Source organism: Acinetobacter sp. C15 (assembly GCF_013420645.1).
Taxonomy (GTDB): domain Bacteria; phylum Pseudomonadota; class Gammaproteobacteria; order Pseudomonadales; family Moraxellaceae; genus Acinetobacter; species Acinetobacter indicus.
Map to the genome: position 1 here is coordinate 1 of NZ_VOXR01000005.1, position 57671 is coordinate 57671.

Below are 57671 nucleotides of genomic sequence, written 5' to 3' on the forward strand. Positions count from 1 at the left end.
TGATGGGTTACACCTACTCGTCGACTCTACGGGTTTAAAATTTTTAGGTGAAGGCGAATGGAAGCGTAAGAAGCATCAGCCTGAATACCGTCGGCAATGGCGTAAACTGCATATTGGTATAGATGCTGAAACACTGCAAATACGTGCCGTTCAGCTTACGACAAATAATGTCAGTGATTCACAAGTACTTGGTGATTTACTCGATCAGATTCCTCAAGATGAGCATATTGACTCCGTTTATACCGATGGTGCTTATGACACAAAGCGGTGTCGCCAGTTGATCACAGATCGAAATGCCCATGCGATTATTCCACCCAGAAAAAATGCGAAGCCTTGGAAAGATACAAAAGTTCATTCGCTAGAGCGAAATGAATTACTTCGCACTGTTAAACGTTTAGGCAGGACACTATGGAAAAAATGGTCGGGCTACCATCAGCGAAGTCTGGTAGAAACCAAGATGCACTGCATCAAATTATTAGGCGATAAGCTCAGTGCTCGGAATTTTGATAGCCAAGTCAACGAGATGCATGCACGTGTGGCCATCTTAAATAAGTTTACGGAGCTCGGCCGACCTCACACCCAAGTTGTCACTTAAATTTAAACAACTTAGGAAAGCTCTATCTTTAAAATCTTTATGCAACAAAGCCGTTATATGAAAATAATTTATGAGACAACTTTAACTTTGGTTGTTTAGAGGTAAATGCTAACTCATCTAGCCCATTTTAATTCCCTAAGCCTCTATTACACTTCATTTATGAATCCAAATATTTATATAGTTATTGAGTGTTTTTTATAGCTTAATTTTGCTTACATAGTGCTTATATAACTTCTGAAAATAAAAAACCACCTACGATTAGTACACGTAAGTGGTTGATTTATATGGTGGGCCCAGACAGACTTGAACTGTCGACCAACGGATTATGAGTCCGCTGCTCTAACCAACTGAGCTATAGGCCCTTTTCACTGAAATTGTTATATATCAACAAGTTCAGGCGCCATGAATACTATCGAAGATTTTTTTAAATTACAAGCCCTTTCAAAATCGCTTGTACAGTAAGACAACAGTTAACCAGAAGCCCAAAAATTAGCAGGAAATTGCACAACATCATCTCATCAAGCATTGCACTGAAACTGCGCTCATATCATGAGAGGTAAATTCGAAATTTATTTTTTTTAAGATAAAAAAGCAATAAATCAATAAAAAATTATACTTTTTTGAAATAACTTTATACCGTGAGTACAAAAACTTATAAAGTATTCGTATTGCTGAAATTTTAAACTCTTTTTGAGTTCAGTGACTTTTCTTTGCGCGATTCGAACACAAGTTCAGCAATAGACCAAAGCACAATCACCATTAAAATGAGCGAAGCAACAATTAGTGCGGTCAAATATGTCATTTTGCTATTCCTGTTGAGGTTAAGCCTAAAGTTGGACATTGGCCTGAACTACGACCTATCTACGACAAAAGTCTAATGCTTAAATTATCTGCTGAATAGCTTTTTTTTCACTTTTTTAATAGTAATTTTCTATATACTCATTTATTTTAAGTCTTAATAACTTTTAATTTATATCTAAAAACAATAAGTTGTTAGATTATATTCTGCGGCTAAACAGGTCTTTATTTTTTCTGCACAGTTGCACAAATTAACCCTTGACTCTAAAGCCGAACAAGCACAAATTATGCGCTTTCGTTTGTTTTACTCTGTACCCATGTTAAAAAAATTTATTGGCGAAGCTGCATTTAAAGTTGCCGGATGGAGCTATAATGTCGAACCTGATATTCTGGAAGATAAACAGGTCATTATTGGTTTTGAGCATACCTCAATGCTCGATGCAGTGCTATCACTGGCCATCTTCCAAATTTTCGACATGAAAATTCATACCTTAATCAAGAAAGAATTATTCAAAGGTCCACTTAAACCGGTACTTGAAGCCGTGGGCGGTATTGCGGTTGATCGTAAAGCCAATCAGGACATCGTGGGACAAATGGTGGAGCTGTTCCAGCGCAATGAAAAATTCAATCTGGTGATTGCTCCTGAAGCGACCCGTGCCAAAAATGGTGAAGCACGTAAGCCAATTCGTACCGGTTTCTGGCATATTGCCAAAGCCGCCAATGTGCCGATTGTGCTGATGTATGCCAACTCTAAAACCAAGCAAGGCGGGATTTTTGGTAAAATTTATCCAACCGACCTGGCGCATGATCTCGCGCTGATCAAACAGCTCTATAAAGAAAACACCGGATTGGATATTATTATTCCAGACGTGAAAACAGCGTAAATTTTTCAGTTAAAACTTAAAACCCTGCCCTTTTTTCAGAAAAAGGGCTTATGGTAGAATCTGTGCAATTCGATCGGCATACAGCCAATCTACAAGGAGCATATTTCGCATGGCGGGTCATTCCAAGTGGGCCAATATCAAGCATCGTAAAGCCAAACAAGATGCTAGTCGTGGTAAGTTGTTTACCAAATACATTCGTGAACTGACAACTGCTGCTAAACTCGGCGGTCCGGATGCAGGGAGCAACCCTCGCTTACGTGCTGTAGTCGAAAAAGCATTATCGGTCAACATGACACGTGATGTGATTAACCGTGCGATTCAACGTGGTGCTGGCGGTGAAGATAACGATGACTTAAAAGAAGTCACCTATGAAGGTTATGGTGTCGGCGGTGTGGCTGTGATTGTAGAAACCATGACCGACAACTTAAACCGTACCGTACCAGACGTTCGTCACTGCTTCTCTAAAACCGATGGTAACTTAGGCACCAACGGTTCAGTGGCCTTCTTATTCACCAAACGTGGTGAAATTACGTTTGAAGATGTGTCTTTAGAAGATCAGATCATGGACGTGGCATTAGAAGCCGGTGCAGAAGATATTGAAGTCTCTGAAGATGAAATTCTGGTGATTACCACTCCAGAAACGTTTGGTACCGTTCAGGATGCTTTAGCAGCAGCAGGTTTAAAATCTGACAATGCTGAAGTGGTGATGAGCCCATCAACCAAAGCTGAAATCACCGACATCGACCAGGCTAAAAAAATCATGAAAATGATTGATATGCTTGAAGATCTGGATGATGTTCAGAACGTTTATACCAACGTTGAATTCTCTGATGACGTTTTAGCAGCCTTAGATGCTTAAAACTTACAGATAAAAAACGCGCCAGATGGCGCGTTTTTTATTTCTTAGAAATTAAACTTTACTGAGCAAATTCGAGCAGTTTAAAACATTATATTCTTTAATCACGAAGCTCGAATGCAGCGCCACCACATGGTCAATTTTACCAATGCGTTTGAGTAAAATGTCACTGTAGTTTTCCATATCCCGCGCAATCACTTCTACAATAAAGTCAGCGGTTTGCCCGGTCACCAAAAAGGCATTAATCACTTCGGGAATATTTTCCAGTTCTTCCAGAAACTTGGCAAAGGTATCGGTATCATGTTTACTCAGCGACACCTGCAACAGGACATGCAGACTAAAGCCGAGTTTCTGGTAATTAATTTCCCGCTTTAAACCTGAAATAATATTATGATCAATCAGGCTTTTAATCCGGCGATGTACCGAACTCACCGACAAATTCACCCGCTCCGACAGTTCATTTAAATTGACATCTTCATGACTTAAAATTTCAAGAATATGCTTATCAAAGCGATCCAGTTCCATTTTTATACTCTTTTTAACAGGCAATGACACTTTATAATTTTAGCCGAATCAGTACCACAACAATATTTATTTCTCATTATTTTTTCATCTATTGAAATTTTTTTTCAAGATATGATGTGCAGACACAACTGTAGCCTAACGGATCAGACCTCTGCCATTTATCTTGATCTTTTAAAAACAGATAAACGGTTAGCTTCAATAAACCGCTGTTTTCTCAAAAATTTCCTTCTCTCTACTGCGTTTAAATTGCCTTCTCTGCCCAAATACAGCTAATTCCAGAACGTTCATCTTTTACAAGTGTATACAAATAGATTAAAAAAAGATGCGTTTCAACACCAGCAAAACAAAAACATAAGAACACAAGGAATCGTCTTCATGGCTTTTAAATCTTTCAGTTTGCTGAAAAGCAAGCTCAGCCCGGTTTTAACTGTCGAAACCCAAACCAGCAGCTTTTTCAGTGGCATCAGCTCGACCTTGTCGAACTGGTTTGGACAACTCACCAGCCCCTCTGCCCCAACCCTCGACAGCTTATTGCAAAGTCTGTTGTCTGGAAACAGCCTGGACAGTAGCAGTCTTAGCAATTTAATCAGCCAGTTTACAGGAAGTAATAGCGGCAGTTTGGATATTTCTAGCCTGATTAATCAACTGACCCAAGCCAATGGGGGCAGTTTTGATCTGGGCTCAATTAGCAATTTAATCGGTGGTCTGATTGGCGGTGATACTGCTGATCTGGATTTTGAAGCCATCAGCCAGCTGATTGGTGGCTTGATTGGCGGTAATACGGGCGACCTGGATATTGGTACCATTGCTGACCTGGTCGGTGGTCTCATCGGCGGTGGTGCCGGCGACTTTGATATTGGCGCAATCGTAGAACTGGTGAGCGGCCTGATGGGTGGTGGTTCGGATGATCTCGACATCGCAGCGATTACTGAATTGGTTGGTGGGTTGATTGGCGGCGGTGCTGGTGATATTGATATTGGCGCGATTGCCGGATGAGTCAGTGGATTAATCGGTGGTGGTTCAGGCGATCTCGATATCACAGCGATTGCTGAATTGGTTGGCGGTTTAATTGGTGGTGGCGCTGGCGATATTGATATCAGTGCAATTGCCGGATTAGTCAGTGGATTAATCGGTGGTGGTTCAGGCGATCTCGATATCACAGCGATTGCTGAATTGGTTGGTGGTTTAATTGGCGGCGGTACGGGTGACTTTGATATCGGTGCAATCGTAGAGCTGGTAAGCGGTCTGATGGGTGGTAGTTCAGGCGATATCGACATCGCAGCGAGTGCTGAGCTTGTCGGTGGTCTCATCGGTGGTGGCGCTAGCGATATTGATATCGGTGCAATTGCCGGATTAGTCAGCGGATTAATTGGTGGTGGTTCAGGTGATCTCGACATTGCAGCCATTGCTGATCTGGTCGGTAGTCTGATTGGCGGTGGCGCCGGCGACTTTGATATTGGTGCAATTTCAGAACTGGTCGGTGGCTTAATCGGTGGTAATACGGGTGAAATTAACCTTGAAACGATTTCTGAACTGTTTGAAGGACTCATCGGCAATAACACCGGTGATCTGAACCTTGAAACACTGACCCAGTTATTTGAAGGCTTAACAGGTGGCAGCAGTGAGTTTGACTTAAGTGCCTTACTTGGCGGTCTCCCAGACATCGGCAGTGGTTTTGATTTAGGTGGCTTACTGGAAGGTCTGACTGACGGTGGCACAGACTTTGACCTAGGCAATCTTACTGACAGCTTGGGCGATGCATTTGGTTCAACTGACTTTAATCTGGAAGATCTGTTACAAGGCGCCAGTACAGGAGCAGACAGCAGTCTGAGTCTGGACAACCTGTTACCTGAACTTCAAGAAGCTCTGCAATCGACCAATACAGAGAGCAGTAGCAGCAACTTTGACCTGCTCAGCCTTGCGCCGCAACTGCCTGCAATTGATCTGGATTCATCCACCACATTCATTTAATAGAGTTGATAAAGTCAAAAAAATACGCGCTACAGGCGCGTATTTTTTATGGTTGCCGTTTAGATACCGCGCCAGTCCACACGTGCATGACGCTCGGTCTGATAAATTCTCAGTACATATTGCCCTAAGGGTAAATCACTGAGTTCCTGTTTAAATTGCAGGAATTGTTCAGACAAGGTTTCGCCCTGCTCTTTTTCCCACGGTGTATCCTGAATTTCCAGAATCGGGGCCAGCATGGAACAGACCGCAATATCCGCCAGACCTAAACGCTCACCAACAAAATATGCGCCACCATTGGCAATCAGACGCTGGTTTAATTCGGCTATTAAACGGCGCATTTCCTGTTCCGATTCATCAACCTTGTCCTGATCCAGCTGATAGCCTTTGGAAATCAGCATCTTCATAATGGGTTTGGAATATTTTTCAAATTGACGTAAATAACCTTTTTCACCAATCAGCAAATCTAAAGGCTGTTCACTTTCAGATAAAGTATGTGCCAGTCCCCAGCGGCGAACGTGATAACCCAGCGTCGAGGCCAACTGGTCAATCTCCAGTGCTTCATTGCGCTGCGTCGGGTCTGGGCGTAATAAGGTATGTTCCGGATACACCTCATCTAAATACAGGGCAATTTGGGTACTGTCTGCAATCCATTGATCCTGATCGCGTAAAATCGGCAGCTTGTTTTGTCCGGTTTTTAGCTTGGCAAAAGCCCGGTGCACGCCCGGAATTAAATTCTGCGCGTTATAATCCAGTTCCTTATGATCCAGCAGCCAGCGCGCTTTTTCACAAAAATGAGATAAAGGAAACTGGTACAAAATACGCATATCTTCTCCGTCAATTTTTATTTTTTGTTCAATAATTTGAACAGCCAACATCCATTGGCTACTTTAGTCATACTGCTGCTGAAAAACAATGCGCTTTTTATTCAAAAATCGCCGGTATTCGGCCAAACGCTTCATCAAGCGTATTTAGGTCAGGCTATCCTGTTTAAAAATCAACAAAGATACGGCACGCATTACCCACCATCCGCAGCACATATTTCAGAAATATGCTTTTTCAACAAACATCCCCGCCATGACCTGACTTTATGCTGGCTTTCATGTAAAATCAGCGACAATTTTTGAATAACACTTTGTGAGTCATTTCATGGGTTTTAATTGTGGTATTGTAGGTCTGCCTAACGTTGGTAAATCGACTCTTTTCAACGCCTTAACCAAAGCTGCAATTGCTGCTGAAAACTTCCCGTTCTGTACCATTGAGCCAAACACCGGTATTGTGCCGGTGCCGGATGCGCGTTTAGACAAACTGGCGGCCATTGTAAACCCACAACGTGTCCTGCCGACCACCATGGAATTTGTGGATATCGCCGGTCTGGTTGCAGGTGCTTCAAAAGGTGAAGGTCTGGGTAACCAGTTCCTCGCCAACATCCGTGAAACTGACGCGATTGCTCACGTGGTGCGTTGTTTTGAAGATGAAAACGTCATTCACGTCAATGGTAAAATTGACCCGCTGGACGATATTGCCACCATCAACACTGAACTTGCGCTGGCCGACTTAGAAACGGTATCGAAAGCCGTGACCCGTTTAACCAAAACAGCCAAAGGCGGCGACAAAGAAGCAGTTGCGACCAAAGCCGTGCTAGAAAAAATCCTGCCATTACTGGATGAAGGCAAACCGGCACGTGCAGCCAATCTGGACGATGACGAACGTAAACTGATTCGTGGTTTTGGTTTATTAACCTTAAAACCCACCATGTATATTGCCAACGTGGCGGAAGATGGCTTTGAAAACAACCCGCATTTAGATGCAGTACGTGAACTGGCAGCAGCTGAAAATGCGATTGTAGTACCACTCTGCAACCAGATTGAAGCCGAAATTTCATTATTAGAAGATGATGAACGTGCTGAATTCTTAGAAGCGATGGGTATGGAAGAACCTGGTCTGAACGTGGTCATCCGCGCAGGTTATGGCTTACTCGGCCTACAAACTTACTTCACTGCCGGTGTGCAGGAAGTACGTGCTTGGACGGTGAAAGTCGGTGCAACCGCTCCACAAGCGGCAGGTGTCATTCATACCGACTTCGAAAAAGGCTTTATCCGTGCTGAATGTGTGGCCTATGATGATTTCGTACAATACAACGGCGAAGCCGGTGCCAAAGAAGCAGGTAAATGGCGTTTAGAGGGTAAAACTTACATCGTACAAGATGGTGATGTTTTACACTTCCGTTTTAACGTGTAATCGCCTGATATCAATGAAAAACCCTCAAATATTTGAGGGTTTTTTTATACTCTTTTTTTGAAGAGCAATCTTTGGCTCACCACAATTTAAGCAAGAAAATTAATCAATCAGCGAACCGATCTTGATATCTTCTTTGATTTACTGAGATGTTATTGAATTCCCTACGCTTTCCAGTTCTCGAAAGCGCTTGATTTCAGTGCACTCAAGCGCACCATAACCGTTCAGCACCGTGAAAGATGCGCCAATATCTTGCAGACTAATTGTGTAATGTAATCGCTATTCTGATTGCAAAGATCAATTTAATACGGCGGCGCCATTAAAAAAGCGGAGCCAGAACTCCGCTTATTGATGCTTCAGGATGCTGTCGCAATCGCATTGCCTTTTTGTTTGGGATCGGTATTGCCCAGTTCCGGATGGGCAATCGCATCGGCACATTGCTGTTTATCGCGTTCATAATCGGCCTGTTTCTGGCTTACCGTTGCGCTACTTTCCAAAGTGGCACGCGCCCAGATTTCCAGACTGGTGAGTGCTTTACGGCATAAGGCATATTTTCCTTCGGTGACTGAATCGGTCATTTTGACGTTAATGCGCCATTCGGTGCTTAACTGGCGCGCCGGTTTGCGTACATTATCTTCAATTAAATTGCGCTGTTTGCGATAAACATAAGGTTCCACCTCATTCATCAGCTTCCAGGCCGCTTCTGCATACGCCGTTGCATCATTGGTCAGTTTCGGTGCAGGTTTAATTTCCGGTTTTTCACCGGACTGATCGCTCCCACAGGCCTGTAATAACAGGCTACTGCCCAGTACAGTCGCAACCACAAATTGACGTGTTTTGAACATCCACATATCTGGCTCGCTTCAACAAACATTTCGGCACTATGCTAGTGAATTCGGGTACAATACACAATCATCATTTGACTCCTTGTTCAACTCTCCTTCAGGTGTGTCGTGTCTGAACACAAAACGCTTTCCACACAGCCAGCCGGTTTTTGGCAAGGCGCTAAAGATAGCCAAGCCATTATTTTTACTTATCTCCCCGTTTCTTTTGCATTTGGCGTTTCGGCGACCCAATTCGGTTTTAGCGCCTGGGAAGCCCTGTTTTTATCCTGCACCATGTATGCCGGTGCCAGCCAGTTTCTGGTGGTGGCCCTGTTAGGCAGCGGCACCTCCATCTGGATGACCGCCCTGACTGTCATTGCACTGGATATTCGCCATCTGCTCTATGGCCCGGCCCTAACCAACCTGATTCAGGACCGGCTCAATTTAAAGAAAACCGCGATCTGGGCCTGGGGCCTGACCGATGAAGTCTTTGCTTCTGGCATGATCAAGCTGTCGCAGCGCCGGCAACAATGGTCGGAATCCTGGATGCTCGGCTTAAGTCTGTTTAGCTGGATGTCATGGGCGCTCGGTTCTTTACTGGGCGGTCTGTTTGCCGATCAGGTCAGTAAGCTGCCGCAGTTTTTACAAGCCGCACTGGATTTCCTGTTACCGGCCCTGTTCCTGAGTTTCCTGCTGGCCGCCTTTGAGAAAAAACATACCTTTGTGGTCAGTGTGACTTTGGTGGTATCAGCTATCGCCTGCTATTTCATTGACCTGTCCGCTGCCATCTTTATTGGTATTTTATCGGGCATTTTTGCAGGTCTGTTCAAACACTATGTCTTAAAACAACCGGATGATGCATACGCAGGAGGCTCACATGAATCTTGAAATTATTCTGGTCGGGATTGTGGTCGGCATCGCCAATTTTGCTTCACGCTTTGGACCGTTTTTTGTGATTCAGAAGTTTCAGCAGGACTCACAAAAACGGGGTGCCCTCTGGCTAAAGATTGCTTTGGGTTCAATTGGTATTGCCGCAATCAGTTCAATGCTGGTGGTCGCGACCTTGCCACCGTTACTGGAAACGCCCAATAAAAGTTTTGCCATGCTGGTCGGATTTATAGTGCTGGCCGGGCTGTATTTTAAATACAAGAAAATTGTACCGGCCACCTTGACTGCGGCCGTGACCTATGGCCTGATTTATACCTATATTCCATTTTCCTTCTAGGTTTTGACTTCAACACCAGACCCATTGACGCAGTGCTGCAGTTGTGCTGCGTTTTCAACACTGTATTTCCTCTTGCCCACTGCGTCTAAAAATTGTTGGACAAAATCACGATTTTCTCCGAATCGGCACTAACATCGCGGTGCAGTTCTGCTATGCTAAAAGCCCGTAAAATCAAGCATGGATGAATTACATGAGCGTGACGATTGGTACTCCTCTTCAAGCTTCGGCATTTAAAGTATTGCTATTGGGTTCAGGAGAATTGGGGAAAGAGGTGGTGATTTCTTTACAGCGTTTAGGTGTAGAAGTGCATGCCGCCGACCGATATGATCATGCCCCTGCCATGCAAGTGGCGCATCATGCCCATACCATTAATATGGCCGATCCTAACGCACTGAAACAGCTGATTGCTCAGGTGCAACCGCATCTGATTGTGCCGGAAATTGAAGCCATTGCCACAGAAGTGCTGCTGGATATTGAAGCGCAAAACGTTGCTACCGTGATTCCATCAGCCAAGGCAGTCAATCTGACCATGAACCGCGAAGGCATCCGCCGTCTAGCTGCAGAAGAACTGGGACTGCCAACCTCTGCCTACCGTTTTGCCGACTCGCTGGAAAGCTTCCGTGCAGCCTGTGATGATATTGGCTATCCAAACTTTGTGAAGCCGGTGATGTCCTCCTCAGGCAAAGGCCAATCCCGGGTAAAAAGCTTTGATGAAGTCGATGCCGCCTGGGACTATGCGCAAACCGGTGGCCGTGTGAATCAGGGCACCGTGATTGTTGAATCGCAGATTGATTTTGATTTTGAAATTACCCTACTCACGGTACGCTCTAAACATCCAGAAACTGGTGAAATTGAAACCTCATTCTGCGACCCGATTGGCCATCGTCAGGATGCCGGTGATTATGTGGAAAGCTGGCAGCCACAACCAATGAGCAGCCAGGCCTTAGCAGAAGCCAAACGTATTGCCCACAAGGTTACCAGCGCACTTGGCGGCTGCGGTATTTTTGGGGTAGAACTGTTTGTCAAAGGCGATCAAGTGTGGTTTAGTGAAGTGTCACCTCGTCCACACGATACCGGTTTAGTCACGTTGGCCTCACAATACCAGAGTGAATTCGAATTACATGCCCGTGCGATTCTCGGCTTGCCAGTGAACACGGCGCGTCATAGTGTGGCTGCCAGTGCAGTGATTTATGCCGGTGTGGATGACCAGAACCTGTCATTTTCTGGCTTGAATCTTGCTTTAGCTCACCCGGATACTGATTTACGTCTGTTTGGCAAACCGGAAGGCTTCAAGCGTCGCCGCATGGGTGTGGCCACCGCCCGCGCAGAAACCACTGAGCAGGCACGTGAGCTGGCTTACGCTACTGCACAAAACGTCAGTGTCAATCAAAACTAGTCGCACAACACGGAACGCTGTTCATGATCAACACCTTACCCTTGCTGAATTACGTAAAAAGTAACCATGACATTCAGGCCATTAATCAGTGGCAAAGTGATGTTGAACATCAGCTGGGGGAATGTTTTGAAAATGGACATTCGATCCGTGACATTATTCTGGCGCGCTCCAATTTTATTGATGAGGCGCTAAAATTCCTGTGGCAACATGCCGGACTGGACCAGACCGATTTAGGCCTGTTTGCGGTGGGCGGTTATGGCCGCCGCGAAATGTTGCCCTATTCCGATGTCGACATCATGATCCTGTCAGAAGATGAAATCTCGCCGGAACAGGAAAAGCTGATTTCAACCTTTATTTCATCGCTGTGGGATGTCGGTAATTTCAAACCCGGCATTAGCGTGCGTACCATTCAGGATTGCGTGATTCAGGCCACCAATGACCTGACTGTGGCCACCGCTTTAATTGAAGCACGACTGATTATTGGCAATGAACATCTGGCCAAATGGCCACGCCGGATTGTGTCGCAAACCTGGACCGATAAAACCTTTTTTGATGCCAAGATGGAAGAGCAAGCCAAACGCTATGCTCAGCACAACCATACCGAAAGCAATTTAGAGCCGGATATTAAAACTGCACCGGGTGGCATCCGCGATATTAACCAGATTGGCTGGATTGCCAAACGGCATTTCCGTGTCAACCGTATTTATGATCTGGTGCATCTGGGTTTTATTTCCGAGTTTGAGCTGGGCGTACTGGAAGAAGCCGAAAGTTTCCTCTGGGAAATTCGCCATTATTTGCACCTGCTGACCAAACGCGATGAAAACCGCCTGCTGTTTGATTATCAGCGTGATATTGCAGCCAAGTTCGGCTATGTCCGTGAAGAAGGCAAATCACCAAATTATCCGATTGAACAGTTCATGAAGCGTTATTACCGCACCGCGCAGCAGGTGTCGACGCTAAATGAAATGTTACTGGCCTATTTTAATGAATCGGTGATTACCCCGCGTCTGCCGCAATATGAACGCCAGATTGAAGAAATTAATGAAAACTTCAAACTGGTCGATGGCAAACTGGCAGTGCAGCATCACAAGATTTTTTCTGAAAAGCCAAGTGCGATTCTGGAAATTTTCTACTTGCTGGCCAATCGTCCTGAAATTACCGGGATTCGTGCCCGCACCTTACGTCTGCTGACCCTGGCTGCCAAACGCATTGACCGCGATTTTCGTGATAATCCGGTCCATCAGGCGCTGTTTATGGCGATTTTACGCTCACCGTACCGTTTGTATGACACCATGGTGGCAATGAAACGTTATGGTGTATTGGGCAACTATATTCCGGCTTTCGGGCAGATTACCGGCCTGATGCAATATGACCTGTTCCATATTTATACCGTCGATGCGCACACCCTGCTGCTGATTCGCAACCTGAACCGCTTTAAAGAACCGGAATTTGCCAAAGACTTTCCGGTGGTCAGCTCGGTGTTCCAGCGTCTGGCGCGTCGTGACATTGTCTATCTGGCCGCAATTTTCCATGACATTGCCAAAGGTCGTGGCGGCGATCATAGTGAACTTGGCGCCGCCGATGCGATTGCCTTCTGCCGCACGCATGGCTTTACCGAACGTGAATGCAATCTGGTGGCCTGGCTGGTGCAAAACCACCTGCTGATGTCGGTCACTGCACAGAAAAAAGATATTTCCGATCCGGATGTGGTCAAAGCTTTCGCCGAACTGATGGGCGATATGGAACATCTGGATTATCTGTATACCCTAACTGTGGCCGATATTAACGCCACCAATCCAACCTTATGGAACACCTGGCGCGCCTCGCTGATGCGCCAGCTATACACCCATGCCCGTGATGTGATCCGTTCCGGCCTGGGTCGTCCGGTGGATTATCAGATGCTGATTGAAGACACCAAATTTGCGGCCAGCGAATTACTGGTCGAGGATTTCTCGCTGGAAGAAGTGGAAAAAGTCTGGCAGGAACTGGGCGATGAATACTTCCTGAAAGAAACCGCCGATGAAATTGCCTGGCATACCCGCGCCATCTTGCAGCACAGTGACAATCCGGCACCTTTAGTACTGATGCGCGCTCATCGTAAATATGCCCAGGATGCCGTGCAGATCTTTATTTATACTCAGGATCAGCCAAACCTGTTTGCCACCACCGTGGCGATTTTAGACCGCATGAATCTGGATGTGCAGGACGCGCGGATTATTACCGCCACCAAAGCCTTTAGTTTAGATACTTATGTGGTACTGGACCGTTTTGGTACCCTGCTGACCGATGCCGAGCGTCAGGACACCGTGATTCAATCACTGGTCACTGCATTAAGCCAGTCAGACAAATATCCGGGGCTGATGCAGCGCCTGATTCCGCGCCAGCTGCGCCATTTTGATATTGAAAATACTGTCGACATCAGCCTGAATGCCGCACTCAACCAGAACATGGTGGAAATTGCGACACTTGACCAGCCGGGCTTACTTGCCAAAGTCGGCGGCTTGTTTATGATGCAGGGGCTGGATATTCATTCTGCTAAAATTGCCACTCTAGGCGAACGTGCTGAAGATATTTTCTTTGTCACCAAAAAAGATGGTACGCCTATGAATGCAGAAGAAGCCAAAAGCTTTGCGGCCAAATTAAAGGCAGCACTTGATGAAGCCTCAAATCAGGTGTGCCAACATTAACATCAACCTATCGGTAACGATTACATGAACTCAAGTTTGTCTTTATTGCACCCTTATCCATTTGAAAAGTTAAACCGACTTTTTCAGGATATACAACCGGCCGATTTACCGCTGATTCCCCTCTCGATTGGAGAACCGAAGCACCCGGCACCGGAATTTGTAAAACAGGCCATTATTGACAACTTCCAGCATTTATCGACTTACCCGAACAGCAAGGGTCTGCCTGAATTACGCCACAGCATTGCCCAGTGGCTGAGTCGCCGTTTCAAGCTGAACAGCATCAGTGCAGATCACCATGTTTTACCGGTTTCAGGTACCCGTGAAGCGATCTTCTCTTTTGTACAGGCACTGGTGAAACGTGAAGATGCACCGTATGTGGTGATGCCAAACCCGTTTTACCAGATTTATGAAGGCGCAACCTTACTGGCCGGGGCCAAGCCGTATTTCATTAACTGTACCGAAGACAACCAGTATTTAGGTGACTTTGATGCCGTACCAGCCGAAGTCTGGGAAAAAACCGCGTTGCTATTTGTCTGTACGCCGGGCAACCCGACCGGTGCGGTACTGTCCAAAGACCAGTTTAAAAAGCTGATTGCACTGTCTGATCAATACGGTTTTGTGATTGCCTCGGATGAATGCTATTCAGAACTGTGGTTTGATGAAGCCCCGACCGGTCTGCTCGAAGTTTGTGCCGAAATAGGCCGCGACGACTATAAAAACTGCGTGGTTTTCCATTCGCTGTCCAAGCGCTCCAATCTGCCGGGGATGCGTTCAGGCTTTGTTGCCGGCGATGCCGATTTACTGAAACCGTATTTGCAATACCGTACCTATCACGGTGCAGCCATGCCGGTACAGCATCAACTGGCCTCAATTGCGGCTTGGGATGATGAGCAGCACGTTGAAGACAACCGCGTGCAATACCGCGCCAAATTTGACTTGTTCCAAAGCGAGCTGGGGCAACTACTCCCTTTACAAAAACCGGATGCCGGTTTCTATTACTGGCTCAAAGTTGATAATGATGAAGCCTTTGCCAAAATGCTGATGGAAAAAGCGCATATTAAAGTGTTGCCGGGCCGGTATTTATCGCGTGAAACCGAGCAAGGTAATCCGGGTGAAAATCATGTCCGTTTAGCCTTGGTGGCCGATATCGCCCAGTGCGAACAGGTGATTCAACGCCTCAAAGCGATTTTGTAGGTGCTGATATTAAAAAATCCACTCTATTGAGTGGATTTTTCATTTTAGGCAGGGCTAAACACTGTTTGCATGGATGAGGATCATCCCCAAAATTAAAGCTGATGCTGAAGTCGCTTGTCCTGTATTAACCTTGTAAAGCCTGTTCAATATCCTGTTCCAATGCATCCGGCTTGGTGGTTGGTGCATAGCGATTCAGCACTTTGCCATCTTTACCAATTAAAAACTTGGTAAAGTTCCACTTGATGCCGTTGCCCAAAATGCCTTTGCTGTTATTGGTTAAATAACGGAAAATTGCGTGTGCTTCCGGGCCTTTGACATCGACCTTGGCAAACATGGGAAAGCTGACCCCATAATTTTTCTGGCAAAAGACCCCGATCTGCTCATTGGAACCGGGGTCTTGGCCACCAAACTGGTTACAGGGAAAGCCGAGCACCTCAAAGCCTTGGGTCTTGTATTTTTCATACAGCTTTTCCAGTCCGGCAAACTGCGGGGTAAAACCGCATTTGCTGGCGGTATTCACCACCAATAAAACCTTGCCTTCATAATCGGCAAATGATTTATTTTTCCCATCTAACAACTCAGCCTCAAACTGATAAATGTTGGTCATGGATAGGTTTCCTCATCACTTTTTTCTTGTGTTTTTAGTTCTAATGACGCCGAGTTGACGCAATAGCGTAAGCCGGTCGGTTGCGGTCCATCATCAAAAACATGGCCCAAATGTGCATCACAATGATGACAGACAATTTCGGTACGCACCATGCCATGCGACTGATCGTTATGTTCTTCCACGACCCCCGGGGCAATCGGACGGTAGAAACTTGGCCAGCCACTGCCGCTGTCGTATTTGGTATCGGAAGAAAATAAGGCTTCTCCACAGCAACGGCACACATACACCCCATCCTGTTTGCTGTTCCAGTATTTCCCTGTAAAGGCCGGTTCGGTTCCTTTTTGTCGTGTAATCCGAAACTCTTCTGGTGATAACTCTCTTTGCCATTCTCGGTCTGTTTTATTGAGTTTTCCCATCACTAACTCCTTTAAATCTTTGACATTCAATGTCATGCTTCAGTACTTCCATATTTACGCTAGAGCTTGCAAAATATCTAGCTAAATTTCAGTATAGATTGTGATAATTGCGTAATCTATTTTTTGCTAACAGAAACATATAATTGGATGGAATTATGTCCACAGGTAACACGACTCCTCGCGAAATTAAAAAATCCTCAAAACTCGAGCATGTATGCTACGACATTCGCGGACCTGTGTTACGAGCGGCCAATGAAATGGAAGAAGCCGGCCATAAAATTATTAAACTGAATATTGGTAACCCCGCCCCCTTCGGCTTTGAAGCCCCGCAGGAAATTATTAACGATGTGGCGCTGAACCTGCCAAATGCAGTCGGTTATACCGACTCCAAAGGGATTTTCCCGGCACGTAAGGCTATTTGCCAGTATTATCAGCAAAAAGGCATTTTTGACCTGCACGTTAATGATGTCTATATCGGCAATGGCGTGTCTGAGCTAATCGTAATGGCCATGCAAGGCCTGCTGGATGATGGCGATGAAATGCTGATTCCAATGCCGGACTATCCACTATGGACGGCGGCGGTCAATCTATCGGGTGGTACGGCCATTCACTATAAATGTGATGAAGAAAATCACTGGTATCCAGATCTGGCCGATATGGAAAGCAAAATCACACCCAATACCCGCGGTATTGTGATTATTAACCCGAACAACCCGACCGGTGCAGTTTATCCACGTCATGTGCTGGAACAGATTGTCGCGCTGGCAAAAAAATATGATCTGATTTTATTTGCCGACGAAATTTACGACAAAATCGTGTATGACGGCATTGAGCATGTGTCGGTTGCAGCCCTGGCTGGTGATCAGCTGTGTATTTCATTCAACGGTTTATCTAAAGCCTACCGTATTGCCGGCTACCGTTCTGGCTGGATGGCCATTACTGGCGACCGTTCACGCGCAGCCGACTATATTGAAGGTCTGGACATGCTGGCCTCTATGCGTCTGTGTGCCAACCATCAGGCGCAATATGCGATTCAGACCGCGCTTGGTGGCTATCAGTCAATTAATGACCTGATCCGTCCGGGTGGCCGTCTGTATGAACAGCGCAATATTGCCTGGGAAATGCTGAACGAAATTCCGGGTGTGTCTTGCGTCAAGCCAGAAGGTGCGATGTACTGCTTCCCGAAACTGGACCCAAATGTCTACGCCATTGAAGATGATGAAAAACTGATGCTGGATTTCCTGAAAGCCGAAAAAGTGCTGCTGGTTCAAGGCACCGGCTTTAACTGGCCAACCCCAGATCATTTCCGTGTGGTGTTCCTGCCAGCTGAAAATGAATTACGTGAAGCGCTTAGCCGCTTGGGCCGTTTCCTGGCGAAAATCCGCTAAGCTGAAATACAATAAAAAAGCCGTGATCAATTCACGGCTTTTTTGTGCAAACGAGAAAGATTAAAGCGATTTCAGCGGATTGCCGTATTGCTGTAAATAGGCCTGCCCCAGCGCTTCCGAACCTTTAAAACTGAGATGATCATCATCCTGATTTCGGTACAGCGGCGTTCCCTCGACACTTAAATCACATTGCTGCGCATCACACAGCACCTTGGTCGGCTCGACCACAATCAGTTGTGGATACTGCTGCTGCAATTCGCTCATCCACTGATAAATTGGTGCATTGCTCTGCTGGAATTCCTCTGCCGACACCGCGCATTCACGCTCAATCCCCAGCCATTCACGGCGTAATGAACAATTGGCCTGATCCGGATCAATCACCGGAACATCCATCAGCATCACTACATACTCGCTGCTGGCCAGTGCACTATCCACCGCAGCCTGTAAACCGGCAAAATAACTGTCTAAATGATTCGCGACCTGACTGTCCTCTTCTGCGCTCGGATGCAGATCATGCCCGGCATCCAGATACTGGCTAAAGGCAGCTGACATCACCACAAACTGATAATGATGCTGTTTTAAATGCGCCTCAATTGCGTCATTGCGGGCTTGAAAGGCAGCCACTTCATGCTCACCACGGCCACGCTGGACACCCGGTAAATAAATAGTGGTGTCCTGAGTGCTGTCATAACCGCGCAGTCCAGCATCTTTGGCCCAGACATCCAGCAGTCCGGTATAGCTGTTGGCATGTGAATCACCAATCAGCATAAAATCAATCTGCGGTTTTTCCACACCCAGCACACAGTCTTGCGGATTGGCCAGCGTTCCAGGATTGGGAAAGCTGTGACATTTCTGCCGGATGCCATGCGCAAACGAATTTAAGGCTGCCATCTGGTTTTGCACTTGCGGACTTAGCCGCTCCGGAAAACCCTGATGCTGACTGACCAGCTGCGCCACGCCAATAAAACAGAGCGCCGGCGCCACAAAACCGCTCAGAATGACCTTGTAATTGGCAGCCATCACAAAACCTTTGCTCGGCTGTTCAATATAACGATAAGTCAGATAGGCCAGCGCGATACTAAGCAGCACCATAGCCAGCTGATAACCGGCATTAACTGGCAGCATATAGATACTGAACAGTACAATTACCGGCCAGTGCCATAAATATAAAGGATAGGAAATTTTGCCCATCCAGAGGCTAAAACGGTTGGTCAGTACCACATTCTGCGACTGCACGCTCTGGCCGATATAAATAATCAAGGCCGTTGCCAGACATGGAATCAGCGCCATTGCGCCCGGAAATGGTGTGGCGTGATCCAACCACATTGCCGTGCCTAACAACAGCGCCAGACAACTCCAGACCAGCGTTTGCGCCAGCCATTTTGACCATTTTATTTGTGGCAAAAAGCAGATCAGCGCACCCAAGAGCAGTTCAAAGGCGCGGACCGGCATACTGTAATAGGCTTTCTCGGCATTCACGCTCAACTGCTGCTGCGCATACAGCAACGACATGAGAATAAAAGATCCGACCATCAGCAGACCCCATTGCCGGTTACTTCTTTTCATAAAGCACAGCAGAATCAGCGGCCAGAAAATATAGAACTGCTCTTCAACGCCCAACGACCATAAATGCAGCAGCGGCACTTCATTGACACTCTGACTGAAGTAATCACCGACTTCACGCTGCATATAAATATTGGCCATCAGAAACGTGGCATAAAAGACACTGTCGAAATAACGACTCAGCTCATCGGGCAGCATCACCTGCCAGGCCACCAGACTCACCACACTCAGTACAGTAAAATAGGCCGGTGCCAAACGCACCACCCGCTTTTTATAAAAGCGACCGATTGAGAAAGTCTGGTTCTGGATTTCTTTGCTTAAAATTAAGGTAATTAAATAGCCCGAAATCACAAAGAAAATATCGACGCCAATATAACCACCGGGGAAAATAGACAGGCCAATATGATTAAAAATCACCAACAGGACGGCAATCGCTCTTAAACCGTCAATATCGGCGCGATAGGCAAAACTCATGAACGTGCAGGGGAAAACTGAAACGTGGCTTATTGTAGACCTTTTCAGTCAAAGATCAATTTTGGATACACAGCGACGACAACATCGCTTTCAGGCTATACTGGGCATTATATTATGTGGGGGTGAGGAATGAGCAACTATAAAGTGCATCTGCTGGATATTCAGAACCAGTTACAGAATTATATTTGGCTGCTGGAACATACCATATCCAGAGATGTGATTGTGGTCGATCCCACCGAAGCCGAACCGGTGGAACAGTATTGCCGTGAGCATGGTTTAAATTTAAGCCAGATCTGGCTGACTCACTGGCATAAAGACCATATTGGGGGTGTGCCGGAGCTGCTGCAATCACGCAATATTCCAGTGTATGGACCACGCGAAGAGCTGAGTAAAATTCCGTTTATCACCCACCCTTTGCAGCATGAAGCCCATTTTAAATTTCATGATCTGCAGGTGGATGTACTGGCGGTTCCCGGCCATACCCTGGGGCATATTGTGTATTTTATGGATGCCATCGATACCTTGTTTTGCGGTGATACCCTGTTTGCGATGGGCTGCGGCCGGGTTTTTGAAGGCACCTTTGAGCAGATGTATCACTCTTTAAACCGTCTGGCGGCATTACCAGCGCGCACCCAAGTGTACTGCACCCACGAATATACCCTGTCCAATGCCAAATTTGCCCTGCATGTTGAACCGGATAATCTGGCGCTACAACAGCGTTATCAGCAGGTGGAAGATTTACGCCTGCTAAATCAGCCGACCTTGCCAAGTACCATTGAACTGGAACTGCAGACCAATCCTTTTTTACGGGTGGACAGCGTCGAAGAATTCCAAAAATTACGTGAAATGAAAGATAATTTTTAAAGCGGTTTAACCGGTTTATAACAGCTGGTGACTGGCCGCATACGCATCCAGCTCGGTCTGTGTCACCACACGTACCGCATTCATTTCATCAATGCGTACCAGCAGTAAGCCGCCCAACGCTGGTTGATAACGACGCGCACTGCCAAATGGGGTGTAGGCCACCTGCGATTGTTCGGTAAAGACCAGCCAGTCTTCATGGCCTAGCATTACCGCCACCGGGGTTTGGCCCTGTTGCTGCATCTGTTGAATGGTCTGCTGTACGTCAGCTTCAATGGTATTTGGCGTCATCTTACTCACTCCTGTGGCTGTACTTTATGATACCCGATCTCCAGGCCCGCTATGGCTTAAAATAAAGCCATCAATCACTCAGCGTATGCAAATTATAGCCGGCAGATCGCTACAACTTTTTATCTCGCGCCAGGCCGAGGTTGTAAGAAATACTTAAAGATGTGTTGTCATCAATATTTAACAAATTATTTCAAGCCGGCTTAAATAGCCCATAGATAATGTTGAAAATTTAGAATAAAAATACATCAAATATATCAATCAATTAATTTAAAATTTGCTTAAAATTCTGCCGCTATATTCATCAATACATGTTTTTCAGGCGCTCAAATTCTGTCTTTTTTGCTGCAAAAATCATCAGTCTCAATATTTTTTGACACATTCTTGAATTTTGCCCTTTAAAAAATCTTGATATAACCATATCTATACTTTATTGAAGATAAGGGAGTACACTCGTGAAAAAAGTGGTAAAAGCTAAAAATTTAATTGCCTTTCGTATTTGGTTAGAAAAACTGGGATATTCAGTCAAAAATTTAGCCGATGGCCGTGGTTTTACCTTTAGTTTTAAAAAAGAATATGGTCTGGTCACTGGTGAACTGGCCGGCAATGCACTAGCCGTACAACTCGGTGAAGAATTTGAGGACCACTTAAAAGCCTGAATTCGTTTACGCACTCTTTGATCGAGAAAAATAAAGTGTTCTCATAACTTGAGCCCGTTGAACCGTCTGTTCTGCGGGCTTTTCTTTGGGCGAGATAAAGGCCTGACAAAATAACAGGCAATAAAAAAGCAGGACATCTGCCCTGCTTTTTCAGAATTTGGTGGGGATGAAGAGACTCGAACTCTTACACCTTGCGGCGCTGCGACCTGAACACAGTGCGTCTACCAATTCCGCCACATCCCCATATAAAGATGCCAATTTTTTGAAGAAATACTCAAGCTGGCCGGTTCAACAAAAGAAGCGAGGAGTTTAACCTTGCTGATTTTGAGTGGTGGGGGCGGAGAGACTCGAACTCTCACGCCTCGCAGCGCTGGAACCTAAATCCAGTGCGTCTACCAATTTCGCCACGCCCCCATACCGGGTACCAACTTAATGCTGGATTTCTCAAAATTCTGGCAGAGGATCAAGGATTCGAACCTTGACGAACGGTTTTGGAGACCGTCATGCTACCATTACACCAATCCTCTGTTACCTAAAATCAAGCTCACTTGATATTTAAGTGGTGGGGGCGGAGAGACTCGAACTCTCACGCCTCGCAGCGCTGGAACCTAAATCCAGTGCGTCTACCAATTTCGCCACGCCCCCGATGGCTGTGTATATTATAGAGATCACTTCCCGATGACAAGCCCTTTTTATGAAAAAGCCACTTGTTTGTTTAAATAAAAAACAAAAGCCTCTATTTTGGTTTTTTCTTAAGCATTTTCAGTGCTTAACAGCGTTTTTAAGGCAAAAAAACTGACTTCTCTCTGGCTTTTTTGTTTGTTGAGCATCACCTCAAGCAAGTCTTGAAAGCCCAAATACGCTGCGGGTAACTCAATTTTAAGCTGCTGACAATGCAAATAGGCCCAATCCTGATAACTTTTGGCCTGTAAACGGCGCTGAGTCAGCCATTCATAGATAATAATCCCCAATGCATAGAGATCACTGGCCAGCGTTTTGGCTTCACCATGAAATAATTCAGGTGCCATATAGCGTGGTGTGGCAGTCATATTGGACATTAGCGGATCATCTATGGCCTGCAACTGCTCAAAATCAATCAGTTTGACCTGCCCTGCCCATTCGCGCCAATGTTCGACTTTTAAATCTGCATGTAGATAGCCCAACCGTGTTAGCTGTTCCAGGCTATCCAGTACCTGCAGCAAACGTGTTTGAATCTGGCTTAGGCTAAATTGTGAGGGTGCTAAAGCAAAAAACGCTGGCGCATCCGGCACAATCAGATAATCCTGAAAGCTCTCCTGCTGGATGCGTAGGATTTCGGTATTTTGCGCACAATAGAAAGGTAGCAGAAAATCCGGTGCATCTGCCTGCTGAAACTGGCGATAAAAATCCAGCTCTCGGCAAAAACCTGCGCTCAGTTGCGGATGCGCATCCCTCTGCTGGGCTTTCAACCAGTATACAGATTGCCCTTGTCGAAACTGAAACAGACGCCGCCCCATCTTGAAGCTTTGCGGCTTGGTTTTTAACTCAAAACAATAGTGTTCAAGTTCAGCCGGACTAAACGGCAATAAATTCGGATTTGGCGTGTTCAACGGGGTTCTGCTGATATTCTAAAAGTTCCAGACAATGCTGAATGGTTTTACCCACGCGGGCATGGGTTTCAATCATGGAGATTTTTGGCCAGGTGGCGCGTTCACCTTCGCGTTGCAGCAATCGGAACAGGTGTGGACGCGGATTTTGCAACATATAGCTATAATGACGCCAGCCATATTTGCCAACAATATTCACATCACCATAATAACGCTGATCGACAATGCCATGGCCATGATCGAGCAGACGGCGTACTGTCGGCACACCACCGACACGTTCACGGGTAAAGTCCATAATCCCCTTACTAATCACTTTGCCCTGACGGCGCACAATACGCTCCGGCCAGCTCAGCATATCTTTACGGAAACGCTCGGCATCGGTTTGCATAAATGGCACCACATGCGGATTGACCTGACTGGCAATGGTGTAATTCACATTATATAAACGCGCCATTTTTTCCTGCGGGAAATCACTACGCACACTGCCATCGACCCAGCGGGTTCTGCCCATATAGGGTGTATGTTCCCCATCCTGCCGTTTACTGGTTAAACGCACCGGCGGAAACAGCACCGGCACCGCACAGGAAGCCAAAGCCGCACTCCAGACCAGCAAATCTGGCGAGGTATAACTGTTCATGATGCGTGCTTCCTGTGATGCATCATAAGGCGCAACTGCAATATTGATATGCAGCCCGGACACCTTAAAGGCTTCTTCAAAGGTGACATCACCGAGGTTGGTGAGCAGGAATTTTTTCAGATAACGGACATCAGCAATACCGCCATTGCCCTTTAAAATATCTTCCCAGCGGCGGAAATGAAAAGCTTCGGTAAAGAACGATTCACCATTTAAAATGTGCATCATCTCCGATGGTTTAGAAATGCCAAGCATGGCGGTCATAATCGCCCCAGCACTGGAGCCAGACAGCACTTGCGGCATCAGGTCACGCTCGAGCAGCGCCTTGCACACGCCGGTATGAAACAGACCCAGGGTTGCCCCGCCTGAAAACATAATCGCCGGCTGGCCATAGGCCACCTGACAGTTTTTAAAAAATTCGATCTTTTCCTGAGTACTGAGTAAATGGCATTCTTTGGATGCAATAAAGGTCAGACTGTTGCTGACTTCTTCAATATAATCTTCAATAATTTTTTTGGTGCCGACATAGGTCGCAGTAAACAGCATTGGATGGGCAATGTTGGCCACATCATAGGTCAGGCCTTCGCGCAGAATATACATCAGGTCGCTGGTGCGCTCTGCCAGGCGATAACGGCGTAATAAGTTCAGACGATGGGCAATAATTTCAGCATCAAAATACGGCGAGGTGTTGTCATACTTCCATTCCTGCGCCCCCGATTCTTCATCTATTTTTAGTGCCAGATTTTTCCATTCTTCGTAACTCTCGGCATGTTCTATTTTTCGTTTTAATTTTTTGATCCGATAGGCCTGATGAGGATTAATGTCCTGGCTAAACTCTTTAAACAACATAGCTTCCCTCTGCGCTTCGCTGAATAGGCGCTGATCTGTCGATGTCTCCTAACTATGCAGAAATTTCAGACATTCTTCAATTGCATAATTCATGTTTTCATTGCTAAATCATTTCGCCTTGGTATACAGTCGTTTGTGCACCCGATAATCTTTTGACCTAGACCGAAAAGCTGAATAATCATGGCGCATATTGATTTACCCGATAATATTCTCACCTCGCTTGCAACCATTTTACAGCAGCTCCAGCAACATTTGCCTGAACTCAAGCAAGCCACCGATTTTTCTGCATCGGCCTTTAAATGGCAGGATCAACAGTTAAAAGCCATTTACCAGCCACGAAAAATCTATCTGGAAGATTTAAAAGGCATTGAAAAACAAAAAGAAAAAGTAATTCAAAATACCTTGCAGTTTTTAAAAGGCTTACCGGCCAATGATGTACTGCTTACCGGTTCACGTGGTACCGGAAAATCTTCCATTGTGCGTGCCCTGCTAACCGAGTATGAAGCACAAGGGTTACGGTTAATTGAAATTGAACGTGATGATTTATCGGATTTGCCTGAAATTCAGAAGCTGATTGCAGATCGGCCGGAAAAATTTATTGTCTATTGTGATGATCTGGCCTTTAACGCCGAAGATGAAAATTATCGTTCTTTAAAAAGCGTGCTAGATGGTTCATTACAGTCCGGTTCAAGTAATTTTGTGATTTATGCCACCAGTAACCGCCGGCATTTATTACCTGAGTTTATGCATGAAAATACACCGGTAACACGGGTAGATGTGCCGCAATATACCGAGCTGCATCCACAGGAAGCGATTGAAGAAAAAATTTCGCTGTCCGATCGTTTCGGGATGTGGCTGTCGTTTTATCCAATGGATCAGAATCTGTATTTAGAAATTGTCGAGCATTATCTGCAAAAGGCGGAGATGGAGCTCACCGCTGAAGCGCGTGCCGAAGCTTTACGCTGGTGTCAGGCGCGTGGGCAGCGTTCTGGTCGTGCCGCTTATCAGTTCTCGAAGCACTGGATTGGGTCTGCGCAGTTAAAGCAACTTTAAGTTGCCTATATTGCTCTGCCAGACAGAAATAGCGATTATGGATTGAAAATCCTCATCTACAATCTGTTCGCTCATGTTGAAAAGCCCAACCTTGTGAGATTGGGCTTTCTATCTTAAGGATTAATCGCTTTTTCTTTTTTAAATTGTGAAATGATCGTATTCATTTCAGGTTCAAATAATTCAATATACCGATCAGATAACCCGCGGCTTGAAGATGGATGTGGTAAACCTATAATCTGACAGTTTTCAAACTCACAAAAATATATTTTAAATTTTCTTCCTGAAAACTCTTTCTTTTGCTTCACTACAAAACTATCTGGAATTTCTGTACCCACAATTTCTTCAAAACGGGCTTTAACTATAGGATTTCTTAAAAGATGTATCAGCTGACTTCCCATAAACAGGATAATCTTAGGTTTTAAGGTACTGATATGATTTATAAAATTATTGACCTGTTCTTCGCTCAACAGATGCGAGTAATTCGCTAATTGATGATTGCAGGTATTGGCCCAATTGGTCTGTATAATGGACTTATCAAAATCCTGACCATATTCATTACTATCTAGCGGATGCCCCCATAAAACAAACCACCGTTTAATTCTATTATCATAGGGCCATGATAAAGCACCCTGCCCATATCTCGGAACTTTGTTACTAAAGGTACAAGCGATATTAAAATCAACTGGCTTTGCGTCCTGTGACTGCTCCTGATCTTTCTTAGAGTTACCCCATTCATAACCGCATATCATCTAACCCTGCTGATCATTCCAACCTTCAAATATCCCATTACCCAAATTTAAATCTTTATATCTGACTGATTTCATTTTAACTCAATAAAAAATTATTAAATTCATTGCATTATAAGCATTAAAAAAGAGGCTTTCGCCTCTTTTACATGCTCTTTTATACTTGCTCTGGATTGGTCAATTCCGTCATCGGCCAGCGCGGAGTCGTGGTCACAGACAAACCATCCTGCTGCCCTGCTTTTAAACGCTGATAACCGGCAAAGGCAATCATGGCACCGTTATCGGTACACAGTGCTGGCTCAGCGTAGTAAACCGTTGCCTTGATTTTTGCCAAATCTGCTTCCAGACGTTCGCGTAAACGCTTGTTGGCACTGACACCACCGGCAATCACCAAACGTTTTAAGCCAGTCTGCTTCAATGCCTTCACTGATTTTTTCACTAAAGTATCGACAATAGCTTCCTGGAAGCTCGCAGCGATATCAGCATCACGTCTTTCTTCACCGAGTTTCTTCATTTGAACAGAAACTGCAGTTTTTAAACCACTAAAGGAAAAGGTTAAATCCTGATGCAGCATCGGACGCGGGAAAGCAAAAGCATTCGGATCACCCTGCTCGGCCAGTTTGGCAATATTCGGTCCACCCGGATACGGCAAGCCCATCATCTTGGCCACTTTATCAAAAGCTTCACCGGCGGCATCGTCAATTGACTCACCCAGCAGTTCATACTGACCAATGCCATACGCGGCCATCAGCTGTGAATGCCCCCCTGAAACCAGAAGTGCAACAAATGGAAATTCAGGCGGCGTTGCAGACAATAACGGTGCCAGCATATGCCCTTCCATATGATGCACGCCAATCGCAGGTTTATTTAAGGCAAATGCTAAGGTACGGCCAAATAGAGCCCCGGTCATCAAGGCGCCCATCAGGCCCGGACCGCGGGTATAGGCGACTGCATCAATATCCGATTTTTTTACACCGCTTTGCTCAAGCAGTTCGTTCATTAATGGAATCAGTTTACGCACATGGTCCCGTGAGGCCAGTTCTGGCACCACGCCGCCATATTCGGCATGCAGTTTGATCTGGCTATACAGCACCTGTCCGCGTAAACCCAACTCACTGTCGTACAGCGCGAGTCCTGTTTCATCACACGATGTTTCTAAGCCTAAAACGATCATTAAACTGCCTATAACCTGTATCAAATTTATTGCGGGAACTATTATAGACTTGTGATATGAGATGTAAATGAGTAAAATACTGACCTTCACTTGTGATCGAGGGCAATTCGGCCCCAGATCTTATCCATAACTTAATGAGGATTCTTCATGCCACAAGTTAAATTGAAAGAAGGCGAACCAGTAGACGTAGCTATCCGTCGTTTCAAACGTTCTTGCGAAAAAGCAGGTGTTTTAGCTGACGTACGTAAGCGTGAATTCTACGAAAAACCAACTCAAGAACGTAAGCGCAAAAAAGCTGCTGCTGTTAAACGCTACCAAAAGAAATTGGCGCGTGAATCAGTACGTACTACTCGCCTTTACTAAGATTAATTTGTGATTGACTGCCTGGATTAAAACATGACTACTTTAAAAAGCCAGATTACTGACGTTTTGAAAGCGACAATGCGCGCTAAAGAAATGGACAAGTTAACGGTCATTCGTAGTCTACAGGCGGCAATTAAGCAAATCGAAGTCGATGAGCGCAAAGAGCTTGACGATGCTCAGGTTCTTGCGGTCATTGAAAAGCAAATTAAACAACGTAAAGAATCGGTTAAAGCCTTTGAAGGTGCTGGCCGAGAAGATTTAGCTAGTAAGGAACAAGCCGAAATTGAGGTGTTATCTCAGTTTCTACCAGAAGCTATGACTGAGGAAGAACTTGATTCCATCATTGCGCAAACGATTGCAGCGCAAGAAGCTACTAGCATGAAAGATATGGGTAAGGTGATGAATTCTCTGCGTCCGCTCATAGCCGGGCGCGCCGATCCTGCACAAGTATCTGCCAAAATTAAAGCCAAATTAAGCTAATTCAAGTCAGGCATACGCCTCACTTCCTCCCCGAACAGCATCAACAGCTGTATCAGTTTATTTTCCCGAAAATAAAAAAACTGCCTAAAGTTTTAAGCAGTTCTTGAGTCACTTCTATCAGTGTGCACAATTGACCTGATATTTTTCAGCATCTGCATTTCTTTAGATGAATACACCTGCTGGGCCACATCCTGCTTGGTCATGTTGCGATATTGCGGATCCAGATAGGCACGGTTTTCATCTGCAGCGCTATACAGCTGATCAATATAATTCTGCACAATGCCACAAAACTGCTGTTGCTGCGCCGGACTAAAACCCGATTGCTGCGGATTCAAGCCCTTTAAAAACTGCCGGGTCTGCTGCTTATAACTCTGGTTAATCTGCTCAACCGCCAGTACATACTGCTCCACACTCGCTGCCTGGACCACAGACAGACTCCCCCAGAGCAATATGCCCATCCATAATTTTTTCATCGCGTTATTTAAAATCATTATTTAGCCAAGAGCCAGAATTCTAGCATTTTAAACCCCATGCCTTACAGAGGTTTCCAGCAGACTGACTTGCAAAAACTGCGGTTTTCGATGCGCAAAAGCCTGTTCGGTCGGCGCCGGCACATAGCCTTCAGTCACCGTTCCCAAACGCAAACGCAGAATCCCTGGTAAATCTAAACGATAAGAATAAATCGGGCTACCACATTCCTGACAAAACACCCGCGCCTTATTCGGACTGTGAAAATATTCTTTTAAATATTGCTGTCCGCGTACAATTTGAAATTTGGATTGATCAATCGGGCTATTCCAGCCCAGCATGGCCCCCTGCGCACGCTGGCAATGCTGGCAAAAACATAAAATGGTCTTTTCCAGCTCGGCCTGATAATGGTAATACACCAGCCCGCATAAACATTGTCCCTGTAACATCATTGTTCTCCTTATTGTTATTATGATTTTTCATGCTGTTAAATTTTGAGCTGTCGTTCCCGCTGCATTTCTGTGGTACGTGTTTTCAGTTTGGCAGTCATGGCCTGATTGTCTTTGGCCAGACGCTGGGCATGCAGCAAGGATTTAATTGCCTCTTCCTCCCATCCGGACCAGTATTGCAGTTCTGCACGATAACGCAATACATTCACCGTGCGTAATGGCGAACTACGATCAATATTGGCGGCCTGCTGCATCAAACGCCAGGCACTTAAATCACGCTCGTTCCTGTTCAGGAACTTTTGCACCAGTGCCTGTGCTTCAGCCGGCTGATTCTGCCGGATCAGCACTTCAGCCAGCTTGTAATTCAAGGCCCGGTTCTCCGGCATAATCCGCGCAGGCGAACTGATCACTTTATAAGCCTCACTCAGCTTATTCTGCCCTAAATAGATGTCAGTTTGAATTAAGCTAATAAGATGATGTAAACGGCGATGATTTTTGGCCTGGTCCAGCGTTTGCTGTGCCAAGGCATAATCTCCCTGCCGGGTATAAAAGGCCGCTAAAGCCAGTTGTGCAGCAAAGTTGTTACGGCTGGCCAGCACCTGCAATTGCTGCTCTGTCGCCTGATTGGATACCACCAAGGTGTACTGTTTTAAAATATCAAATTCTTCATCACGTAATGATGATTTCACCCGTGGCAACTGGTTGGCACGTAAACGCGCTTCACTCATCCGTTCTGTGGTTAGTGGATGGGTAAACCAGAAATCTGGCAGGAAACTGACCCGGCTGGTGGCACGATGCATTACCTCAAAAAAATCGGCCATGCTTTGCGGGTTATAACCGGCGGTATACATATATTGCATGCCAATCCGGTCGGCTTCACGTTCCTGATTACGGCTATAGGTCAGCTGCTTATCCATTAATGCAGCCTGTGAACCCATCATTACGGCAGCACCGGCATCACCATCGGCCTGGGATGCTACCAATGCACCCACCAGCACACCTGCTAGTGCCAGCAGACCCTGTCCCTTAAAAGCTTCCTGTGAACGGCTATAATGACGCTGGGTCACGTGGGCAATTTCATGCGCCATCACCCCGGCCACTTCATCCATATTACGCGCAGAAGTCACCAGACCGGTATTTAAGGCAAATAGACCGCCTGGCACGGCAAAGGCATTAATTTGCGGATCATTAATAATGAGCAGACCAATGGGCTGGCCCATTTGGGTCTGGCTGAGCAGATGCGAGAAGACCGAGAACAGCTGGTCTTCCAGCCACGGATTTTGCGCCACCGGCATTTGACGCTGCACTTCACGATAGACTTTTTCACCAATCATGCGTTCTTTTTGCTGATCGATCAGTCCCACCCCTGCGCCAATTTCTGGCACATTAAATTGTGGTGAAGTGGTGAAGTTTGCCCCATGTGTCGAAGTGAATGCTGTAAGCAGGCCTAAACTACCTGCTAAAAACAACCGTTTCAAATTGCCGTTCTCAAATTATCTGCTCGTGTCTTGAATATAGCATTCAATATCGAAGAAATATGCAACGAAGTGTTAGGAAGTTTTACGCAAATCCGCCATTGACCGCGTAGCCCGGCTGCCGGCCTTCCAGCACATCCACCAGATTTTTATAGGCCAGCCAGGCCATTTTTTTACGGGTTTCTGCGGTCGCTGAGCCAATATGCGGCAAGGTCAGCACATTGTCCAGACCAAAGAGCTCCGAACTTTGCAGCGGTTCTTTTTCATAGACATCCAGACCGGCCGCAAAAATTTTCTGTTGTTTCAGCGCGTCAATTAAAGCCTGTTCATTGACCACGGAACCACGGGCAATATTCACAAATACCGCATGTTTTTGCATCAGCTCAAATTCACGCGCACCAATTAAAGCGGTCGAGTCGGCGTTTAAATCCACCGCGACCACCACAAAGTCCGACTGTTGTAGCAGCTCATCCAGACTGTGATATTGCGCATTTAAGGGCTGCGCCTGCGCCAGATTTTCACGGCGGTTATGGTACAGAATATTCATGTTAAAGCCATAACGCCCACGACGGGCAATGGCGGCACCAATATTACCCAGACCAATAATCCCTAAAGTTTTACCATGAATATCCTGACCGAACTGGGCCGGGCCAACGGTACGTTTCCATTCGCCCTGTTTGGTCCAGCGATCCAGATAGGCCAGCTGACGCGCGGCTCCCATTAACAGACTAAAAGCTAAATCAGCAGTGGTTTCGGTTAACACATGCGGTGTATGGCACAGATAAATCTTTTGCTCAGTCAGATAGTCCACATCATAATTGTCATAACCGACACTGATACTGGAAACCACTTTAAGACGGCTTGCACCCGTCAGGTTAGAGGCATTGAGCAAACGCCCCGCACCAATCATGCCATCAGCATCTTGGACATGAGTACGAATCTGCTCATTAACATCACCCAGTTTCGGGCTAATTTCTACCACGTCATACTGCTGTTTCAGCTGGCTTAAAACGTCCTGATCAACCTGACTAAATGCGATAACTTTTTGTTTCATTCCTGATCCGTCATGTGTTTTTTATCTTGCATAGCCTGCCATAGCTGTTTTTTCAATAATGGCTGTTCCAGCATTTCGGCCAAAGCGGGCAACGCTGTAGCTTGCGCTAACTGTACATGAGGCAATTGCCCCAGCACAATGATCTTTTTCTCCAGTGCAATCGCATCCAGAAAACCTTGCACATACACCGAGACCGCCCGGCCATCTTGCAGCTCAGGCAAAGCAAAGGGCCAATTCAGCTCAAAAAATTCTGCCTGTGCCGCACGCTGGATATTGCGCCATAACTGTTGCTGCGACTCATTGATGTGGGTGGCATCCAGCACAATCGTATATTGTTTTGTAGCAATGGCTTGTAAATGGAATGCATCAATCTGTAAGGCAGGCTGCACTTCCACCAGAGCCGCAGGCGTGACAGGTTCTGCCGGGCTTTCGACTGGATTCTCTTGCGGAGAGACTTGTGGTTCCGCAACAGGCTGTCTGAATTGTAAGGCAATATCTTGAGGTACTGTCGCCGCGACAGCTGCCGGCATGACAATTTCAGTCAGCAGTTCTGCCGGGGCCTGATCTCGCCATAAGGAAGATGTGGGCAAATTTTGAGATGCAGCGTCCCGGGGAATCCATATATCAATTCCCAAACTTGCCAAAATCTCACGTTGATGCCCAATCATCTGCTATCGTCACTTATGTCCATAGGGCTATTCTAGCCGGATTAGTCCGGTTTTGCTGTGCTTTCTGCATCCAGTCATATTAAAGCTGCTCAATGATGATGACACAATCCACCTACCGCACTCAGAAATAGAGTGCTTAGATAATCATTAAACTGTTTTTCTTCTGCATACGCTCGACCATTTCTTCGGTGGCAAAGCCTAAACGCCAGTACAGCAGCTCCAGTACATCCAGCTCATCCTGAGTGATAATCCGGTCATTCCACAAACAGGCTTCAGCAATACCCAGAATACTTAAACGGTCACGCAACAACAGCCCGGCCATATCATTCAGAATTTCTGCCAGATCAATTGGCTCATCAGAAATTTCTTCATACAGCGACATCTCATACGGTGTCAGCACGCGCTGTAAAATTTTTTCCCGTACTTCCAGCTGGTTGCCGCTATTGATCTGCTGGACATGCAATAAGGCATCAATTAAACGCACAATTTGCGGTTTAACTTCATCCAACGCCGTCGGGGTATGCAGCGGCAGCAGGTTCAACTCAGATTTGACCCGCTCCAGCAGCAAGGCATCTAACAGGCCAATTTCCCCATCTTCCTGAATAATTTTGGCCAGCTTGGTCAAGAACTGCCGCCCGATACTGGCCGGCATGCCGCCAATATTCTGGCAGGCTTCCAGAAAAATGGAGATATGCACCCGACCATCCAGATTTAACAAGGCATCGACAATGGCACGGCTGACTTCTACTTCAGGCGGAATAAATTCGCGGTATTGGCGAATCATTAAAATCGCCATCATCACTTCCCGCGAACCAGTGGCCGTCTGCAAGGCACGCTGGATCAGTTCCGGACGCGGCATATTACGGCGGATTTCCGGTTTCAGCGGCTTGATTGCATCTTTAATGGCAAAGCTAATCGGGGATAATCGCAATAAAGGCAAAGGTTGCGGCGAACTCCACGGCGCATAATATTCACCGTTGACCTCTTCCAGTGAACGAAACAGACCAAACCAGGGCTGGCTGCGCAGCTTTTTCAGGTTTTCCAGTTGCAGGTCCTGTACCAGTGCCGGATTTAACTCATAAATCCGCGCATCAATACTCGGATGAATATTCAACCAGCTTTGCGGACTCAGCGAGTTGGCAAAACACATATGCGCAATTGATTCCGAATATTCACTGTGAATTTGCGAACCGGCATGGTGCACATAAATCCTGAGCAGGGTTTGAATATTGGCATTGTTCTGGATTAAACGTTTGGTTTTCAGGTCGTTTTTAAAGGTACGCCCGCTCAGGTTTAAATATTTAATAAAACGGGTAATCAGCATGCCTAAGCTGCCAATCAGCCAGATCATGCCGCCCAGTGCAACAAAAGGCGTGGCAGGTGCATAAGCGGTGTTGTAATACTGCTTGCCAAAGCCGAGTTTGGCCACTTTACTGCCCCACTGGCTAAACGTGGTCAGGCTGCTGTAGAGAATTTTCAGCTTGGTATTTTCCGCAGTTTCACCACTTAAAATTTGATGAAACTCATGACTGAGCAAGCCATACAGTTCCTGCTCATCCAGGTTTTGCAAGGCGCCCCAGGTCAGAATAATCGCAATATCGCGTGGATAAAAACCGGCGGTCAGTGCATTTACCCCGACTTCATCCGGCAGGACATACAGCGCCGGCGTATCAATCGCGAAGGTATCGGCCAGCTGTTCGGTAATTTTTAAGGCAACACTTTCTTCCGGCGTGCTTTCAATCAGGCTTAAACGACGTGCACACAGCTGCTTGGCCAGTGAGTGGCCGCCAGAACGGAAAATATATAATTCAATAGCAATGGAAATGCCCATTAAAGACAGCAGTACCGCGACCAGATAAGGACTTAAGCTATGCCAGTAAATGGACTGCGAAGCATCAATATAATGCACCAGCAAACCCAGTACAGTATTTAAAATAAAAATGGTCAGGATGACCGCAAGCAGACACAGGCTTGCAGACCACATCATATTCTTGTTTTTAATAAAGTAGTAACCTACATCTTTCAATGTAAATTTCCTTAAATTACATTGTCTTTAGGCGACATCATAAATGAAAAAAGCGGGAATTTCCCGCTTTTCCTGCCAGTTTTACAAGAATTATTCTTCTTTCAAACCGGTCAAATCTACCGATGCAGCATCAATATTCACATCGATATAATTGTCTTTTTTCTTTTTAGCTGTATCGCTGCGTTTTTGCTGAAGATTATCCAGATAGGCTTCATCAATACCGCCTGCGACATAAACCCCATCAAACACCGAGCAATCGAAATCATTCACTTCTGGCACTTTATGGGTACGTACTGCAGCTTTCAAATCTTCAATATCTTGGAAAATCAGACGGTCAGCACCAATAATTTCACGAATTTCTTCGACGCTACGGCTAGAGGCGATCAACTCAGATTTAGCCGGCATATCAATACCATACACGTTTGGATATTTCACCATCGGTGCCGCTGAAGCGAAGAATACGCGTTTGGCACCAGCGTCACGTGCCATCTGGATAATTTCGTTACAGGTGGTACCACGCACAATCGAGTCATCTACCAGTAACACATTCTTGCCTTTAAATTCCAGCTCAACCGGGTTCAGCTTTTGACGTACCGATTTTTTACGCTGCTGCTGACCTGGCATAATGAAGGTACGACCGATATAACGGTTTTTCATAAAGCCTTCACGGAATTTAACACCTAAGGTATTGGCCAGTTCCAAGGCCGAAGTACGCGAAGTATCTGGAATTGGAATTACGACATCAATATCGTGTTCCTCACCCCATTCACGCAGGATTTTTTGCGCCAGCTTCTCACCCATTTTTAAACGGGCTTTGTATACCGAAATACCATCAATGGTCGCATCTGGACGCGCGAAATACACATATTCAAAAATACATGGATGATATTCAGATTGCGCCGCACACTGCTGGGTAAACATCTGGCCGTTAGAGTCAATGAAGATGGCTTCACCCGGTGCCAGGTCACGCTCGACTTTAAAGCCCAGTGCCGTAATTGCCACCGATTCAGAGGCAATGATGTATTCCATGCCTTCATCGGTTTCACGCGAACCGTAAATTAACGGACGAATCCCATGCGGGTCACGGAAGCCCACAATCCCTTGACCGGTCACCATGGCCACTACGCCATAAGCCCCTTTACAACGCTCATGCACACGCGTTACCGCATGGAAGATATCTTCTGCTGCCGGCTCCAGCTTGCCGCGTTTTTGTAATTCATGGGCAAAAACGTTTAACAGTACTTCTGAATCTGAATCGGTATTCATGTGACGTAAATCAGTCTTGAATAGGTCTTCATGAATTTCTTCGGCATTGGTCAGATTACCGTTATGCGCCAGCGTAATACCGTACGGCGAGTTCACATAAAACGGCTGCGCTTCTGCACTGCTAGATGAACCAGCCGTCGGATAACGCACATGACCAATCCCGTAGTTGCCCAGCAAGGCACGCATGTGACGGGTATGGAATACATCACGCACCATGCCGTTGTCTTTACGCAAGAACAAGCGACCTTCATGGCAAGTGACAATCCCAGCTGCATCTTGTCCCCGATGTTGTAACATCGTTAATGCATCAAACAACATTTGGTTAACAGGTGATTTACCAGCTATACCAACTACTCCACACATAGCAACCTCGCAGACCAGCTAGGATTAATAAAAAGGATTATTCGTTGACTCATCTGCGCCCTTTCGTTCAGGTTCAGATGAAGAACCAGAAGATTTCGGAGCATCTTCTGATTTGATGTGCTGTAAAGCCTCATTGGCGGCATCTTTGGACATTTGTGTGGCCCAAGGCGCATAAGGTAAAAGGGTTTGAATAAATTTGGACTGTTTCCAGTGCGGCGAACTTTCGACCCACGGCCCAATGCCCTGAATGGCAATTAGCACAATCAGCAGACCTTTGAGGGTACCAAACGCACCACCGGCTAAACGATTTAATGGGCCCAGTTTCAGCGATTTCAAGATGCGGTTTAATAATGCGCTCACCATCCAGGTCAGCACCACAATCACCAACACAATAAAGGCAAAGGCCGCAATTTTCTGAACCACCGGATCAGCACTGAGAGCGGTCATGGAAGGCGCTAGAACGGAAGCATATTTTGCCGCCACAATCAGGGCAAAAATCCAACCGATCAAGTTCGCAAAGGCTTTAATAAATCCTTGACGCAAACCGTTAAGCCCTCCAATGAGCAGAATAATCAGTATAAAGATATCGATGGCGTTCATGACTTTAAAGTGCGTCTACACAATCTTTCACAAGTTCCGGGCCAGTATAGACCAAACCGCTATACACTTGTACCAAAGTTGCACCGGCATTGCGTTTCGCAACTGCCTGCTCACCTGAAAGAATACCACCAACACCAATTAAAGGAATTTTGCCCTCTAAGGTTTTGGCAAAGGCTGCCAGACACGCGGTACTCTTTTCAAATACTGGCGCACCCGATAAACCACCGGCTTCATCGCCATGTGGCAAATTCTCTACCCCTTCACGAGACAAGGTGGTATTGGTCACAATTAAACCATCAATTTTAAATTGCAGTAATTGCTGGGCAATAAATTCAATATCGGACGGTTCTAGATCTGGCGCGACTTTCAGCACCAACGGTACATAATGCTGATGCTCTTCGGCCAACGCCAACTGACGCTGTTTCAAGGTTTGCAACAGCTCGGTCAGGGCATCTCCGCTTTGCAGACTACGCAAATTCTTGGTGTTTGGTGATGAGATATTGACCGTAATATAAGAGGCGTAATTATAAACTTTTTCTAAACAGATCAGATAATCATCAACCGCTTTTTCTACCGGAGTATCGGCATTTTTACCAATATTAATCCCCAGTACGCCTTTAAATTTGGCGGCCTTGACGTTTTCAATCAGCTTATCGACGCCATCATTATTAAAACCCATGCGGTTAATAATGGCTTTGGCCTGCGGTAAACGGAACAGACGCGGATGTGGATTACCGGCTTGTGGACGCGGGGTGATGGTACCAATTTCAATAAAACCAAAACCTAGAGCGGCCAGTGCATCAATATAGGCACCATTTTTGTCCAGGCCTGCAGCCAGACCTACCGGATTCGGGAATTCAATACCCATACAGGTGACCGGTTTTGCTGCCACCTGCTGACGCATCAGGCCCATTTTATGACCTGATTTTAATAAAGATAATGTGAGCTCATGTGCACGCTCCGGTGCCAAAGAAAACAACAAAGGGCGGGCAAGAGAATACAACATATCGGCAAAAGTCTACGGCTTTTTAAGTCGGCCTATTATAGGCCCAGATTGTTGAAAACACCATGCTTGACCATTGTTTATTTTTACCGGTTATTGCACTGTCGCCGTTAATTTAATCTGCCCGGCATCAGAAATTAATTCCATTTTTTCAATGCTTAATCCCATTTGTGCCAGCTGGGTCAGGAAATTGGCCAGCACAGAATATTGTGCATGACTGCTTACAATTTGAATTTTTTCACCCGACTGCTGCGATGCCACCGACAAACCCTGCTGCTGTGCCACGCGCTGTACTTTTTCCAGACTGCTGAGCTGTACATCCCCGGCCGGCTTCATGGTCACGGCGTTGCTTTGCATCCACACCACCAGATCTTTTAAGGTATTGAGCCGTTTTTGCTGCTGATCTGCCGCGCCGTGCATATACCACAGCGCCGATCCGACGGCGGCTACCAGTACAAAAATACCGGTAAAAATCACCATGATCCGTTCACGCACACTGAGCGTATCTAGATAGTCATTTAATTTTTCCAGCGACTGATCCCAACGCTGCTGAATTTTTTCTACTGCTTTCATTATTGTATTTTCACCAGTCCGATTGCGCCGTTGGCGGCCGGTTGAATATTACCTAGCTCGACCTTAAAGCCTTGCTGGTTTAATTGCTGGGTCAATGCCTGCAAGCTGGCTGAGGAACTGGCCTGCAATTCCATATTCAGACTGGACAGATCATAATTGACCCGTCTGGCCACAATCTGATTCTGCATCAATACCGGCCCGATCCGACTGAGCAACTGTAAGGCTTGGGTATCGGCGGTCTGACTTTGTTTTAACTGATATTCAAACTGGCTTTTAATATTTTGCTCGGTGACCGGATAGTTTTGCCCAAACCAGTATTTAAACTGGTCAATCGCCTGCACCGCGGTCTGATTCGCGACTTTTTTATACTGATACCAGCGCGTGGCATCATAACTGAACTGCACCACCAGAATCCCCAAAAATACCGCAGCACAGGCTTTCCAGTAACCCGAAATGCCCGATTCACTTTTGGCTTTGGGTAAAATATTAAAAGGATGCTGTTTGACTTTTTTCAGCACCGGCACTTCATAATGGAAAGAGCTTAACTGCTCATGCGTGCTGATAGCCTCAATACTGTGCATCTGTTCGGCGGTAAAATTACTGATCTGATAACGCTGTTCAGGCGCCTGATAATCCAGAAATAAAGCCAGATCATCGACCGAGCTGCCCAGATATTCATTTTCACGTACCAGCAACCGGCCACAGACATTGGCCAGCACAATATGATCAGGCTCAGGCACTGGCAGCAATAAAAAGTCTGGCAATAAGGCCGTGACTTTGACCGGCAATAGCGCCAAAGCATGTTGCAAGGTTTCGACATGGCTTTGCGCCACACCAAGTAAAGTCAGGCGGTCCGGCTGCTGAAAATGATGCAGCACTTTCATGGCATCAATTGGCAATACCACAAATTCTTCTAGCAGGAATTTAATTCCGTCTGGCCCCAGCTGCTTGTATTGGGCCTTGCTCATCTGCTGTTGCAGCATCTGTATATCCCGGCTCGGAAAATACACCACTGCTTCTTCACCCTGATGAAGCTGTATCGCCTGAATCAGGTCTTCCAGGGTATTGGCCTGAACCCAGTACTCCCCGCTTGACCATTGCCAAACCCCATTGGCTTCCGGCATCCATATTTGCAACATTGTTATTGTACTGCCATGAAATAAAGTGTGTTGTTATGCGTCTGGAATAAAACTTTTTATTTGTGTCGATAAACCTGCAGCAATGACCGCCTGCTCATAAATACGCGCTTCTGCCAGCGCATAAGGATGGAAAGATTCCCCGGTTAACTGCTCTGCAATATGTGCCACCACATTCATATGACACACCACCGCAATTGATTCATAAGGCAAATGCGATAACCACTCAACAGCCTGAGTCGCATCATCATCCGGTTTAATGGTATTGCAAATCACCACAGGCACATCTTTAAAATAGGTCTGGATATGCGCCAGCGTTTCCTGGGCACGTAACAGCGGACTAACCACAAACACATCCGGACGGATCAGATCTTTTAAATACTCTGCCGTTTGCTGTGCCTGGGTATGCCCACGTTCGGTCAGGGGACGTTTAATATCATTACCATGCACGGGTGGTGAAGCTTCACCATGACGCACTAGGGTCAATTGCATATACATTTCCTTATTTCATTTTGTCCGCATTATAAGCAGTAAATATGACAGTTCGGTTCATCAAACTGTCATATTTTAACCAATTTATACTTCATGATGCGGCAATACAAACTCTACATCACTACGATGGCCATTTTTCATGAGTGCCAGTGCAATCGTCAGCGGCGGCTGTCTTTCATAAATCACATCATACAAGGCGCTGGTAATTGGCATATACACATCCAGCTCTTCAGAACGTGCTTTGACCTGCACAATGGTATTAATCCCTTCTGCAGTCTGGCCCAGTTCCTGTGTGGCCTGTTCCAGGGTTTTACCTTTGCCCAGTGCATACCCCACCTGATAATTACGACTCAATGGACTGCTACAGGTGGCAAATAAATCACCGACACCTGACAAACCAAGGAACGTCAGCGGGTTGGCGCCCAGCTTGACCGCAAAACGGCTCATTTCAGCTAAGGCTCGGGTTAGAATCATACTTTTGGTATTTTCACCGACGTTATACGCGGCAGCCATGCCCATCGCCACGGCATAAATATTTTTTAACGCCCCACCAAGTTCCACCCCGTGTACATCATCACTACCGAATACACGGAATAAAGCACTATGGAGTGCCTGCTGCACCGCATAACGTACCAGTTCTGACTGGCTGGCAATCACGGTTCCGGCAGGCTGCCCGGCTACAATTTCTTTGGCCAGGTTCGGGCCAGACAGCACCCCATACGGCACTTCCGGCAATTCGGCGCGAATAATATCGCTCATAAAGCAGAAGGTTTTGGCCTCAATACCCTTGGTCAGGGACACCACCGCTTGCGAGGTGATAAACGGCTTAATCTGCTTCAGCACATCACGAAAAGAATGACTTGGAATGGCGACCAAAATAATATCGCGGTCGCGTACCGCCAGTTCCAGATCCGACACTGCTTTTAAGCCCGGCTCTAAAGGAAAATCTGGCAAATAGCGTTTATTGATATGAGTGCGGTTAATTTCTTCAGCGGTGGCTTCATCCCGAATCCAGATCATGGTGTCACAGCCGTTACGCACCGCGGTATTGGCCATGGCGGTACCAAAACTGCCCCCACCCAAGACGGTAATTCTTAATGCGGTTTTCTGATCAATATGGACCGGTTCTACCAGACTGGCAAAATTCAATTCTGACATTATTTTTATATCCTCAGCCGTATGCGATGCTTATTCCGTCCAGTAACTGACATAGGCGTCAGTCTGAATGTCCGCACGCGGCGCAATCGCTTTTGCGGCAGTTCCAATATAGATGATGCCTGAAATTAAATCATCTTCATTTAATTTCAAAGCTTTTTTCAATAATTTTGATTCAACCACGGCACCACTGCGCCACATGCTGGCAAAGCCTTGTGCCTGTAAAGACAGCAGGAAATTCTGTACCGCCGCCCCGGTACTTAAGGTCTGCTCAAAATCCGGAACTTTAGGATGCGGCTGGAATTTGGTCAGTGCCAGCACCAGTAATGGCGCCCGGAAAGGATGATGTTTCACACGTTCCAGCTGCACCGCATCGGTCTGGCCTAAATCGGCCAGAGCCTGTACCAGCAACTCGCCAAAAGCTTCGCGGCGCTCTGCCGGAATCACCACAAAACGGGTCGGTTTTAAACGATGATGATCAGGCGCGGTCAAGGCGGCCTGAAAGGCACGCTCCAGCTGCGCTGCATTCGGTGCCGGCTCGACCAGATGCCCAATCGACTGACGTTGATGAATATTCTGATGAACCGTAGCTTCCATTGTATCCGTCATTGGCTTATATCTATCTATAAAATCTGCCTCAAGATTAGCATAAACCACAGAATTTACTCTATTTGCGTTGGGTTATTTGTATAAATCCTGAGTTTTAATGGCCGGCTTGTCTGTCACAGAGCCACTATATAAAACTGCATTTCTTTACAGCTTCTACAAACTCTAAAAGTGCAGATATGTTTAGATAGATGACTGATTCAACAAATAAAATATGGGGACCACACATGAACAAGCTGATTGGTTTAAGTGCTGCAGCCACCGCTGCGCTATTTTTGACCGCCTGTGCTTCAAACCCGACCTCTTCGCTGGCAATTCAGAAAGAAAATAATCAGTACGAAGTCACCGGTTTAGGTAAAAGCAATATCATCTCCAAAAACAACGCAATTAGTGCGGCCAACAAAACCTGTGGTAGCCGCGCTACACCGGTGGTGGTCGATGAACAGACCACTTATAACGGCGCTTTAAAAGGCGTGGTCGATGAACAGACCGGACAGATGATTCAGGCTGCCGCGACTGTGCTCGGCACCATCTCGGGTCGTAATGCCCAGCTGGCACAGGATGATGATTATCAGACCGTACTCACCTTCCGCTGTCAGGCCAACTAATCTGAACGTAATCAAAAGATGCAATAAAAAATGGATCAGGTCCTTTGGAGCTGATCCATTTTTTCATTTTGATGCGGGTAGCTGCCTCAGCAACAACACGACATAGTAAAGTCTAGCAATAACCATCTAAACGGGTTAATGGCAGTTTTTGTCCGATGGCTTTTTCAATTTCTGGCAAATAGAAAGCATCATCTTCGGCCAGGAAACTAATACTGACCCCACGCGTACCAGCACGACCAGTACGGCCAATACGGTGCACGTAGTCATCTGATTGTTCTGGCAAGGTAAAGTTCACCACATGCGACACGCCATCGACGTGAATGCCGCGTCCGGCGACATCGGTGGCAATCATGATGTTGTGTTTGCCATTTTTAAACTGGTCCAGCATTTTCAGGCGTTTATCCTGGGCAATTTCACCAGATAGCATCACCACTTTATAGCCATCACGTTTCAGATGGTCATACAGACGGCGCACCTGATCGCGGCGGTTGGCAAAGATCATGACTTTTTCAATCGGCTCGTCGCGCAAAATATCTTGCAGCAGTTTATATTTGTCTGAATTCGACACCATATATACGCGCTGCTCGACATCGGCATTGGTTTTCTTTTCCGGTTCAATTTCGACAGTCACCGGTTCAAATAACCATTGCTGGGCCAGATTCAGCACATCATAGCTAAAAGTGGCTGAGAACATTAAAGTCTGGCGCTGCTCTTTACGCGGTGAAAAACGCACAATCCGTTTTACCGATGGAATAAAGCCCATATCCAGTAAACGGTCGGCTTCATCAATCACCAGAAATTCCAGCTGATCCAGCCAGACTTCTTTTTGCTCGACAAAGTCAATCAGACGACCCGGGGTCGCGACCATAATGTCGACAAAGTTTTTATCCAGCTGCGCTTTTTGCTTGTCAAAATCGACACCGCCCAACAAGGTCACTACATGTAGGTCGGTAAACTTCACCAGCTCTTTGGCATCGCTTTCAATCTGTAAGGCCAGTTCACGCGTCGGTGCCAGAATCAGGGCACGCGGCTCACCACGGAAACGCTGCTCTTTCACCGGATTATTCAATAAGTCATTGATTACGCTAATGAGGAAGGCAGCGGTTTTGCCGGTACCGGTCTGGGCGCGACCAATGGCATCATGTCCAGCCAAAGTAAATTTTAAAACCTTTTGCTGAATGGGCGTCATTTCCTTAAAACCTAAGGCCGCAATAGCTTGTCTCAGTTTCGGATGTAAATTTAAGGTTTCAAAACCAGATGACATAAAAATGTGCTCTAACTTATTAATCACAAAAACGTATCATATTATAAACAAAAAACGCCCCAATAGATGGAGCGTTTTTCAGATTAATCCAACGATTAGTCTAAAGGTTGTACTTCTTCCGCTTGGAAGCCTTTTTGACCTTTAACTACGCTGAACTCAACACGTTGACCGTCACGAAGTGAACGGTGGCCTTCGCCTTGAATCGCACGGAAGTGAACGAATACATCGTCGCCGCCGTTACGTTGAATAAAGCCAAAACCTTTAGTGTCGTTGAACCATTTAACTACGCCTTGTTCACGAGCTGTCATAAGTTAATCCTCATTGATTAAAAAGAAGGACCACCCGGTGTTGCAAACAGCAGAGTAAACAAAGTTTAAAAATATTTTTATTTCTAAGCTTGTAATCATTCTGTATAACTATTAACAAAATCCCGGTTACATCCAATTTGTAATAGGGCGACAAACAACAACTGCCTATCTCAAATCCTAAATACGCATCGAGCTTAACACGGGTTTATGACAAATAATAGATTTTTTTTGATTTATCTTATTCAGAATTCATGCTTTTTTTGACAAAGTTAATTCAAGATTTTTCAATGTTATATTTTGATAAAAACCGCAAATAAACTTTAGATTTGGCACCAAATTTGCTAATATTTTGAGTCCTTTTTTAAAGACCCGATTGAAGCAGATTATGGACAACTCTGTCGATGAAATGATCATCATTGATGCGATGGGACAACCCTGCCCCATGCCCTTACTGATGCTAAAACGCGCTTTAAAAAAAACCGGCGCCGGACACTTTCTGCTCAAGTCCTCTGACCCGCATAGTCAGCAAGATGTCAGCCGCTATTGTCAGATTCACCAGTACGGCTGTGAATTGACACAAATTTCTGCCAACGAGTTTCATTACTTTATTGAAATTAAATAATTTTCAATTAAAGTAAACAGCATGCATTGGCATAAAACTTTACATTTCTCTACCTTTTTTCCTTAATTTGCAAGGATATTGGTATTAAGATGAAATTTACAGGTAATACGACCCACCGATCCTATAAGGAGAACTCATGAGTGACAGCCGCAATCAGTTGATGCCCCTGTCATTATCTGCGCCAGGCGTAAATCTCGGTGCTTATATTAGTACCGTCAATCAAATTCCTATTTTAACGGCTGAACAAGAAAAAGAGTTAGCTGAACGTTATTATTACGATCAAGATTTAGATGCAGCAAAAATGCTGGTCATGTCGCATTTGCGATTTGTAGTCCATATTGCGCGTAGTTATGCAGGTTATGGTTTGCCACAAGGCGACCTGATTCAGGAAGGCAACCTCGGTCTAATGAAGGCCGTGAAACGCTTCGACCCGAATATGGGCGTGCGTCTGGTGTCATTTGCCGTGCACTGGATTAAAGCCGAGATTCACGAATATGTGATCCGTAACTGGCGTATTGTTAAAATTGCCACCACCAAGGCACAGCGTAAACTGTTCTTTAATTTACGCAGCCTGAAAAAATCCAGCAAAAAACTGACGCTGGAAGAAGCCAAATCGATTGCCAACGACCTGAATGTCACTCCGGAACAGGTCCTGGAAATGGAAGGCCGTCTGACCGCTTATGACGCGGCTTTCGAAGCGCAAAATGATGATGAAAGTGAAAACACTACCCATGTTGCGCCGGCGCTTTATTTAGAAGATAACCGTTACGATCCGGCCCGTCTGGTCGAAGATGAAGATTATGAGGCACAAAGCACCTCTGCCCTGCATGAAGCCATGGAGCAGCTGGATGACCGTTCGCGTAATATCTTGCAGCGTCGCTGGTTAGATGATGATAAATCGACCCTGCATGAACTAGCAGCTGAATATAATGTTTCTGCGGAGCGTATTCGCCAGCTTGAAAAAAATGCCATGGAAAAAATTAAAGTGGCAATGTCATCTAACTAAGTGATGATTCCAGAGTGCTAAAGTTAAAAAAGGGCGATCTGCCCTTTTTTGCTGTCTGTGCTTGCTGAAACCGGGCGATGATCTTAAAGAAATCCATTTTCTTCCCCCCTAAAATCAAAAAGCTGGATTCAATACCACATTTCAGGGTGAAAGTTTTTCACTTTCTCGTTGCCCGGAAAAATGTTAAGGTTGAGCGCAAATTTACTCAGGTCATTCTTGCTATGTGGATTGCAATTTCTGCCCTTAATTTAGCACTTGCGGTGATGTTAGGTGCATTTGGGGCACATGGCTTAAAAGCACGCGCAACAGAAGCTCAACTGGCGTGGTGGCAAACAGCGACTGATTATTTTTTCTATCATGCCCTCGGATTATTGGCACTGGCGATTCTGGCCAAAGTCATGACTCAATTTCCCATTAAAGCCAGCTTCCTGCTGATTCAGGTCGGGATTGTGTTTTTCTGTGGCTCATTGTATGTGATGGCGCTAGGTTTGCCGCGCGGTCTGGGGGCCATTACCCCAATTGGCGGTGCGCTAATGATTGCCGGCTGGCTGGTACTGGCCTGGAATGCCATGAAATATGCCCGATAATTCGGGAACGGAACAGCTAGGAAACTGCAGGTATGCACATTTATTTAAACGGCGAATTACAACAGACACAGTGCCATAATTTACTAGAACTGGTGCAACAACTGGCGTTGGAAGGCAAACGTTTTGCGGTAGAACAAAACGAGATGATTGTGCCGAAAAGCCGACTGGAAAGCACCCCTATTCATGATCAAGACCGCATTGAAATTATTCATGCCGTTGGCGGCGGCTAAGACGGAGCACGTATGGAAGACACCCTACTTAAAATCGGTTCACGCACTTTTAACTCGCGCTTGCTGGTGGGCACGGGAAAATATAAAGATCTGCAGGAAACAGATCTGGCCATTCAGGCCAGCGGTGCGGAAATTGTAACTGTTGCTATTCGTCGCGTGAATATTGGTCAGCATCCCGATCAGCCAAATTTGCTGTCTGTGATTCCACCAGAAAAATATACCATTTTGCCAAATACAGCCGGCTGTTTTGATGCCAACAGTGCAGTGCGTACCTGTATGCTGGCACGTGAACTGCTCGATGGTCACAATCTGGTAAAACTGGAAGTACTGGGCGATGAAAAAACCCTGTATCCAAACATCACCGAAACCTTAAAGGCAGCGCGTACGCTTATTGATGATGGTTTCGAGATTATGGTCTACACCTCGGATGATCCGATTGTGGCACAAGAACTGGAAAGCATGGGCTGTGTGGCAATTATGCCTTTAGGCAGCTTAATTGGTTCAGGACTGGGGATTTTAAACCCGCATACCATTTCTATTATTAAAGAAAATGCCAAAGTACCGGTACTGGTCGATGCGGGTGTCGGCACCGCCAGTGATGCAGCAATTGCCATGGAACTGGGCTGTGATGGCGTGTTAATGAATACTGCAATTGCAGCAGCGCAAAGTCCGGTCCTGATGGCTTCGGCAATGCGTAAAGCAGTTGAAGCAGGTCGTGAAGCCTATCTGGCAGGCCGGATGCCGCGTAAACGTATGGCCAATGCCAGCTCGCCAGAAACCGGTTATTTCTTTAAATAATCCGGATATTATCTGTGCTGAGAGATAAGTTACTCCTTCAGGTTTCACTTGATTTAAAAGCTAAACATGAAAAAAGGACTCTGCTTGAGTCCTTTTTTATTGCGGTTTTTAAACCTGGATCAAGGAATCAAGCCTTCATCACGCATGGCAATCTGCACCGATTGACGCTCGGCCACTTTATTGCGTAGCGCAATAATATGGGTATATGGGGTTAAATCATGATGAATATGGTTCGACCAGTTGGTCAGTACGAATAAATAGGCATCGGCCGGGCCAAAGTTATCATCGACCAGATATTCATTGTCTGATTCACCAATGGTTTTATCAATATAACTTAACAGACGGTCAATTTCAGCATAGGCTTTATTTTTTTCATCATCGGTTAACTGGCCACCGAAGAATACTGCGTAGGCATCATGCAGTTCCGAATTCAGATAACCTAACCATTCCAGCACTTTGGCACGGCCCATGCCAGATGGCGGAATTAAATCTTGTTTTGGATCGTGCTGGGCCAGAAACGGTAAAATTGCCACGTTCTCGGTCAGAATTAGACCTGGATTAATCTCAAGCGCCGGAACATAGCCTTTTGGATTAATTTCGTAATAATCATGACCTTTTTCGGTTTTATGGGTTTTCAGGTCGACACGTTCTAAATCAAAATCTACATTAATTTCATTTAAAATAATATGGGCCGCTAAAGAACATGCACCCGGTGAATAATAAAGCTTCATATCTGATCCTTGTTATATAACTACTAACTGTTTTAAATGGCTTCTAACAAACTTTCAAGTGATCGAACCTGTAAATTGCAAAAAAGCGTAAATGCGTAAAAAACATTTACCTTTTCAATATTGAGCAAGCGCGGCGCTTTTTCAAGTGGATTGCGGCTGCTTTTTTCACTTCATTTGTTTTACCATAGTCGCCTTTAAAGTTTCATGAAAAGCCGATTGTGATTAGTCTGAAAAAAGAAGAGTGGTTTTCCAATATCCGGACCGATGTGCTGGCCGGTCTGGTGGTGGGGCTGGCCCTGATTCCTGAATCCATTGCCTTTTCTGCGATTGCCGGCGTCGATCCACAAGTTGGCCTATATGCCTCCTTCTGCATTGCTGTGACTATTGCATTTTTTGGTGGCCGCACGGCAATGATTTCGGCCGCGACAGGTGCCATGGCGCTACTGATGATTACCCTGGTCAAAGAGCACGGGCTGCAATATTTGCTGGCGGCAACGGTGCTGACTGGAATCATTCAGGTGGTGGCCGGCTATTTTAAAGTGGCCAAGCTGATGCGTTTTGTGTCGCAATCGGTGGTCTATGGTTTTGTGAATGCGCTGGCGATTTTAATTTTTGTCGCGCAACTTCCAGAGCTGATGCAAATGGATCTGTGGGGCTATGTCTTTGTCGGCCTGGGGCTGGCGGTAGTTTATCTGTTTCCCTATCTGCCTAAAATTGGCAAGGCGGTGCCCTCACCCTTAATCTGCATTATTGTGCTGAGTCTGCTGGCGCTGTTTTTGGGTGCCGATATGCGTACGGTGAGTGATCTGGGACAATTTCCAGACACCTTACCGGTATTTTTAATTCCTGAAATTCCGCTGAATTTTGAAACACTGGCGATTATTTTCCCCTATTCCATCACCCTTGCGACAGTGGGTTTACTGGAAACCATGATGACCACCACCATTGTGAATGAAGTGACGGAAACTGAAGGTGACCGTCATCAGGAATGTCGTGGTCAGGGCTATGCCAATATTGTCAGCGGTTTTATGGGCGGGATGGCCGGCTGTGCCATGATTGGCCAGTCGATTATTAACGTCAGCTCTGGTGCGCGTACCCGTCTTTCTACTTTGGTCGCCGGCGTTTTCCTGCTGTGTCTGGTGGTGTTCTTTAAAGACTGGCTGGCTTATATTCCAATGGCGGCGCTGGTGGCGATTATGATTATGGTGGCCTTTACCACCTTTAACTGGGATTCGGTGCGTAACTTTAGCAAGCATCCAAAGCAAAGTAATATTGTGATGCTGACCGTGGTGGCGATTGTACTGGCCACACACAACCTGGCCTTGGGTGTTTTCGTTGGGGTATTGCTGTCGGCCTTATTCCTGGTGAATAAGCTGGAAAGTGAAGTCAAAGTTCAGTCTGAACGCGTACAGGATACACGCCGTTATCAGATTACCGGACAGATTTTCTTTAGCAGCTCGGACAAGTTTTTCCAGTTCTTTAACTTTAAGGAAAATCTGCAGCAGGTGCAGATTGATCTGACTCATGCGCATATTTGGGATTTAACCTCGGTCAATATGCTAAATACTGTGGTGCAGAAATTTGAAGCTCGCGGGATTCAGGTCGAGCTGATTGGCTTAAATGAAGCCAGTGACACCCTGATTGATAAATTAAGTCCGAATTAAGCTTGAATAAAAACTGCCTAAAGAAAAAACGCCTGATAATCAGGCGTTTTTTATGGCAGATCAATACCCGCCTTATTTACGGCGACGTAACCAAGCCGCAGCACTCAGCCCGAATAATCCCAATAATGACCATAGACCGGTACTCCCCCCATGGGTATCCGCTTTGGAGTCTTCCGCTGGCTTTGGCTCTGCCGGTGCATCTACCAGGTCCAGATCAATAATAATCGGGTCGTGGTCAGATGAACGGAAAGCATCCGGGCTATAAAAGGCCTGAATCTGCTCGGCGGTTTTATAGTCTTCGTTATAGGCCAGTGCCGTCGGTTCATCGGCATTAATGGCCCATGCAAAAGCACGTTTAACCCGTGGATACAATTGTGCATCGGCAATGGCATGGTCTAAATTACCGGCGCCGCCATAGCCCTGGGTATTACTGGCTACACCAAACACATAACTATAAGCCTGTTTGCCCTGTCCGATTTTTTCATCATTAAACAGATTTTTATAGTTGGCCTTTTCCAGCGCCAAAATCGGATCTTCTTTGGCATAACTGTTTAAGTCGCCCAGAATCAGGACATTGGGCTGCGTTACTTTGGTTGGATTGGCCACCAACCATTGCATTAATTTCTGTACTGCGGTCACACGGGTGCTATTCCAGCAGCCCTGGCCATCGCCCTGATCTGCATCTAGGCCGGTATCAGGACAGCTACCTTTGGATTTTAGATGCTGCGGCACCACGGTAAAGCTTTCGCCACCCGCCACAGGTTTAAAACTTTGCGCCATGGTGACACGATTCAATTGTGTACCATCATCAAATACGGCAGCGGCATTCACCGGCGTCAGGCGTTTGCTGTTATAAATCATGGCTACGGCAATGGTATCGGTGCCCAAGCGATCTGCATTTGGCGGTGTCACATACTTCCAGTCTGGCCCCAGACTTTGGGTTAAATAGGCAATGGCGCTGTCTGGGCCATAACCATTGTTGGCAATTTCATTCAGGCCATAGACATCGGCATCAATGGCTTTTAAGGCACTGACAATTTTCTGATGCTGCTTGTCGAACTCTGCTTTGGTTTTTGCACCGCGCTCGGTCGGGAAGCCTTGTGCCGCCCCATTGTCATAGTTCAGGACATTAAAGGCCGCAGCACGAATCTGGGCAGTATTTTTGGCGCTGACGCTGCTGCGCTCATTTTTGTCTGCCACGATATTCGGCAAGGTTCTGCCCTGAACAGGCTGAATACGCCACTGGTTAAAACGATATTCCAAAATCCCTTCTACATTTTGCAGCTCATAGCCGGCTCTTAAGGTATTTTGCGCATTAAAGTTCAGCGGCAACCACGGCGTCCGGTTCTGGTTGTTATAGCCATCATCCAGAATAATTTTCGACAGCAGGTTTTGTTTGGCCAGGCTGAGTGCTTCGTCGGATTTGGCCGGATACAGATTGGTCGGCATATATAAACGCCCAAGGCTTAGGGCCAGCTCGCCATAACGGCCATAATTATAGTTTTCACTGACGGTCAGAGTTTGCGGCAGTTTAACCAGTGCACCCTGATAACGCTGCGGTGCATGCTGCTGCATATCCGTCAGGCTTTCAAATGGTAAATTTACCGTTTTTGGTGCTACCCAGCTTGCCGCTTGCGGATTACAGGTTTGAATATCCTGAGTCAGCTGGTCCAGCTGCAGCTGGTTTTGATAGCTAGTGAGGCGACCGCGTAAAATCACCTCTTCCCCAACCTGACCACCTTTGATCTGGCTGCTGGCCGGAATATAAACAAAAATCGCATTATTCAGGTTTGGCTTGGCTTTGCTATCTGGCGTTTGCAGATAAAAACCGGAAAAACCATTGCTATAACGATAATCTGCGGTCATCACCCCACGCACGGTATAGATCTGGTTCTTGCTGGCACTGTGCAAATCGGCAATGGCGGTATCACTACTGCTACAGCTAATCGTTTCCGTCACAGGCGGTGGCTGCTCTCCTTCTGGCAGCAAATACTGACTAAAAGCATTCCGGTCAGACCAGGCCATCCATTCACTGTTCACATCAAAAGGTGCTGTTGGGTCCACTGAGCTAACACTATGCGTGGTTTTATTGCGGCTTAAACTGGTGCCCTCTGCCCAACTCGTAGTCTGTCCAAGCACACCAAAACGATCGACCGGTGTATTATGCTTATACAGCACAACCGCATCATTACCATTAAAATTCAGACTTGCAATTTTTTTGACCAGATCGCCCAGCACCAGCTCCAATTCACTTCGCCCGACCAGATATTCAGCTTTGGCCGGCAACACTCCCTCTAAAGATACCGTCAGTCCGGCTGTGGTTGAGCCATTGGAAAAAATCTTGATTTGATACTGAGATAAATCGGCCGCTGTCGCATCAGGGTTATAAATCTCCAGTCCCTTACGATTCGACGTACCATCGACATATTGACTGAACATCAGCTCTGCATGTGCAGAAAATCCACAACCCATGAGTGCCATGGCCCAGCATAAAGTATGTAATTTCATTGTTTTTTTATCAGTTGTTAAAGCTTATTCAGGCTATTTTTTAGACATGACAGATGTATGAACATTTGATGAAACTATTTCTGCATTTTCATGACAGCTGCCGTGAAAAAAATAGCGCAATGCATGAAAAAATTTGACTTCAACTGCTCAGGACTTAAAATACCGCATTTGAATTTTTTACGATTGCCAAAGTTATGTCGAATGATCAATTAGACCAGCAAGTCGTCGAGCTGGACAACTTAAACGAGCACCGTGAAATTGTGACGTTTATGCGTCGTTCCTCACCACTCAACACCTCTCAACGTACTGCGCTTGAACAATATGGTCACCTAATTTTGGAATATCCGGTTGGCGATTTACGTCAGCATTTTGAACATCCAGAACGTCCTTTAACGGTAGAAATCGGTTTTGGAATGGGCCGTTCACTGGTCTTAATGGCGCAGGCCAATCCGGAGCGTAACTTTGTGGGTATTGAAGTGCATGTGCCGGGTATTGCCCAGTGCGTATATGAAGCAGGCACAGCCGGTTTAAGCAACCTGCGCGTACTGGATGCCGATGCAATTCAGGTGCTGCGTGAAATGCCAGACAACAGCATTAACACCGTGCAACTGTACTTCCCGGACCCATGGCAAAAGAAACGCCACTTCAAACGCCGCTTTGTGGTGGATGAGCGTATGGAACTGATTGAACAAAAACTGGAAATGGGCGGTACTTTCCATGCAGCAACTGACTGGGAACCGTATGCAGAATGGATGCTGGACGTGCTGGACAACCGTTCACGTTTAGAAAACCTGGCAGGCAAAGGCAACAGCTATCCACGTCCGGAATGGCGCCCGCAAACCAAATTTGAACGCCGCGGTATTGAAGCCGGTCACAAGATTAACGACTTTATCTTTAAGAAAATTTCTTAATCACAAAGTTGAAAAAGCGCTGAAATCTCAGCGCTTTTTTTATACGTCCCTATCTTGAGATTAGACAAAATAGATGATCTACCAGTCAAAAGTGATTTAAAAGATCAGATCAACGACTCGATTAACCAGTATAAAACCGAAGATAACAACAATGGTTTATGACTGATGACGTTCTAAAATCTGCTGGCTGAATAGTTGATAGACCGCCTGTAAATCAGGTCGCTGCGCATCAGCCAATAACTGCTGATGCATCTGTAAAATATTCTGATCACCACGCATGGCCGGGCCGGTCTGCATGGTTTTAGGATCGGCCTGGGTGGCCTTCTGCGCCGTTTCCAGCATTAACGGATACAGCAGACTAAAATCGACCTGCTGGACATCAACAATTTGCCGGGCTATGTCATAACAATAATTACTGAAATTACAAGCAAACACCGCGGCCAGATGCAGGCTCAGACGCTGCTCGGAGCTATAGGCATAGACCCGCTGACTGAGTTCATTGGCCAGCTGCAATAATACAGCCTGATCGTCTTCATCTGCCGCTTCAATAAATACAGGGGTCTGACTCCAGTCAATCTCACGTTCCAGACTAAAGGTTTGCAGCGGATAAAATACTCCGGCACGTGCATGTACCTGCTGCAACAGCTGCATTGCAGTACTGCCGGAGGTATGGACCATCAGCACTTCAGGCAAATGAGGATGCACCTGCTCAATTACCGCGGCAATGGATTGATCACTCACCGCAATGATCACCAAGTCTAATGTTGCATCAAACTGTTCAGGGCTATGAATTGCACTGGCCTGTACCTGCTGTGCCAGCTGCGCTGCCTTATCCAAACTGCGGCTATAAATCTGTACTATCTGGTGCCGTGCACTCAAAGCCTGTGCCAGATGATGTGCTACCCGTCCCGCGCCAATAATCCCGATTCGCATCTGTTTCATCTATATTTTGAACTGCCCACAGCATGCCAATAAAAAAAGGACGAATCAATTCGTCCTGATAGACCTGAGCCAGTTTTAGAACTTTCTTAAGGTCAGAATCTGTTCACTGCGTCCAAATGGCCCATGAACATCATGCAGAATGCCGCTGGTCAGACCAATACCATCTTCACCATATTGTTGTACCACTTCCAGTCCCAGCCACTGGCCTTGCGGCAAGCGGTGCAGATGAATTTGCAGATCCAAATTTGGAAAGCCCCAACCGGCATTCGGGTCCTGACGTGGCACCACGCCATTGGCAGTATCTACCATGCCCATCAGGCGGGTAAAATCGGACGTCGGCTGGCCGTCAATCATTTCAAGCTGATTACTGAGCCAGACAATGCCTTTGCCCGGACGATGGTCCAGATGGGCACGGGTCTGAATACTTTGAATATAGCCGCCTGGCCAGCAGCGCATGCCATCCCACTCGGGTAAATAGTCCGGACTTTCTGCCGGTAAATCTTCCAGACCGGCAATGGCACGAGTGTCGGAAGTCAGCATTTTCCAGGCACGCGCCACAATACAGGTTTTGCCATTGGCACACATTTCCGCTTCAATCAGTTCAATGGTTTTGCCCGGGCGAATCATGCGGGTGGTAATCGAAAATTCACCAAAGGCAATCAAACCAAAAATATCCAGCCCGACCCGGCCAATGCGCATTTCTGCACGTGGCTGGAACTGCTCCAGCTCTGCACAGAGAATACCGGTGGCAGGTGCCATATGCTGCTCATGCGGATTCCACGCGCCCTGAGCATGAATATTCGATTCATAATAAGCTGTGCTGCTACCATCTGCATGCTGTTCACGTCTGATAAAACTGTAATATGCCGACATTATTTTCCCTACTTCCTTGCTCTTTGGTCTGTGTGCTACCTGCCTGTGTAGCCTCTGTTTCGTTTATTTTCGTGCAAAAAAACCATAATAATTCATGATTTGACAATAAACCCTGCAACTTTTAAATCCGACTTTTGTTAATACGTCTTTGGTCTGTTCAGCCGAAACCAGTTCAAAATCATCATCCAGATGTGCAATCATCTTTTCACTCTGCCTCACTGTTAAGCCCTGTTGCACCGCTACATGCTGCAGCACTTGCTGTTCAGCCAATGTTTCAGGCTGCATCAGGTCATAACTGAGGAACACACCACCCGGTTTTAAGCGCTGGCAGATGTCCTGAAAAAAATCGGCTTTGGCCGGCATGGGAATAAAATGCGCCACCAGAATGGCCAGTGCCGCATCAAAAGGCTGAGGGGACTCTAAACTCTGGGTATCGGCCTGAATAAAGTGCACCCGCTCGGCACCTGCAATTGAGCGGATCGTATTTTGTGCCTGTTCCAGCATGGCATGGGAGGGATCAATGGCGGTAATCTGCCACTGTGGATGATGCGCCAATAAATAGGTCAGCTCATAGCCTGTCCCGCACCCGACCACCAGAATATGCGCAGTTTCCGGTAATTCTGCTGTTAGAATGGCATCAATCTGTTGATGTACCAGTTCATAGCCGGGAATCAGTTTACGGATGTGATCATCATAGCCGGCGACAATGACTTCACTGTGAAAGTTTTTGGCCATCTTTAACTCACTCTACCTCTGACTCTTGAATAGACTTGCGAAGATCATTCTTGTTGGAAAGTCATGACAGCTCGCGGAAAGCAAAGCAATTTTGCTCTGATTTGATTTTTCCCGAGATTCAATCACATGACCGGCGATATCCCTGTCGCCCTGTCATGTGATTAGATGCCTGCATGAATCAAGCAATTTCTTTTAGGTTTAACTCTTCACGCATAAATTCACGCAGCTTAAACTTCTGCGCCTTACCCGATGCCGTCATTGGAAACTCGCTAAAGAAACGCACATAACGTGGCACTTTATTGTGTGAAATATGCTCGGCGCAGTACTGGCGAATGGTTTCTTCTGTGCAAGGGTCGTTTTCATGCAAGATAATGCAGGCGCAGAGTTCTTCCCCATATTTATGGTCAGGTACGCCAATCACCTGTACATCGCAAACCGCCGGATGGGTATAGAGGAAATCTTCAATTTCTTTCGGGAACAGGTTTTCACCGCCACGAATCACCACATCTTTAATCCGGCCTTTAATTTTGACAAAGCCTTCATCGTCCATTTCAGCGATATCACCGGTATGCATCCAGCGTGCAGCATCAATCACTTCTGCGGTTTTTTCCTGATCTTCCCAATAGCCGAGCATTACCGAATAACCGCGAACACAGAGTTCACCGAGCTGTCCACGTGGTACCACCTTGCCCTCTTCATCGACAATTTTGACTTCCAGATGTGGATGGACACGGCCCACGGTACTGACGCGACGTTCCACCGAATCTTCCGTTGAACTTTGCGCACTTACCGGTGCTGTTTCAGTCATGCCATAGCAGATGGTAATTTCCGACATATGCATGCGGTCAATCACGCGCTGCATGATTTCCTGCGGACATGGACTGCCGGCCATAATACCGGTGCGCAAGCTTGACAGGTCAAACTCATCAAACTGTTCATGCTCTAAAATGGCAATGAACATGGTCGGTACGCCATAAGCGGCGGTACATTTTTCCTGCTGAATGGCTTTTAAAGTATCCAGCGGGTTAAATACGGCTGATGGATAAACCATGGTGGAACCATGAGTGATACAGGCCAAGTTCCCCATCACCATCCCGAAACAGTGGAATAACGGCACTGAAATACAGACCCGATCTGCCGGGCTGAGATGAATTGCTTCACCGACAAAATAGCCATTATTTAAAATGTTGTTATGGGTCAGCATGGTGCCTTTCGGATTCCCGGTGGTGCCCGATGTAAACTGAATATTAATAGTTTCATCAAACTGCAATTCACTAGAAATCTGCTGCAGTTTTTGCAGCATTTTTTTGCTTGGCGGGGTCAGTAAATCCTGAAAGCGGTGTAATCCGGCATGTTCCTGATCATCAATTTTAATAATATGTTTCAGATGCGGCAGGCGCTCGGCTTTCAGCACTTTGCTTGCTGCCTGGTTCAGCTCCGGGGCAATTTTGGTCAGAATCTCCTGATAATTGGTGGTCTTGAACTGCGAGGCAATCACCAGTCCCTTACACGACACTTTATTCAGTACATATTCCAGCTCATTGCTTTTATAGGCCGGGTTCAGGTTCACCAGAATAATGCCGGCTTTAAAGGCCGCAAACTGGGTAATGGTCCATTCCACGCAGTTCGGCGACCAGATTGCAAGACGGTCACCTTTTTGAAAGCCCAGTTTCAGCAAACTGCAGGCAAAGGCATTCACCTGCTCTTGCAACTGCCGGTAGCTCAAACGCACATTCTGATGCAGGCTGACCACCGCATCCTGTTCGGCGTATTGCGCGCAAGCCTGATCAAATTTTTCACCAATCGTTGTGCCCAGTAAAGGCTGGCTGCTCGTTCCGTAGGCGTAGCTTAACCGTACTTGTGTCATTGAATCGTTCTCCTTGATTCTTTGTAATTCTGATTTTCAACTCTACTAATTGTTTTTGAACCACGACTACCTGTCTGTCTTCCCTGCCGTTTTTATCGTTTTTTACTCACTTCCCTCCTGTCGACGTACTGCATTCACACAAAAATCGGCAATCTGTTTGACAAAGTAATCCTTATAGTTTTGATCAAACATCACATTGCGAGATGGGTTTAAAGGTTCAATCACCACAAAAGTCATAGAGCCAACCACGCCCAGTGCGGCGGTGTTCAAATCTTCAAACTCAAACTCACCATTGACTTTTCCTTCAGCCAAAATTTCCTTAATGCTCTGCTTGATCAGCTGTTTACTGCGA

General features: G+C 46.2%; 57 protein-coding genes, 5 tRNA genes and 2 pseudogenes (1 of these 64 running past the window's edge). 25 read left to right on the forward strand and 39 right to left on the reverse strand.

Annotated features, from left to right (window positions below; genetic code table 11):
• Positions 1 to 595, forward strand: a 595-nt coding sequence (locus FTT63_RS03115) for an IS5 family transposase (protein ID WP_180191988.1), incomplete at its 5' end; no start/stop codon positions are given.
• Between the two features lie 285 nt (positions 596 to 880).
• Here the strand turns inward: FTT63_RS03115 and FTT63_RS03120 are convergent.
• Positions 881 to 957 (reverse strand) — tRNA-Ile (locus tag FTT63_RS03120).
• A gap of 753 nt (positions 958 to 1710) precedes the next feature.
• On the opposite strand from FTT63_RS03120, the gene FTT63_RS03125 reads away from it, so the two are divergent.
• Both FTT63_RS03125 and FTT63_RS03130 read left to right on the forward strand, forming a co-directional pair.
• Positions 1711 to 2277, forward strand: coding sequence for a 1-acyl-sn-glycerol-3-phosphate acyltransferase (locus FTT63_RS03125; RefSeq protein WP_005177219.1), 567 nt, complete (start codon positions 1711 to 1713; stop codon positions 2275 to 2277).
• A 109-nt stretch (positions 2278 to 2386) separates the two neighbouring features.
• Positions 2387 to 3136, forward strand: a complete 750-nt coding sequence (locus FTT63_RS03130; RefSeq protein ID WP_005177213.1) for a YebC/PmpR family DNA-binding transcriptional regulator — start codon at positions 2387 to 2389, stop codon at positions 3134 to 3136.
• A gap of 51 nt (positions 3137 to 3187) precedes the next feature.
• Here FTT63_RS03130 and FTT63_RS03135 read toward each other — a convergent pair whose 3' ends face one another.
• Positions 3188 to 3658 (reverse strand): Lrp/AsnC family transcriptional regulator, encoded by a 471-nt coding sequence (locus tag FTT63_RS03135; RefSeq protein ID WP_104490323.1) that lies wholly within the window; start codon positions 3656 to 3658, stop codon positions 3188 to 3190.
• A gap of 375 nt (positions 3659 to 4033) precedes the next feature.
• Here FTT63_RS03135 and FTT63_RS15905 point away from each other — a divergent pair.
• Positions 4034 to 5629 (forward strand): annotated as a pseudogene (locus tag FTT63_RS15905) (hypothetical protein).
• A gap of 59 nt (positions 5630 to 5688) precedes the next feature.
• On the opposite strand, the gene FTT63_RS03145 reads toward FTT63_RS15905, so the two are convergent.
• Positions 5689 to 6453 carry a glutathione S-transferase family protein gene (locus tag FTT63_RS03145; protein ID WP_075175198.1) on the reverse strand — a complete coding sequence of 255 codons (765 nt, stop codon included), beginning with the start codon at positions 6451 to 6453 and terminating at the stop codon, positions 5689 to 5691.
• A gap of 36 nt (positions 6454 to 6489) precedes the next feature.
• Here FTT63_RS03145 and FTT63_RS03150 point away from each other — a divergent pair, with 36 nt between their 5' ends.
• Together FTT63_RS03150 and ychF are read left to right on the forward strand one after the other, a co-directional pair.
• Positions 6490 to 6753, forward strand: a complete 264-nt coding sequence (locus FTT63_RS03150) for a hypothetical protein (protein WP_127799176.1) — start codon at positions 6490 to 6492, stop codon at positions 6751 to 6753.
• 22 nt (positions 6754 to 6775) lie between these two features.
• Positions 6776 to 7867 (forward strand): redox-regulated ATPase YchF, encoded by a 1092-nt coding sequence (ychF, locus tag FTT63_RS03155; protein ID WP_005177206.1) that lies wholly within the window; start codon positions 6776 to 6778, stop codon positions 7865 to 7867.
• 353 nt (positions 7868 to 8220) lie between these two features.
• Here the strand turns inward: ychF and FTT63_RS03160 are convergent, their stop codons facing one another.
• Positions 8221 to 8715 (reverse strand): hypothetical protein, encoded by a 495-nt coding sequence (locus FTT63_RS03160; RefSeq protein ID WP_016658335.1) that lies wholly within the window; start codon positions 8713 to 8715, stop codon positions 8221 to 8223.
• 102 nt (positions 8716 to 8817) lie between these two features.
• On the opposite strand from FTT63_RS03160, the gene FTT63_RS03165 reads away from it, so the two are divergent.
• From FTT63_RS03165 to dapC, 5 genes are all read left to right on the forward strand, one after another.
• On the forward strand, positions 8818 to 9576 hold the full coding sequence (locus FTT63_RS03165) for an AzlC family ABC transporter permease (RefSeq protein ID WP_045795021.1): 759 nt from the start codon (positions 8818 to 8820) through the stop codon (positions 9574 to 9576).
• Entirely contained in the window at positions 9566 to 9913 is a 348-nt protein-coding gene (ygaH, locus tag FTT63_RS03170) for an L-valine transporter subunit YgaH (protein WP_104472645.1), read from the forward strand. Before FTT63_RS03165 ends, ygaH begins: the two co-directional genes overlap by 11 nt.
• Before the next feature lie 190 nt (positions 9914 to 10103).
• On the forward strand, positions 10104 to 11309 hold the full coding sequence (gene purT, locus FTT63_RS03175; protein WP_104472646.1) for a formate-dependent phosphoribosylglycinamide formyltransferase: 1206 nt from the start codon (positions 10104 to 10106) through the stop codon (positions 11307 to 11309).
• A gap of 23 nt (positions 11310 to 11332) precedes the next feature.
• On the forward strand, positions 11333 to 13996 hold the full coding sequence (glnD, locus tag FTT63_RS03180) for a [protein-PII] uridylyltransferase (protein ID WP_168407142.1): 2664 nt from the start codon (positions 11333 to 11335) through the stop codon (positions 13994 to 13996).
• A 24-nt stretch (positions 13997 to 14020) separates the two neighbouring features.
• Positions 14021 to 15190, forward strand: a complete 1170-nt coding sequence (gene dapC, locus FTT63_RS03185) for a succinyldiaminopimelate transaminase (RefSeq protein ID WP_104511227.1) — start codon at positions 14021 to 14023, stop codon at positions 15188 to 15190.
• Between the two features lie 124 nt (positions 15191 to 15314).
• Here dapC and FTT63_RS03190 read toward each other — a convergent pair whose 3' ends face one another.
• Together FTT63_RS03190 and msrB are read right to left on the reverse strand one after the other, a co-directional pair.
• Complete coding sequence (locus FTT63_RS03190) at positions 15315 to 15797, reverse strand: glutathione peroxidase (RefSeq protein ID WP_168369591.1); 483 nt, start codon at positions 15795 to 15797, stop codon at positions 15315 to 15317.
• Positions 15794 to 16213 (reverse strand): peptide-methionine (R)-S-oxide reductase MsrB, encoded by a 420-nt coding sequence (msrB, locus tag FTT63_RS03195; RefSeq protein WP_005177175.1) that lies wholly within the window; start codon positions 16211 to 16213, stop codon positions 15794 to 15796. The genes FTT63_RS03190 and msrB overlap by 4 nt, the downstream gene beginning before the upstream one ends.
• A gap of 155 nt (positions 16214 to 16368) precedes the next feature.
• On the opposite strand from msrB, the gene FTT63_RS03200 reads away from it, so the two are divergent.
• On the forward strand, positions 16369 to 17601 hold the full coding sequence (locus FTT63_RS03200; protein ID WP_005177173.1) for a pyridoxal phosphate-dependent aminotransferase: 1233 nt from the start codon (positions 16369 to 16371) through the stop codon (positions 17599 to 17601).
• A 60-nt stretch (positions 17602 to 17661) separates the two neighbouring features.
• On the opposite strand, the gene FTT63_RS03205 is transcribed toward FTT63_RS03200, so the two are convergent.
• Complete coding sequence (locus FTT63_RS03205; RefSeq protein WP_163145922.1) at positions 17662 to 19638, reverse strand: acyltransferase family protein; 1977 nt, start codon at positions 19636 to 19638, stop codon at positions 17662 to 17664.
• 129 nt (positions 19639 to 19767) lie between these two features.
• Between FTT63_RS03205 and gloB the strand changes: the two genes are divergently transcribed.
• Positions 19768 to 20502 carry a hydroxyacylglutathione hydrolase gene (gene gloB / locus FTT63_RS03210; RefSeq protein WP_104469918.1) on the forward strand — a complete coding sequence of 245 codons (735 nt, stop codon included), beginning with the start codon at positions 19768 to 19770 and terminating at the stop codon, positions 20500 to 20502.
• 15 nt (positions 20503 to 20517) lie between these two features.
• On the opposite strand, the gene FTT63_RS03215 is transcribed toward gloB, so the two are convergent.
• The gene (locus tag FTT63_RS03215) at positions 20518 to 20790 is read right to left on the reverse strand and encodes a hypothetical protein (RefSeq protein ID WP_005177167.1); all 273 of its coding nucleotides are present in this window, start codon (positions 20788 to 20790) and stop codon (positions 20518 to 20520) included.
• Positions 20791 to 21242: 452 nt separating this feature from the next.
• On the opposite strand from FTT63_RS03215, the gene FTT63_RS03220 reads away from it, so the two are divergent.
• Positions 21243 to 21446: a hypothetical protein gene (locus FTT63_RS03220; RefSeq protein ID WP_005177162.1), complete on the forward strand. Its 204-nt coding sequence runs from the start codon at positions 21243 to 21245 to the stop codon at positions 21444 to 21446.
• Positions 21447 to 21604: 158 nt separating this feature from the next.
• On the opposite strand, the gene FTT63_RS03225 is transcribed toward FTT63_RS03220, so the two are convergent.
• From FTT63_RS03225 to FTT63_RS03250, 6 genes are all read right to left on the reverse strand, one after another.
• Positions 21605 to 21689, reverse strand: a tRNA-Leu gene (locus FTT63_RS03225).
• Positions 21690 to 21775: 86 nt separating this feature from the next.
• Positions 21776 to 21860 (reverse strand) — tRNA-Leu (locus tag FTT63_RS03230).
• 39 nt (positions 21861 to 21899) lie between these two features.
• Positions 21900 to 21973 (reverse strand) — tRNA-Trp (locus tag FTT63_RS03235).
• 33 nt (positions 21974 to 22006) lie between these two features.
• Positions 22007 to 22091: transfer RNA gene (locus FTT63_RS03240), tRNA-Leu, on the reverse strand.
• A 107-nt stretch (positions 22092 to 22198) separates the two neighbouring features.
• A complete protein-coding gene (locus tag FTT63_RS03245) occupies positions 22199 to 23035 on the reverse strand; it encodes a protein kinase (protein ID WP_127799186.1) in 837 nt (278 codons plus the stop codon).
• On the reverse strand, positions 23001 to 24515 hold the full coding sequence (locus tag FTT63_RS03250; RefSeq protein WP_127799188.1) for a DUF3336 domain-containing protein: 1515 nt from the start codon (positions 24513 to 24515) through the stop codon (positions 23001 to 23003). Before FTT63_RS03250 ends, FTT63_RS03245 begins: the two co-directional genes overlap by 35 nt.
• 180 nt (positions 24516 to 24695) lie before the next feature.
• On the opposite strand from FTT63_RS03250, the gene FTT63_RS03255 reads away from it, so the two are divergent.
• Positions 24696 to 25568: an ATP-binding protein gene (locus FTT63_RS03255; protein ID WP_005177155.1), complete on the forward strand. Its 873-nt coding sequence runs from the start codon at positions 24696 to 24698 to the stop codon at positions 25566 to 25568.
• 113 nt (positions 25569 to 25681) lie between these two features.
• Here FTT63_RS03255 and FTT63_RS03260 read toward each other — a convergent pair whose 3' ends face one another.
• Together FTT63_RS03260 and tsaD are read right to left on the reverse strand one after the other, a co-directional pair.
• Positions 25682 to 26317 carry a hypothetical protein gene (locus FTT63_RS03260; protein ID WP_225876415.1) on the reverse strand — a complete coding sequence of 212 codons (636 nt, stop codon included), beginning with the start codon at positions 26315 to 26317 and terminating at the stop codon, positions 25682 to 25684.
• A gap of 154 nt (positions 26318 to 26471) precedes the next feature.
• The gene (gene tsaD, locus FTT63_RS03265; RefSeq protein WP_127799189.1) at positions 26472 to 27488 is read right to left on the reverse strand and encodes a tRNA (adenosine(37)-N6)-threonylcarbamoyltransferase complex transferase subunit TsaD; all 1017 of its coding nucleotides are present in this window, start codon (positions 27486 to 27488) and stop codon (positions 26472 to 26474) included.
• A gap of 147 nt (positions 27489 to 27635) precedes the next feature.
• Between tsaD and rpsU the strand changes: the two genes are divergently transcribed.
• Together rpsU and FTT63_RS03275 are read left to right on the forward strand one after the other, a co-directional pair.
• Entirely contained in the window at positions 27636 to 27851 is a 216-nt protein-coding gene (gene rpsU / locus FTT63_RS03270; protein ID WP_001136722.1) for a 30S ribosomal protein S21, read from the forward strand.
• Positions 27852 to 27884: 33 nt separating this feature from the next.
• Positions 27885 to 28331: a GatB/YqeY domain-containing protein gene (locus FTT63_RS03275; protein ID WP_005177146.1), complete on the forward strand. Its 447-nt coding sequence runs from the start codon at positions 27885 to 27887 to the stop codon at positions 28329 to 28331.
• Between the two features lie 117 nt (positions 28332 to 28448).
• Here the strand turns inward: FTT63_RS03275 and FTT63_RS03280 are convergent.
• From FTT63_RS03280 to FTT63_RS03345, 14 genes and pseudogenes are all read right to left on the reverse strand, one after another.
• Positions 28449 to 28804, reverse strand: a pseudogene (locus tag FTT63_RS03280) (hypothetical protein).
• Positions 28805 to 28852: 48 nt separating this feature from the next.
• Entirely contained in the window at positions 28853 to 29248 is a 396-nt protein-coding gene (locus FTT63_RS03285) for a GFA family protein (protein WP_005177142.1), read from the reverse strand.
• Between the two features lie 38 nt (positions 29249 to 29286).
• Positions 29287 to 30726: a M48 family metalloprotease gene (locus FTT63_RS03290; protein WP_005177138.1), complete on the reverse strand. Its 1440-nt coding sequence runs from the start codon at positions 30724 to 30726 to the stop codon at positions 29287 to 29289.
• Between the two features lie 82 nt (positions 30727 to 30808).
• Positions 30809 to 31777, reverse strand: coding sequence for a D-glycerate dehydrogenase (locus FTT63_RS03295; protein WP_127799193.1), 969 nt, complete (start codon positions 31775 to 31777; stop codon positions 30809 to 30811).
• Positions 31774 to 32367, reverse strand: a complete 594-nt coding sequence (locus FTT63_RS03300; protein ID WP_257233274.1) for a hypothetical protein — start codon at positions 32365 to 32367, stop codon at positions 31774 to 31776. The genes FTT63_RS03295 and FTT63_RS03300 overlap by 4 nt, the downstream gene beginning before the upstream one ends.
• A 214-nt stretch (positions 32368 to 32581) precedes the next feature.
• Positions 32582 to 34471 (reverse strand): M48 family metallopeptidase, encoded by a 1890-nt coding sequence (locus tag FTT63_RS03305; RefSeq protein ID WP_005177130.1) that lies wholly within the window; start codon positions 34469 to 34471, stop codon positions 32582 to 32584.
• Positions 34472 to 34561: 90 nt separating this feature from the next.
• Positions 34562 to 36100 (reverse strand): amidophosphoribosyltransferase, encoded by a 1539-nt coding sequence (gene purF / locus FTT63_RS03310; protein WP_127799197.1) that lies wholly within the window; start codon positions 36098 to 36100, stop codon positions 34562 to 34564.
• A 24-nt stretch (positions 36101 to 36124) separates the two neighbouring features.
• Entirely contained in the window at positions 36125 to 36700 is a 576-nt protein-coding gene (locus FTT63_RS03315; protein ID WP_127799199.1) for a CvpA family protein, read from the reverse strand.
• Positions 36701 to 36704: 4 nt separating this feature from the next.
• Complete coding sequence (locus tag FTT63_RS03320) at positions 36705 to 37706, reverse strand: quinone-dependent dihydroorotate dehydrogenase (RefSeq protein WP_016658357.1); 1002 nt, start codon at positions 37704 to 37706, stop codon at positions 36705 to 36707.
• Between the two features lie 90 nt (positions 37707 to 37796).
• Entirely contained in the window at positions 37797 to 38276 is a 480-nt protein-coding gene (gspM, locus tag FTT63_RS03325; RefSeq protein WP_045795041.1) for a type II secretion system protein GspM, read from the reverse strand.
• A complete protein-coding gene (gene gspL, locus FTT63_RS03330) occupies positions 38276 to 39415 on the reverse strand; it encodes a type II secretion system protein GspL (RefSeq protein WP_163145928.1) in 1140 nt (379 codons plus the stop codon). Before gspL ends, gspM begins: the two co-directional genes overlap by 1 nt.
• Before the next feature lie 33 nt (positions 39416 to 39448).
• Positions 39449 to 39904 carry a histidine phosphatase family protein gene (locus tag FTT63_RS03335; protein ID WP_005177115.1) on the reverse strand — a complete coding sequence of 152 codons (456 nt, stop codon included), beginning with the start codon at positions 39902 to 39904 and terminating at the stop codon, positions 39449 to 39451.
• 84 nt (positions 39905 to 39988) lie between these two features.
• Positions 39989 to 41062, reverse strand: coding sequence for an NAD(P)H-dependent glycerol-3-phosphate dehydrogenase (locus FTT63_RS03340; RefSeq protein WP_180191989.1), 1074 nt, complete (start codon positions 41060 to 41062; stop codon positions 39989 to 39991).
• Between the two features lie 30 nt (positions 41063 to 41092).
• Positions 41093 to 41668, reverse strand: coding sequence for a nitroreductase family protein (locus tag FTT63_RS03345; RefSeq protein ID WP_034597478.1), 576 nt, complete (start codon positions 41666 to 41668; stop codon positions 41093 to 41095).
• A gap of 224 nt (positions 41669 to 41892) precedes the next feature.
• Here FTT63_RS03345 and FTT63_RS03350 point away from each other — a divergent pair, with 224 nt between their 5' ends.
• Positions 41893 to 42273, forward strand: coding sequence for a hypothetical protein (locus FTT63_RS03350; protein ID WP_005177108.1), 381 nt, complete (start codon positions 41893 to 41895; stop codon positions 42271 to 42273).
• Between the two features lie 112 nt (positions 42274 to 42385).
• Here FTT63_RS03350 and rhlB read toward each other — a convergent pair whose 3' ends face one another.
• Both rhlB and FTT63_RS03360 read right to left on the reverse strand, forming a co-directional pair.
• A complete protein-coding gene (gene rhlB / locus FTT63_RS03355; RefSeq protein ID WP_005177106.1) occupies positions 42386 to 43537 on the reverse strand; it encodes an ATP-dependent RNA helicase RhlB in 1152 nt (383 codons plus the stop codon).
• A 95-nt stretch (positions 43538 to 43632) separates the two neighbouring features.
• Positions 43633 to 43845 (reverse strand): cold-shock protein, encoded by a 213-nt coding sequence (locus FTT63_RS03360; protein WP_005177104.1) that lies wholly within the window; start codon positions 43843 to 43845, stop codon positions 43633 to 43635.
• 385 nt (positions 43846 to 44230) lie between these two features.
• Here FTT63_RS03360 and FTT63_RS03365 point away from each other — a divergent pair, with 385 nt between their 5' ends.
• The 5 genes from FTT63_RS03365 (at position 44231) to FTT63_RS03385 (ending at position 47088) form a co-directional block, all read left to right on the forward strand.
• Complete coding sequence (locus FTT63_RS03365) at positions 44231 to 44467, forward strand: sulfurtransferase TusA family protein (RefSeq protein WP_016658363.1); 237 nt, start codon at positions 44231 to 44233, stop codon at positions 44465 to 44467.
• Between the two features lie 136 nt (positions 44468 to 44603).
• Positions 44604 to 45473, forward strand: a complete 870-nt coding sequence (gene rpoH, locus FTT63_RS03370) for an RNA polymerase sigma factor RpoH (protein ID WP_005177101.1) — start codon at positions 44604 to 44606, stop codon at positions 45471 to 45473.
• 221 nt (positions 45474 to 45694) lie between these two features.
• Positions 45695 to 46060, forward strand: a complete 366-nt coding sequence (locus tag FTT63_RS03375; protein ID WP_005177099.1) for a DUF423 domain-containing protein — start codon at positions 45695 to 45697, stop codon at positions 46058 to 46060.
• 32 nt (positions 46061 to 46092) lie between these two features.
• Positions 46093 to 46290 (forward strand): sulfur carrier protein ThiS, encoded by a 198-nt coding sequence (thiS, locus tag FTT63_RS03380; protein ID WP_005177095.1) that lies wholly within the window; start codon positions 46093 to 46095, stop codon positions 46288 to 46290.
• 12 nt (positions 46291 to 46302) lie between these two features.
• Positions 46303 to 47088: a thiazole synthase gene (locus FTT63_RS03385; protein WP_152342325.1), complete on the forward strand. Its 786-nt coding sequence runs from the start codon at positions 46303 to 46305 to the stop codon at positions 47086 to 47088.
• 119 nt (positions 47089 to 47207) lie between these two features.
• On the opposite strand, the gene FTT63_RS03390 is transcribed toward FTT63_RS03385, so the two are convergent.
• Positions 47208 to 47819 (reverse strand): glutathione binding-like protein, encoded by a 612-nt coding sequence (locus FTT63_RS03390; protein ID WP_005177091.1) that lies wholly within the window; start codon positions 47817 to 47819, stop codon positions 47208 to 47210.
• Between the two features lie 218 nt (positions 47820 to 48037).
• On the opposite strand from FTT63_RS03390, the gene FTT63_RS03395 reads away from it, so the two are divergent.
• The gene (locus tag FTT63_RS03395; protein WP_180087868.1) at positions 48038 to 49483 is read left to right on the forward strand and encodes a SulP family inorganic anion transporter; all 1446 of its coding nucleotides are present in this window, start codon (positions 48038 to 48040) and stop codon (positions 49481 to 49483) included.
• A gap of 72 nt (positions 49484 to 49555) precedes the next feature.
• On the opposite strand, the gene FTT63_RS03400 is transcribed toward FTT63_RS03395, so the two are convergent.
• Positions 49556 to 51964, reverse strand: a complete 2409-nt coding sequence (locus FTT63_RS03400; protein WP_168383127.1) for an ExeM/NucH family extracellular endonuclease — start codon at positions 51962 to 51964, stop codon at positions 49556 to 49558.
• 221 nt (positions 51965 to 52185) lie between these two features.
• Here FTT63_RS03400 and trmB point away from each other — a divergent pair, with 221 nt between their 5' ends.
• On the forward strand, positions 52186 to 52902 hold the full coding sequence (gene trmB, locus FTT63_RS03405) for a tRNA (guanosine(46)-N7)-methyltransferase TrmB (RefSeq protein WP_005177088.1): 717 nt from the start codon (positions 52186 to 52188) through the stop codon (positions 52900 to 52902).
• A 156-nt stretch (positions 52903 to 53058) separates the two neighbouring features.
• Here trmB and FTT63_RS03410 read toward each other — a convergent pair whose 3' ends face one another.
• The 5 genes from FTT63_RS03410 to FTT63_RS03430 form a co-directional block, all read right to left on the reverse strand.
• Positions 53059 to 53835, reverse strand: a complete 777-nt coding sequence (locus FTT63_RS03410; RefSeq protein ID WP_163146323.1) for a Rossmann-like and DUF2520 domain-containing protein — start codon at positions 53833 to 53835, stop codon at positions 53059 to 53061.
• 84 nt (positions 53836 to 53919) lie between these two features.
• Entirely contained in the window at positions 53920 to 54717 is a 798-nt protein-coding gene (locus FTT63_RS03415) for a thioesterase family protein (protein WP_005177084.1), read from the reverse strand.
• A gap of 63 nt (positions 54718 to 54780) precedes the next feature.
• Positions 54781 to 55452, reverse strand: coding sequence for a class I SAM-dependent methyltransferase (locus FTT63_RS03420; protein ID WP_180191990.1), 672 nt, complete (start codon positions 55450 to 55452; stop codon positions 54781 to 54783).
• A gap of 178 nt (positions 55453 to 55630) precedes the next feature.
• Entirely contained in the window at positions 55631 to 57319 is a 1689-nt protein-coding gene (locus FTT63_RS03425) for an AMP-binding protein (protein ID WP_104488771.1), read from the reverse strand.
• 102 nt (positions 57320 to 57421) lie between these two features.
• A protein-coding gene (locus tag FTT63_RS03430) for a TetR/AcrR family transcriptional regulator (RefSeq protein ID WP_005177074.1) crosses the window boundary here: on the reverse strand, positions 57422 to 57671 show its final stretch. The gene runs 380 nt beyond the window's last position; only the last 250 of its 630 coding nucleotides appear in the window; its start codon lies off the right edge, out of view; it ends in the stop codon at positions 57422 to 57424.

Coding starts and splice junctions, on each gene's coding strand:
- FTT63_RS03415 (WP_005177084.1), bottom strand. CDS start 54,717: ATGTCGGCATATTACAGTTTTATCAGACGTGAACAGCATGCAGATGGT.
- FTT63_RS03385 (WP_152342325.1), top strand. CDS start 46,303: ATGGAAGACACCCTACTTAAAATCGGTTCACGCACTTTTAACTCGCGC.
- rpoH (WP_005177101.1), top strand. CDS start 44,604: ATGAGTGACAGCCGCAATCAGTTGATGCCCCTGTCATTATCTGCGCCA.
- FTT63_RS03390 (WP_005177091.1), bottom strand. CDS start 47,819: ATGAAGCTTTATTATTCACCGGGTGCATGTTCTTTAGCGGCCCATATT.
- FTT63_RS03200 (WP_005177173.1), top strand. CDS start 16,369: ATGTCCACAGGTAACACGACTCCTCGCGAAATTAAAAAATCCTCAAAA.
- FTT63_RS03250 (WP_127799188.1), bottom strand. CDS start 24,515: ATGTTGTTTAAAGAGTTTAGCCAGGACATTAATCCTCATCAGGCCTAT.
- FTT63_RS03335 (WP_005177115.1), bottom strand. CDS start 39,904: ATGCAATTGACCCTAGTGCGTCATGGTGAAGCTTCACCACCCGTGCAT.
- FTT63_RS03160 (WP_016658335.1), bottom strand. CDS start 8,715: ATGTGGATGTTCAAAACACGTCAATTTGTGGTTGCGACTGTACTGGGC.
- purT (WP_104472646.1), top strand. CDS start 10,104: ATGAGCGTGACGATTGGTACTCCTCTTCAAGCTTCGGCATTTAAAGTA.
- FTT63_RS03285 (WP_005177142.1), bottom strand. CDS start 29,248: ATGTTACAGGGACAATGTTTATGCGGGCTGGTGTATTACCATTATCAG.
- trmB (WP_005177088.1), top strand. CDS start 52,186: ATGTCGAATGATCAATTAGACCAGCAAGTCGTCGAGCTGGACAACTTA.
- dapC (WP_104511227.1), top strand. CDS start 14,021: ATGAACTCAAGTTTGTCTTTATTGCACCCTTATCCATTTGAAAAGTTA.
- FTT63_RS03320 (WP_016658357.1), bottom strand. CDS start 37,706: ATGTTGTATTCTCTTGCCCGCCCTTTGTTGTTTTCTTTGGCACCGGAG.
- FTT63_RS03340 (WP_180191989.1), bottom strand. CDS start 41,062: ATGTCAGAATTGAATTTTGCCAGTCTGGTAGAACCGGTCCATATTGAT.
- FTT63_RS03135 (WP_104490323.1), bottom strand. CDS start 3,658: ATGGAACTGGATCGCTTTGATAAGCATATTCTTGAAATTTTAAGTCAT.
- FTT63_RS03275 (WP_005177146.1), top strand. CDS start 27,885: ATGACTACTTTAAAAAGCCAGATTACTGACGTTTTGAAAGCGACAATG.
- glnD (WP_168407142.1), top strand. CDS start 11,333: ATGATCAACACCTTACCCTTGCTGAATTACGTAAAAAGTAACCATGAC.
- FTT63_RS03375 (WP_005177099.1), top strand. CDS start 45,695: ATGTGGATTGCAATTTCTGCCCTTAATTTAGCACTTGCGGTGATGTTA.
- FTT63_RS03260 (WP_225876415.1), bottom strand. CDS start 26,317: ATGATATGCGGTTATGAATGGGGTAACTCTAAGAAAGATCAGGAGCAG.
- thiS (WP_005177095.1), top strand. CDS start 46,093: ATGCACATTTATTTAAACGGCGAATTACAACAGACACAGTGCCATAAT.
- FTT63_RS03130 (WP_005177213.1), top strand. CDS start 2,387: ATGGCGGGTCATTCCAAGTGGGCCAATATCAAGCATCGTAAAGCCAAA.
- FTT63_RS03190 (WP_168369591.1), bottom strand. CDS start 15,797: ATGACCAACATTTATCAGTTTGAGGCTGAGTTGTTAGATGGGAAAAAT.
- FTT63_RS03365 (WP_016658363.1), top strand. CDS start 44,231: ATGGACAACTCTGTCGATGAAATGATCATCATTGATGCGATGGGACAA.
- FTT63_RS03145 (WP_075175198.1), bottom strand. CDS start 6,453: ATGCGTATTTTGTACCAGTTTCCTTTATCTCATTTTTGTGAAAAAGCG.
- FTT63_RS03350 (WP_005177108.1), top strand. CDS start 41,893: ATGAACAAGCTGATTGGTTTAAGTGCTGCAGCCACCGCTGCGCTATTT.
- msrB (WP_005177175.1), bottom strand. CDS start 16,213: ATGGGAAAACTCAATAAAACAGACCGAGAATGGCAAAGAGAGTTATCA.
- ygaH (WP_104472645.1), top strand. CDS start 9,566: ATGAATCTTGAAATTATTCTGGTCGGGATTGTGGTCGGCATCGCCAAT.
- FTT63_RS03215 (WP_005177167.1), bottom strand. CDS start 20,790: ATGACGCCAAATACCATTGAAGCTGACGTACAGCAGACCATTCAACAG.
- FTT63_RS03410 (WP_163146323.1), bottom strand. CDS start 53,835: ATGCGAATCGGGATTATTGGCGCGGGACGGGTAGCACATCATCTGGCA.
- FTT63_RS03400 (WP_168383127.1), bottom strand. CDS start 51,964: ATGGCACTCATGGGTTGTGGATTTTCTGCACATGCAGAGCTGATGTTC.
- ychF (WP_005177206.1), top strand. CDS start 6,776: ATGGGTTTTAATTGTGGTATTGTAGGTCTGCCTAACGTTGGTAAATCG.
- tsaD (WP_127799189.1), bottom strand. CDS start 27,488: ATGATCGTTTTAGGCTTAGAAACATCGTGTGATGAAACAGGACTCGCG.
- FTT63_RS03255 (WP_005177155.1), top strand. CDS start 24,696: ATGGCGCATATTGATTTACCCGATAATATTCTCACCTCGCTTGCAACC.
- FTT63_RS03205 (WP_163145922.1), bottom strand. CDS start 19,638: ATGAGTTTTGCCTATCGCGCCGATATTGACGGTTTAAGAGCGATTGCC.
- FTT63_RS03315 (WP_127799199.1), bottom strand. CDS start 36,700: ATGAACGCCATCGATATCTTTATACTGATTATTCTGCTCATTGGAGGG.
- FTT63_RS03360 (WP_005177104.1), bottom strand. CDS start 43,845: ATGACAGCTCGTGAACAAGGCGTAGTTAAATGGTTCAACGACACTAAA.
- FTT63_RS03425 (WP_104488771.1), bottom strand. CDS start 57,319: ATGACACAAGTACGGTTAAGCTACGCCTACGGAACGAGCAGCCAGCCT.
- rhlB (WP_005177106.1), bottom strand. CDS start 43,537: ATGTCATCTGGTTTTGAAACCTTAAATTTACATCCGAAACTGAGACAA.
- FTT63_RS03125 (WP_005177219.1), top strand. CDS start 1,711: ATGTTAAAAAAATTTATTGGCGAAGCTGCATTTAAAGTTGCCGGATGG.
- FTT63_RS03345 (WP_034597478.1), bottom strand. CDS start 41,668: ATGACGGATACAATGGAAGCTACGGTTCATCAGAATATTCATCAACGT.
- FTT63_RS03420 (WP_180191990.1), bottom strand. CDS start 55,452: ATGGCCAAAAACTTTCACAGTGAAGTCATTGTCGCCGGCTATGATGAT.
- gspL (WP_163145928.1), bottom strand. CDS start 39,415: ATGTTGCAAATATGGATGCCGGAAGCCAATGGGGTTTGGCAATGGTCA.
- rpsU (WP_001136722.1), top strand. CDS start 27,636: ATGCCACAAGTTAAATTGAAAGAAGGCGAACCAGTAGACGTAGCTATC.
- FTT63_RS03295 (WP_127799193.1), bottom strand. CDS start 31,777: ATGAAACAAAAAGTTATCGCATTTAGTCAGGTTGATCAGGACGTTTTA.
- gspM (WP_045795041.1), bottom strand. CDS start 38,276: ATGAAAGCAGTAGAAAAAATTCAGCAGCGTTGGGATCAGTCGCTGGAA.
- gloB (WP_104469918.1), top strand. CDS start 19,768: ATGAGCAACTATAAAGTGCATCTGCTGGATATTCAGAACCAGTTACAG.
- purF (WP_127799197.1), bottom strand. CDS start 36,100: ATGTGTGGAGTAGTTGGTATAGCTGGTAAATCACCTGTTAACCAAATG.